Origin of the sequence: Nocardioides jiangsuensis, from assembly GCF_019679455.1 — a bacterium.
Taxonomy (GTDB): domain Bacteria; phylum Actinomycetota; class Actinomycetes; order Propionibacteriales; family Nocardioidaceae; genus Nocardioides_C; species Nocardioides_C jiangsuensis.
Map to the genome: position 1 here is coordinate 1,253,728 of NZ_JAIEZQ010000001.1, position 54,074 is coordinate 1,307,801.

At 72.3% G+C, this 54,074-nt stretch carries 59 protein-coding genes, 3 tRNA genes and 1 other RNA gene (2 of these 63 only partly in view); 39 read left to right on the top strand and 24 right to left on the bottom strand.

The features are described 5' to 3' along the window. The 5 genes from K1X13_RS05850 to K1X13_RS05870 form a co-directional block, all read left to right on the top strand. Positions 1-933, top strand: partial view of a glutathione S-transferase family protein gene (locus K1X13_RS05850; protein ID WP_221024033.1) — the 3' portion only. It extends 15 nt beyond the left edge of the window; 933 of the gene's 948 nt are visible here — the last part of the coding sequence; the start codon falls outside the window, past its left edge; its stop codon occupies positions 931-933. Then, complete coding sequence (locus tag K1X13_RS05855; RefSeq protein ID WP_221024034.1) at positions 933-1,079, top strand: hypothetical protein; 147 nt, start codon at positions 933-935, stop codon at positions 1,077-1,079. Before K1X13_RS05850 ends, K1X13_RS05855 begins: the two co-directional genes overlap by 1 nt. 108 nt (positions 1,080-1,187) lie before the next feature. Continuing rightward, positions 1,188-2,105 (top strand): 1,4-dihydroxy-2-naphthoyl-CoA synthase, encoded by a 918-nt coding sequence (locus tag K1X13_RS05860; RefSeq protein WP_221024035.1) that lies wholly within the window; start codon positions 1,188-1,190, stop codon positions 2,103-2,105. A gap of 12 nt (positions 2,106-2,117) precedes the next feature. Further along, positions 2,118-2,807 carry a class I SAM-dependent methyltransferase gene (locus K1X13_RS05865; RefSeq protein WP_221024036.1) on the top strand — a complete coding sequence of 230 codons (690 nt, stop codon included), beginning with the start codon at positions 2,118-2,120 and terminating at the stop codon, positions 2,805-2,807. A gap of 80 nt (positions 2,808-2,887) precedes the next feature. Then, entirely contained in the window at positions 2,888-3,607 is a 720-nt protein-coding gene (locus tag K1X13_RS05870; protein WP_221024037.1) for a flavodoxin family protein, read from the top strand. A 6-nt stretch (positions 3,608-3,613) separates the two neighbouring features. Here the strand turns inward: K1X13_RS05870 and K1X13_RS05875 are convergent, their stop codons facing one another. Next, positions 3,614-4,597, bottom strand: coding sequence for a magnesium transporter CorA family protein (locus tag K1X13_RS05875; RefSeq protein WP_221024038.1), 984 nt, complete (start codon positions 4,595-4,597; stop codon positions 3,614-3,616). Positions 4,598-4,713: 116 nt separating this feature from the next. Between K1X13_RS05875 and K1X13_RS05880 the strand changes: the two genes are divergently transcribed. From K1X13_RS05880 to K1X13_RS05895, 4 genes are all read left to right on the top strand, one after another. Continuing rightward, complete coding sequence (locus tag K1X13_RS05880; RefSeq protein ID WP_221024039.1) at positions 4,714-5,838, top strand: NAD(P) transhydrogenase subunit alpha; 1,125 nt, start codon at positions 4,714-4,716, stop codon at positions 5,836-5,838. Beyond that, entirely contained in the window at positions 5,838-6,164 is a 327-nt protein-coding gene (locus K1X13_RS05885) for an NAD(P) transhydrogenase subunit alpha part 2 (protein WP_221024040.1), read from the top strand. Before K1X13_RS05880 ends, K1X13_RS05885 begins: the two co-directional genes overlap by 1 nt. Further along, the gene (locus K1X13_RS05890) at positions 6,161-7,549 is read left to right on the top strand and encodes an NAD(P)(+) transhydrogenase (Re/Si-specific) subunit beta (protein WP_221024041.1); all 1,389 of its coding nucleotides are present in this window, start codon (positions 6,161-6,163) and stop codon (positions 7,547-7,549) included. The genes K1X13_RS05885 and K1X13_RS05890 overlap by 4 nt, the downstream gene beginning before the upstream one ends. Positions 7,550-7,659: 110 nt before the next feature. Continuing rightward, entirely contained in the window at positions 7,660-7,803 is a 144-nt protein-coding gene (locus tag K1X13_RS05895) for a hypothetical protein (protein ID WP_221024042.1), read from the top strand. A 51-nt stretch (positions 7,804-7,854) separates the two neighbouring features. Here the strand turns inward: K1X13_RS05895 and upp are convergent, their stop codons facing one another. Continuing rightward, on the bottom strand, positions 7,855-8,496 hold the full coding sequence (gene upp, locus K1X13_RS05900) for a uracil phosphoribosyltransferase (protein WP_221024043.1): 642 nt from the start codon (positions 8,494-8,496) through the stop codon (positions 7,855-7,857). 136 nt (positions 8,497-8,632) lie between these two features. Between upp and K1X13_RS05905 the strand changes: the two genes are divergently transcribed. The 4 genes from K1X13_RS05905 to K1X13_RS05920 all read left to right on the top strand — a co-directional run bounded on the left by K1X13_RS05905 (position 8,633) and on the right by K1X13_RS05920 (position 10,573). Continuing rightward, positions 8,633-9,130, top strand: a complete 498-nt coding sequence (locus tag K1X13_RS05905) for a tRNA adenosine deaminase-associated protein (RefSeq protein ID WP_221024044.1) — start codon at positions 8,633-8,635, stop codon at positions 9,128-9,130. Beyond that, positions 9,130-9,600 (top strand): tRNA adenosine(34) deaminase TadA, encoded by a 471-nt coding sequence (gene tadA, locus K1X13_RS05910; RefSeq protein WP_372450672.1) that lies wholly within the window; start codon positions 9,130-9,132, stop codon positions 9,598-9,600. Before K1X13_RS05905 ends, tadA begins: the two co-directional genes overlap by 1 nt. Before the next feature lie 44 nt (positions 9,601-9,644). Then, positions 9,645-9,734 (top strand) — tRNA-Ser (locus K1X13_RS05915). 242 nt (positions 9,735-9,976) lie between these two features. Continuing rightward, positions 9,977-10,573, top strand: a complete 597-nt coding sequence (locus tag K1X13_RS05920) for a class I SAM-dependent methyltransferase (RefSeq protein ID WP_221024045.1) — start codon at positions 9,977-9,979, stop codon at positions 10,571-10,573. A gap of 30 nt (positions 10,574-10,603) precedes the next feature. Here the strand turns inward: K1X13_RS05920 and K1X13_RS05925 are convergent, their stop codons facing one another. Both K1X13_RS05925 and K1X13_RS05930 read right to left on the bottom strand, forming a co-directional pair. Next, entirely contained in the window at positions 10,604-11,212 is a 609-nt protein-coding gene (locus tag K1X13_RS05925) for a TIGR03086 family metal-binding protein (protein WP_221024046.1), read from the bottom strand. A 95-nt stretch (positions 11,213-11,307) separates the two neighbouring features. Further along, entirely contained in the window at positions 11,308-11,706 is a 399-nt protein-coding gene (locus tag K1X13_RS05930) for a cytidine deaminase family protein (RefSeq protein WP_308249414.1), read from the bottom strand. A gap of 239 nt (positions 11,707-11,945) precedes the next feature. Here K1X13_RS05930 and K1X13_RS05935 point away from each other — a divergent pair, with 239 nt between their 5' ends. Both K1X13_RS05935 and K1X13_RS05940 read left to right on the top strand, forming a co-directional pair. Beyond that, a complete protein-coding gene (locus tag K1X13_RS05935) occupies positions 11,946-12,629 on the top strand; it encodes a hypothetical protein (protein ID WP_225914528.1) in 684 nt (227 codons plus the stop codon). Between the two features lie 291 nt (positions 12,630-12,920). Next, positions 12,921-14,135 carry an N-acetylmuramoyl-L-alanine amidase gene (locus K1X13_RS05940; protein ID WP_221024047.1) on the top strand — a complete coding sequence of 405 codons (1,215 nt, stop codon included), beginning with the start codon at positions 12,921-12,923 and terminating at the stop codon, positions 14,133-14,135. A gap of 10 nt (positions 14,136-14,145) precedes the next feature. On the opposite strand, the gene K1X13_RS05945 is transcribed toward K1X13_RS05940, so the two are convergent. Beyond that, complete coding sequence (locus K1X13_RS05945; RefSeq protein ID WP_221024048.1) at positions 14,146-15,342, bottom strand: pyridoxal phosphate-dependent aminotransferase; 1,197 nt, start codon at positions 15,340-15,342, stop codon at positions 14,146-14,148. Positions 15,343-15,407: 65 nt separating this feature from the next. Between K1X13_RS05945 and K1X13_RS05950 the strand changes: the two genes are divergently transcribed. Both K1X13_RS05950 and K1X13_RS05955 read left to right on the top strand, forming a co-directional pair. Further along, positions 15,408-16,499: a serine hydrolase domain-containing protein gene (locus tag K1X13_RS05950; RefSeq protein WP_221024049.1), complete on the top strand. Its 1,092-nt coding sequence runs from the start codon at positions 15,408-15,410 to the stop codon at positions 16,497-16,499. A 141-nt stretch (positions 16,500-16,640) separates the two neighbouring features. Further along, positions 16,641-18,143, top strand: coding sequence for a potassium/proton antiporter (locus K1X13_RS05955; protein WP_308249415.1), 1,503 nt, complete (start codon positions 16,641-16,643; stop codon positions 18,141-18,143). A 96-nt stretch (positions 18,144-18,239) separates the two neighbouring features. On the opposite strand, the gene K1X13_RS05960 is transcribed toward K1X13_RS05955, so the two are convergent. Both K1X13_RS05960 and K1X13_RS05965 read right to left on the bottom strand, forming a co-directional pair. Continuing rightward, positions 18,240-18,770 carry a LytR C-terminal domain-containing protein gene (locus K1X13_RS05960; protein ID WP_221024050.1) on the bottom strand — a complete coding sequence of 177 codons (531 nt, stop codon included), beginning with the start codon at positions 18,768-18,770 and terminating at the stop codon, positions 18,240-18,242. 5 nt (positions 18,771-18,775) lie between these two features. After that, positions 18,776-19,072, bottom strand: coding sequence for a type II toxin-antitoxin system VapB family antitoxin (locus K1X13_RS05965; protein WP_221024051.1), 297 nt, complete (start codon positions 19,070-19,072; stop codon positions 18,776-18,778). Between the two features lie 163 nt (positions 19,073-19,235). On the opposite strand from K1X13_RS05965, the gene K1X13_RS05970 reads away from it, so the two are divergent. Beyond that, positions 19,236-19,808: a hypothetical protein gene (locus K1X13_RS05970; protein ID WP_221024052.1), complete on the top strand. Its 573-nt coding sequence runs from the start codon at positions 19,236-19,238 to the stop codon at positions 19,806-19,808. A gap of 37 nt (positions 19,809-19,845) precedes the next feature. Here K1X13_RS05970 and K1X13_RS05975 read toward each other — a convergent pair whose 3' ends face one another. The 3 genes from K1X13_RS05975 to K1X13_RS05985 all read right to left on the bottom strand — a co-directional run bounded on the left by K1X13_RS05975 (position 19,846) and on the right by K1X13_RS05985 (position 20,959). Continuing rightward, the gene (locus tag K1X13_RS05975; protein ID WP_221024053.1) at positions 19,846-20,100 is read right to left on the bottom strand and encodes a three-helix bundle dimerization domain-containing protein; all 255 of its coding nucleotides are present in this window, start codon (positions 20,098-20,100) and stop codon (positions 19,846-19,848) included. Between the two features lie 40 nt (positions 20,101-20,140). Next, a complete protein-coding gene (locus tag K1X13_RS05980) occupies positions 20,141-20,662 on the bottom strand; it encodes a hypothetical protein (RefSeq protein ID WP_221024054.1) in 522 nt (173 codons plus the stop codon). Between the two features lie 209 nt (positions 20,663-20,871). Beyond that, positions 20,872-20,959: transfer RNA gene (locus K1X13_RS05985), tRNA-Ser, on the bottom strand. An 85-nt stretch (positions 20,960-21,044) separates the two neighbouring features. On the opposite strand from K1X13_RS05985, the gene ffs reads away from it, so the two are divergent. From ffs to K1X13_RS06025, 8 genes are all read left to right on the top strand, one after another. Then, an RNA gene (gene ffs / locus K1X13_RS05990) (signal recognition particle sRNA small type) lies at positions 21,045-21,135 on the top strand. Positions 21,136-21,226: 91 nt separating this feature from the next. Then, positions 21,227-23,455: a DNA polymerase III subunit gamma and tau gene (locus K1X13_RS05995; RefSeq protein ID WP_221024055.1), complete on the top strand. Its 2,229-nt coding sequence runs from the start codon at positions 21,227-21,229 to the stop codon at positions 23,453-23,455. Between the two features lie 154 nt (positions 23,456-23,609). Next, complete coding sequence (locus K1X13_RS06000) at positions 23,610-23,975, top strand: YbaB/EbfC family nucleoid-associated protein (RefSeq protein WP_221024056.1); 366 nt, start codon at positions 23,610-23,612, stop codon at positions 23,973-23,975. Then, positions 23,975-24,574 carry a recombination mediator RecR gene (gene recR, locus K1X13_RS06005; RefSeq protein ID WP_221024057.1) on the top strand — a complete coding sequence of 200 codons (600 nt, stop codon included), beginning with the start codon at positions 23,975-23,977 and terminating at the stop codon, positions 24,572-24,574. The genes K1X13_RS06000 and recR overlap by 1 nt, the downstream gene beginning before the upstream one ends. Continuing rightward, a complete protein-coding gene (locus K1X13_RS06010; protein ID WP_221024058.1) occupies positions 24,567-25,190 on the top strand; it encodes a DUF5063 domain-containing protein in 624 nt (207 codons plus the stop codon). The genes recR and K1X13_RS06010 overlap by 8 nt, the downstream gene beginning before the upstream one ends. 151 nt (positions 25,191-25,341) lie before the next feature. After that, complete coding sequence (locus tag K1X13_RS06015; RefSeq protein ID WP_221024059.1) at positions 25,342-26,613, top strand: aspartate kinase; 1,272 nt, start codon at positions 25,342-25,344, stop codon at positions 26,611-26,613. 62 nt (positions 26,614-26,675) lie between these two features. Then, the gene (locus K1X13_RS06020; RefSeq protein ID WP_225914814.1) at positions 26,676-27,665 is read left to right on the top strand and encodes an aspartate-semialdehyde dehydrogenase; all 990 of its coding nucleotides are present in this window, start codon (positions 26,676-26,678) and stop codon (positions 27,663-27,665) included. A gap of 56 nt (positions 27,666-27,721) precedes the next feature. Then, entirely contained in the window at positions 27,722-28,738 is a 1,017-nt protein-coding gene (locus K1X13_RS06025; RefSeq protein ID WP_221024607.1) for an aspartate-semialdehyde dehydrogenase, read from the top strand. A 175-nt stretch (positions 28,739-28,913) separates the two neighbouring features. Here K1X13_RS06025 and K1X13_RS06030 read toward each other — a convergent pair whose 3' ends face one another. Continuing rightward, complete coding sequence (locus K1X13_RS06030) at positions 28,914-29,558, bottom strand: hypothetical protein (protein WP_221024060.1); 645 nt, start codon at positions 29,556-29,558, stop codon at positions 28,914-28,916. A 178-nt stretch (positions 29,559-29,736) separates the two neighbouring features. Between K1X13_RS06030 and K1X13_RS06035 the strand changes: the two genes are divergently transcribed. Next, entirely contained in the window at positions 29,737-30,390 is a 654-nt protein-coding gene (locus K1X13_RS06035; RefSeq protein WP_221024061.1) for a fasciclin domain-containing protein, read from the top strand. Positions 30,391-30,461: 71 nt separating this feature from the next. Here the strand turns inward: K1X13_RS06035 and K1X13_RS06040 are convergent. Together K1X13_RS06040 and K1X13_RS06045 are read right to left on the bottom strand one after the other, a co-directional pair. Further along, positions 30,462-30,535: transfer RNA gene (locus tag K1X13_RS06040), tRNA-Pro, on the bottom strand. 70 nt (positions 30,536-30,605) lie between these two features. After that, complete coding sequence (locus K1X13_RS06045; protein ID WP_221024062.1) at positions 30,606-31,562, bottom strand: metallophosphoesterase; 957 nt, start codon at positions 31,560-31,562, stop codon at positions 30,606-30,608. A 25-nt stretch (positions 31,563-31,587) separates the two neighbouring features. Between K1X13_RS06045 and K1X13_RS06050 the strand changes: the two genes are divergently transcribed. Further along, a complete protein-coding gene (locus K1X13_RS06050) occupies positions 31,588-32,046 on the top strand; it encodes a GatB/YqeY domain-containing protein (RefSeq protein ID WP_221024063.1) in 459 nt (152 codons plus the stop codon). A gap of 55 nt (positions 32,047-32,101) precedes the next feature. Here the strand turns inward: K1X13_RS06050 and K1X13_RS06055 are convergent, their stop codons facing one another. After that, entirely contained in the window at positions 32,102-34,591 is a 2,490-nt protein-coding gene (locus K1X13_RS06055; protein WP_221024064.1) for a transglycosylase domain-containing protein, read from the bottom strand. A gap of 369 nt (positions 34,592-34,960) precedes the next feature. Here K1X13_RS06055 and K1X13_RS06060 point away from each other — a divergent pair, with 369 nt between their 5' ends. After that, positions 34,961-35,266, top strand: a complete 306-nt coding sequence (locus tag K1X13_RS06060; RefSeq protein WP_221024065.1) for a WhiB family transcriptional regulator — start codon at positions 34,961-34,963, stop codon at positions 35,264-35,266. A gap of 8 nt (positions 35,267-35,274) precedes the next feature. Here the strand turns inward: K1X13_RS06060 and bagB are convergent, their stop codons facing one another. Both bagB and bagA read right to left on the bottom strand, forming a co-directional pair. Continuing rightward, a complete protein-coding gene (gene bagB / locus K1X13_RS06065) occupies positions 35,275-36,474 on the bottom strand; it encodes an ArsA family ATPase (RefSeq protein ID WP_221024066.1) in 1,200 nt (399 codons plus the stop codon). After that, positions 36,471-37,478, bottom strand: a complete 1,008-nt coding sequence (bagA, locus tag K1X13_RS06070) for an ATPase BagA (RefSeq protein WP_221024067.1) — start codon at positions 37,476-37,478, stop codon at positions 36,471-36,473. Before bagA ends, bagB begins: the two co-directional genes overlap by 4 nt. 188 nt (positions 37,479-37,666) lie before the next feature. Here bagA and K1X13_RS06075 point away from each other — a divergent pair, with 188 nt between their 5' ends. Both K1X13_RS06075 and K1X13_RS06080 read left to right on the top strand, forming a co-directional pair. Next, positions 37,667-38,473 carry a CoA transferase subunit A gene (locus tag K1X13_RS06075; protein WP_221024068.1) on the top strand — a complete coding sequence of 269 codons (807 nt, stop codon included), beginning with the start codon at positions 37,667-37,669 and terminating at the stop codon, positions 38,471-38,473. A 1-nt stretch (position 38,474) separates the two neighbouring features. Then, positions 38,475-39,101, top strand: a complete 627-nt coding sequence (locus K1X13_RS06080) for a CoA transferase subunit B (RefSeq protein WP_221024069.1) — start codon at positions 38,475-38,477, stop codon at positions 39,099-39,101. A gap of 14 nt (positions 39,102-39,115) precedes the next feature. Here K1X13_RS06080 and K1X13_RS06085 read toward each other — a convergent pair whose 3' ends face one another. Beyond that, positions 39,116-40,882: a flavin reductase gene (locus tag K1X13_RS06085; RefSeq protein WP_221024070.1), complete on the bottom strand. Its 1,767-nt coding sequence runs from the start codon at positions 40,880-40,882 to the stop codon at positions 39,116-39,118. Between the two features lie 12 nt (positions 40,883-40,894). Continuing rightward, positions 40,895-41,677: an alpha/beta hydrolase family protein gene (locus K1X13_RS06090; RefSeq protein ID WP_221024071.1), complete on the bottom strand. Its 783-nt coding sequence runs from the start codon at positions 41,675-41,677 to the stop codon at positions 40,895-40,897. A 45-nt stretch (positions 41,678-41,722) separates the two neighbouring features. Here K1X13_RS06090 and sp36 point away from each other — a divergent pair, with 45 nt between their 5' ends. The 4 genes from sp36 to K1X13_RS06110 all read left to right on the top strand — a co-directional run bounded on the left by sp36 (position 41,723) and on the right by K1X13_RS06110 (position 44,028). Next, a complete protein-coding gene (gene sp36, locus K1X13_RS06095) occupies positions 41,723-41,878 on the top strand; it encodes a Sp36 family protein (protein ID WP_221024072.1) in 156 nt (51 codons plus the stop codon). Positions 41,879-41,883: 5 nt separating this feature from the next. Then, on the top strand, positions 41,884-42,342 hold the full coding sequence (locus tag K1X13_RS06100) for a RidA family protein (protein WP_221024608.1): 459 nt from the start codon (positions 41,884-41,886) through the stop codon (positions 42,340-42,342). A 7-nt stretch (positions 42,343-42,349) separates the two neighbouring features. Continuing rightward, entirely contained in the window at positions 42,350-43,240 is an 891-nt protein-coding gene (locus K1X13_RS06105) for an NUDIX hydrolase (protein ID WP_221024073.1), read from the top strand. 62 nt (positions 43,241-43,302) lie between these two features. Beyond that, positions 43,303-44,028, top strand: a complete 726-nt coding sequence (locus K1X13_RS06110) for an MBL fold metallo-hydrolase (protein ID WP_225914819.1) — start codon at positions 43,303-43,305, stop codon at positions 44,026-44,028. A 106-nt stretch (positions 44,029-44,134) separates the two neighbouring features. Here the strand turns inward: K1X13_RS06110 and K1X13_RS06115 are convergent, their stop codons facing one another. After that, positions 44,135-44,812, bottom strand: a complete 678-nt coding sequence (locus K1X13_RS06115; RefSeq protein ID WP_221024074.1) for a Crp/Fnr family transcriptional regulator — start codon at positions 44,810-44,812, stop codon at positions 44,135-44,137. 123 nt (positions 44,813-44,935) lie between these two features. Between K1X13_RS06115 and nth the strand changes: the two genes are divergently transcribed. The 4 genes from nth to K1X13_RS06135 all read left to right on the top strand — a co-directional run bounded on the left by nth (position 44,936) and on the right by K1X13_RS06135 (position 48,265). Beyond that, positions 44,936-45,628, top strand: a complete 693-nt coding sequence (gene nth / locus K1X13_RS06120) for an endonuclease III (protein WP_221024075.1) — start codon at positions 44,936-44,938, stop codon at positions 45,626-45,628. Continuing rightward, a complete protein-coding gene (locus tag K1X13_RS06125; protein ID WP_221024076.1) occupies positions 45,625-46,290 on the top strand; it encodes a TlpA family protein disulfide reductase in 666 nt (221 codons plus the stop codon). The genes nth and K1X13_RS06125 overlap by 4 nt, the downstream gene beginning before the upstream one ends. 117 nt (positions 46,291-46,407) lie before the next feature. Beyond that, entirely contained in the window at positions 46,408-47,070 is a 663-nt protein-coding gene (locus K1X13_RS06130; protein ID WP_308249419.1) for an NUDIX hydrolase, read from the top strand. A gap of 22 nt (positions 47,071-47,092) precedes the next feature. Continuing rightward, complete coding sequence (locus tag K1X13_RS06135) at positions 47,093-48,265, top strand: MarP family serine protease (protein ID WP_221024077.1); 1,173 nt, start codon at positions 47,093-47,095, stop codon at positions 48,263-48,265. Between the two features lie 4 nt (positions 48,266-48,269). On the opposite strand, the gene K1X13_RS06140 is transcribed toward K1X13_RS06135, so the two are convergent. The 5 genes from K1X13_RS06140 to K1X13_RS06160 all read right to left on the bottom strand — a co-directional run. Next, complete coding sequence (locus K1X13_RS06140; protein ID WP_221024078.1) at positions 48,270-49,256, bottom strand: alpha/beta fold hydrolase; 987 nt, start codon at positions 49,254-49,256, stop codon at positions 48,270-48,272. 9 nt (positions 49,257-49,265) lie between these two features. After that, complete coding sequence (locus K1X13_RS06145) at positions 49,266-49,694, bottom strand: phage holin family protein (RefSeq protein WP_225914529.1); 429 nt, start codon at positions 49,692-49,694, stop codon at positions 49,266-49,268. 108 nt (positions 49,695-49,802) lie between these two features. Next, on the bottom strand, positions 49,803-50,999 hold the full coding sequence (gene nhaA, locus K1X13_RS06150) for a Na+/H+ antiporter NhaA (protein ID WP_221024079.1): 1,197 nt from the start codon (positions 50,997-50,999) through the stop codon (positions 49,803-49,805). A gap of 164 nt (positions 51,000-51,163) precedes the next feature. Continuing rightward, positions 51,164-53,125: an acetate--CoA ligase gene (acs, locus tag K1X13_RS06155; RefSeq protein ID WP_221024080.1), complete on the bottom strand. Its 1,962-nt coding sequence runs from the start codon at positions 53,123-53,125 to the stop codon at positions 51,164-51,166. 114 nt (positions 53,126-53,239) lie between these two features. After that, positions 53,240-54,074 carry the 3' portion of a monocarboxylic acid transporter gene (locus tag K1X13_RS06160; protein ID WP_221024081.1) on the bottom strand. 788 nt of this gene lie beyond the right edge of the window, so the window shows 835 of its 1,623 coding nt (coding positions 789-1,623); its start codon lies off the right edge, out of view — the gene reads right to left on this strand; its stop codon occupies positions 53,240-53,242.

Consider the following 54,074-nt stretch of genomic DNA (forward strand, 5'->3'; position numbering starts at 1 on the left):
AGCGTCGCGCAGTTCGGGGAGGAGACCGACCGGTCCGGGTCGTTCCGGCGGCAGGGCAACCGGTTCACCGACCGCCCCTCGAACGCGCCTGGTGCGCGGTGGCCGGTCGAGGCCGGCCGCTACCGGCTGATCTGGTCGCGGGCCTGCCCGTGGGCGCACCGGTCCCGGATCGTGTGGGGCCTGCTCGGTCTGGAGACGGCGATCTCGCTCGGCACCGTGGACCCGCTGCGCGACGAGCGGGGCTGGCGGTTCAGCCTCGACGAGAACGGCCGCGACCCGGTGCTCGGCATCGGCTACCTCTCCGAGGCCTACCTGCGGACCGACCCGTCGTACGCCGGCCGGGTGACGGTGCCGACGCTCGTCGACGTCGAGTCCGGGCTCGTGGTCACCAACGACTTCCCGCAGCTGACCCTCGACCTCTCCACCGAATGGAGCGCCTTCCACCGCGAGGGCGCGCCCGACCTCTACCCGGCGCCGCTGCGCGAGGAGATCGACGCGGTCAACGAGCTGGTCTACCGCGACGTCAACAACGGGGTCTACCGCTGTGGCTTCGCTTCTACCCAGGAGGCCTACGAGGCGGCCTTCGTCCGGCTCTTCGACCGGCTCGACTGGCTTGGCGAGCGGCTCGCCGACCGGCGCTACCTGGTCGGGGAGCAGCTCACCGAGGCCGACGTCCGGCTGTTCACGACCCTGGTCCGGTTCGACGCGGCCTACCACGGCCACTTCAAGTGCAACCGGCAGAAGCTGAGCGAGATGCCGGTGCTGTGGGCCTACGCGCGCGACCTGTTCCAGACCCCGGGCTTCGGTGACACCGTCGACTTCGACCACATCAAGCGGCACTACTACCGGACGCACGACCAGATCAACCCGAACCGGATCGTGCCGGCCGGGCCCGACCCGTCCGGCTGGCTCGAGCCGCACGGGCGGGGCTGATGACGGCGTGCCTCGGCCGGACGTACCGGTTCGAGGACGAGTCGGTCGCGGAGACCTACGCCTCGCGGGCCTCCGACGACGTCCGGCGCCTGACGGGCCGGGACCCGCTGTCGCTGGAACAGCTCCTGCACCGCCGTACGGACTGACCTCTCGACGCCGCACGACTGACTCCTCGACGCGGAACGAGTGACGCCTGAACGCCGCACGACTGACGTCTCGACGAGGGGGACGGGGGCGGCCGGTAGCCTGCGGCCATGCCTGAAGCCGACTCCGTCTCCGAGATCTTCGACGCCTCCGCCTGGAAGCCGGTCCCCGGGTTCGAGGACCTGACCGACCTGACCTACCACCGGGCCGTCGACCAGGGCACGGTGCGGATCGCGTTCGACCGGCCCGAGGTGCGCAACGCGTTCCGCCCGCACACGGTCGACGAGCTGCTCCGCGTCCTCGAGCACGCCCGGACGTCGAGTGACGTCGGCTGCGTCCTGCTCACCGGGAACGGTCCCTCGCCGCGCGACGGGGGCTGGGCGTTCTGCTCCGGCGGCGACCAGCGGATCCGCGGCCGCGCCGGCTACCAGTACGCCGAGGGGGAGACCGCCGAGACCGTCGACAAGGCCCAGCTCGGCCGGCTGCACATCCTCGAGTGCCAGCGGCTGATCCGGTTCATGCCGAAGGTCGTCATCTGCGTGGTCCCCGGCTGGGCCGCCGGCGGGGGCCACTCCCTGCACGTCGTCGCGGACCTGACCCTGGCGTCCGCGGAGCACGCCCGGTTCAAGCAGACCGACGCCGACGTCGGCTCGTTCGACGGCGGCTTCGGGTCGGCCTACCTCGCGCGCCAGGTCGGCCAGAAGTTCGCCCGGGAGATCTTCTTCCTCGGCGACGAGTACGACGCCGAGGCCGCGCACCGGATGGGCATGGTCAACGCCGTCGTGCCGCACGCCGACCTGGAGAAGGTGGCGCTCGACTGGGGCCGCAAGATCAACGGCAAGTCGCCGACCGCCCAGCGGATGCTGAAGTACTCCTTCAACCTGATCGACGACGGGCTGGTCGGTCAGCAGCTGTTCGCCGGCGAGACCACGCGCCTGGCCTACATGACCGACGAGGCCGTCGAGGGCCGCGACTCCTTCCTGGAGAAGCGCGAGCCCGACTGGTCCCCGTTCCCGTACTACTACTGAGCGGGCGAGCCGATGACCGGTCCCGACGACCCGGACGCCGCCCCGGGGCGGGCCCCCGAAGGCGCACCGCGCACCCGCTGGTCCGAGCTGACCGGGCACGCCACCGGTGCCGACTACGCGGCCCGGTTCGCCGCGCTCGCGCAGCAGGGTCACCACGTGCACGACGAGGCCGACCTGTGTGCCGCGCTGCTGCCCGCCGGGGCGAAGGTGCTCGACGCGGGCTGCGGCACCGGCCGGGTGGCGATCCGGCTGGCGGAGCTGGGCTTCGACTGCGTCGGCACCGACGTGGACGAGTCGATGCTGGCCGTCGCCCGGGAGCACGCCCCCGACCTGCCCTGGTTCACCGCCGACCTGGCGGGCCTGCGCGCCGACGACCTCGGCGGCGCGACCGGGTTCGACCTCGTGGTGCTCGCCGGCAACGTGGTCCCGCTGCTCGCGGAGGGCACGGTGCCGGCCGCGGTCGCCTCCGTCGCGGCGCTGCTCGGCCCGGACGGGCTGCTGGTCGCGGGCTTCGGCCTCGACCGGGCGCACCTCCCGGCGCGGTGCCCGGTCACCCCGCTCGAGCTGTACGACGACGCCTGCGCCGCCGCCGGCCTCGAGCTCGTGCAGCGGCTGTCCACCTGGGACGGCGACCCGTACGACCCGGCGGCCGGCTACGCGGTCAGCGTGCACCGCTCCCGCGAGTCCCGCACCCAGCCGTAGCCCGACCGACCCAGAGCGGGGGCGAGGACCCGGTAACACGGGCCATTGCCACCGATCTGCGCGTCCGCACACAATCGACCATGACCGGCGACACGACCTGGGACTTCAGCGGGCTGCGGGCCTTCTTCGTCAACTGCACGTTGAAGAAGTCCCCGGAGATGAGCCACACCCAGGGCCTGGTCGACGTCAGCGCCGGCATCATGCGCCGCCAAGGCGTGGAGGTCGAGGAGCTGCGGGCCGTCGACCACGAGATCGCCACCGGCGTCTACCCCGACATGACGCAGCACGGCTGGGGCCGCGACGCCTGGCCCGAGATCTACCCGCGGATCCTCGACAGCGACATCCTGGTCATCGCCGGGCCCATCTGGCTGGGCGACAACTCCAGCGTCACCAAGCGCGTGATCGAGCGGCTCTACGCGTTGTCCCACCTGGTCAACGACGCGGGCCAGTACCTCTTCTACGGCAAGGTCGCCGGCTGCCTGATCACCGGCAACGAGGACGGCATCAAACACTGCGCCCAGAACATCCTCTACAGCCTCCAGCACATCGGCTACGCGATCCCGCCCCAGGCCGACGCCGGGTGGATCGGCGAGGCGGGCCCCGGTCCGTCGTACCTCGACCCCGGCAGCGGCGGGCCGGAGAACGAGTTCACCAACCGCAACACCACGTTCATGACGTGGAACCTGATGCACTTCGCCAAGATGCTCAGGGACGCCGGCGGGATCCCGGCGTACGGCAACCAGCGGGTGGCGTGGGACGCCGGGGCGAGGTTCGACTTCGCCAACCCCGAGTACCGCTGACCGCGCTCACCACCAGCCCTGCCGCCGCGCCCAGCGCAGCAGCATCGCGCTGATCGCCAGCATCACGGCGAGGACGACGAAGAGCTGGAGCCACTGCGTGTGGTCGTTGACGATCACGTTCATGCCGAAGATCGACGCGATCGCGGTCACCGGCAGGGTGATCGCCGCGATCACCGCCAGGCGCTCCATCGCCACGGTCATCTTGGTGCTGACCCGGGTCTGGTAGAGGTCGGTCACCCCGAACAGGAACTGCGACTCCCCGTCGCCGATCGAGCGGACCCGGTCGAACTGCTCGGCGAGGTCGCGCGCGTACCCCTGGTCCTCGGCCGGGACGAACCGCTCCAGCGAGGCGAGCCGGGCGTAGACGTCGTGGGTCTGCGCGGCCATGGTGCGCGCGGTGATCAGCTCGTGCCGGATGAGGAACAGCTGCTCGAGGAGCGACTCGGGCTGCCGGAAGTCGCCGGTCATCACCTGCTGCTCCATGTCGGGGAGCCGCTCGGCGACCGCCCCGATCAGCCCCCGGTGGCGGCGGGCCACCGCCGAGCCGAGCGCGTAGGAGACCTCCGCCGCGGAGACCGGCGCGAACCGGCCCGCGGCGATCCGCCGCCGCACGGCCTCGGTCTCGGTCAGCGCCTCGGCCGGGTCCACCGCGGGGTTCAGCGGGCCGTGCACCGTCACCAGGTAGCGGCGCCCGACGATCTGGTCGAGCTCGAGCAGGTGCACGTGCCCGGCCGGGCCGAGCAGCGGGGTGTGCACGGTGACGAACCAGTGGTTCTCGTAGGCGTGCACCGTGGGCACGTGGTTGCGCTGCCGGCACGCCTCGAGCACCAGCGGGTGGCACCCCAGCCCGTCGCGGAGCAGCGCCTCGGCCTCGTCGTCCCAGCGCGGTACGTCGACCCACACGAAGCCGTCGGCGCAGCCGAGCAGGTCGTCGAGCTCGGACCGGTCGTGCGTCGACAGCCCCGCGGAGGAGACGCGGTGGACGTCCATGGGCTCAGCGTGGCCCTCCGCCGTCGCCGCGTCCAGCGACCGCGTGGCAAGACACGCGGCTGATCTACGTCACAAACCGGCGACCCGGCGGGGTGCCGTGCTCTAACTTCGCAAGGGTGAAGATCGCTGTGGCGAAGGAAGTCCGCGAAGGCGAGAGCCGCGTGGCGATGGTTCCCGAGCTGGTCGGCAAGCTGACCGCGCTCGGCTACGAGGTGGCGGTCGAGCCCGGGGCGGGGGAACGCGCGCTCGCCTCCGACGAGGACTACGAGGGCGCCGGTGCGCAGGTCACCCCCGACGCCTTCCACGGCGCCGCGCTGGTGGTCTCGGTGCAGCCGCTGGAGCCCTCCGCCGTACGCCGGCTCGCCGCCGGCACCGCCACCCTGTCCTTCCTGCCCGCCACCCAGTCGCCCGAGCTGGTCGCGGACCTGCGCGACTGCGGGGTGACCGCGTTCGCGATGGAGCTGGTGCCGCGGATCTCCCGGGCCCAGTCGATGGACGCGCTGTCCTCGCAGTCGCTGGTGTCGGGCTATCGCTGCGCGATCGTCGCCGCCGGCCTGCTGCGCCGGTTCTTCCCGCTGAACATGACCGCGGCCGGGACCGTGCCACCGGCCGAGGTCGTCGTGCTCGGCGCCGGGGTCGCGGGGCTCCAGGCGATCGCGACCTGCAAGCGCCTCGGTGCGGTGGTCAGGGCGTACGACGTCCGGGCGGCCGCCGCCGAGGAGATCCGCTCCATGGGCGCCGTGGCGATCGACCTGGAGCTGGAGACGCTCGAGGGGACGGGCGGCTACGCCCGGGAGATGACCGAGGACCGCGCCGCCCGGCAGCGTGACCTGCTGGCGCCGTACATCGCGAACGCCGACGCACTGATCACGACCGCCGCCGTCCCCGGCCGGCAGGCGCCACTGCTGGTGACCGCGGCGATGGTCGAGCAGATGAGACCCGGGTCGGTGGTGGTGGACCTCGCCGCGGAGAGCGGCGGCAACGTCGAGGGCGCCGTGCCCGGCCAGGTGGTCCGGATCGGCAACGCCCAGGTCTGGGGCGGGGCGAACGTGCCGAGCCAGATGCCCGGGCCGGCGTCGAAGCTCTACGCGCAGAACATCGTCAACCTCGTGACGCTGATGACCAGGGACGGCGCCTTCGACCCCGACTTCGACGACGAGATCGTCGCCGGGTCCTGCGTCACCCACGGCGGGCAGGTCCGTCACGAGCCCACGAGAGCCCTCCTGGAAGGGGTGCAGTGATGAGCGAGCCCGTCGTCTGGCTGACGATCTTCGTGCTCAGCGTCTTCGTGGGGGTCGAGGTGATCTCCAAGGTGTCCTCGACGCTGCACACGCCGCTGATGTCCGGCGCCAACGCGATCCACGGGATCATCCTGCTCGGCGCGATCCTGGTCACCGGGTACGCCGAGAGCGGGCTCGAGCTCGCGGTCGGGCTGGCCGCGGTGGTGCTGGCCACGGTGAACATGGTGGGCGGCTTCGTGGTCACCGACCGGATGCTGCAGATGTTCACCCGCAAGCGGCCGGTGCCCAAGGCCGACCAGAACGGCGCGGGAGGGGTGACCCGATGACCGGCACCCCGGTTTGGGCGCAGCTGGCCTACCTGGTCGCCGCGGTCTGCTTCGTCCTCGCGCTCAAGGGCCTGTCCTCGCCGAAGCACGCCCGGAAGGGCAACCTGCTCGGCGCCTTCGGTGCGGTCCTGGCCTGCGTGACCGTCTTCTTCTACGCCGAGCTCGACCACCTGGTGTGGATCCTGCTCGCGATCGCGGTCGGCTCGGTGGTCGGCGCGGTCGGCGCGCAGCGGGTGCAGATGACCCAGATGCCGCAGCTGGTGGCGCTGTTCAACGGGGTCGGCGGCGGCGCCGCGGCCCTGGTCGCGCTCCTCGAGCTCGGCGACATCGCCGGCGCGGGGGAGGAGGTCGGCGGCTTCACCCTCGCCGCGACGGCGTTCACGATCGTGGTCGGGTCGGTGTCGTTCTCCGGCTCGCTGGTCACCTTCGCCAAGCTCCAGGAGCTGATGACCTCCCGCCCGGTGGTGTTCCCGGGCCTTCCGGTGGCGTTCGCGGCCGCGCTGCTCGGCGGGGTGGTGCTGTCCGTGCTCACGGTCACCGACCCCGCCGTACCCACCGGCGTGCTGCTCGCCCTGATCGGCCTGCTGCTCGGCGTCCTGCTCGTGCTCCCGGTCGGCGGGGCCGACGTACCGATCGTGATCTCGCTGCTCAACGCGTTCACCGGACTCACCGTCGCGGCCGGAGGCTACGTGCTCGACAACACCGTGCTGCTCGTCGCCGGCACCCTGGTCGGGGCCAGCGGTACCTTCCTCACCAAGCTGATGGCGGCCGCGATGGGCCGGTCGGTCGGCAACATCCTGTTCGGCGCGCTCAAGGGCGGGTCGACGCTCGGCGCCGGCGTGGCCTCCGACCGTCCGGTCCGCTCCGCGGGCGCCGAGGACGTCGCGATCCTCCTCGGCTACGCGCACAAGGTGATCATCGTGCCCGGCTACGGGCTCGCGGTCGCCCAGGCCCAGCACACGCTGCGCGAGCTCGTGGACGTGCTCGGGGAGCGCGGCATCGAGGTCGGCTACGCGATCCACCCGGTCGCCGGCCGGATGCCCGGCCACATGAACGTGCTGCTCGCCGAGGCGCAGGTGCCCTACGAGCAGCTCAAGGAGATGGACGACATCAACGGCGAGTTCAAGCAGACCGACGTGGTGCTCGTCGTCGGCGCGAACGACGTCGTCAACCCGGCCGCGAAGACCACGCCGGGGGCGCCGATCTACGGGATGCCGATCCTCAACGCCGACGAGGCGCAGCAGATCGTGTTCCTGAAGCGGTCGATGCGGCCCGGGTTCGCCGGGATCGAGAACGAGCTGCTCTTCGACCCGAAGACCACGCTGCTCTTCGGTGACGCCAAAGACACGCTGGGCAAGCTGCTCAGCGCGGTGAAGGGACTGTGACGGAGCCCGCGCGGCCTCTGGTGTAACCCGCGGTCACCCGTCCTCGTTGTCCGGGTACAAACCGTTCGTGGGGCAGACCCCGCGAACCCTCTCCCCGATGGAGGACGACCATGGACGGCGGTCACAAGTACGACGCGCCCGAGCCCGACGACGAGACCAGGTCCAAGGGGTACAGCTACGCGGTGCTGGGCATCCTCGTGGTGCTGCTGATGGTGCTGGTCGCGACCGGCGTGGTGCCGATCTTCGACTTCTGAGGCCGTCGGCCCGCTCGGGCGGGTCGGGCGGTCGGGCGGTCGCGCCTGGCGTCAGCCGGCGATGCCGTACAGGCGGTCCCCGGCGTCGCCGAGGCCCGGCACGATGTAGCCCTTCTCGTTGAGCCGCTCGTCCATGCCCGCGGTCACCACGGTGACCGGGATGTCGAGCCCGTCGAGGTCCTTCTCCAGCCGCTCGCAGCCCTCGGGCGCGGACAGCAGGCAGATCGCGGTGATGTGGTCCGCGCCGCGGTCCACCAGGAACCTGATCGCCGCGGCCAGGGTGCCGCCGGTGGCGAGCATCGGGTCGAGCACGTAGCACTGGCGGCCGGACAGGTCGTCGGGCAGCCGCTCGGCGTACGTCGACGCCTCGAGCGTCTCCTCGTTGCGCACCATGCCGAGGAAGCCCACCTCGGCCGTCGGCAGCAGCCGCATCATCCCGTCGAGCATGCCCAGCCCGGCGCGCAGGATCGGCACCACGAGCGGCTTCGGCGCCGCCAGCCGGGTGCCCTGCGCCTCGGCCACCGGGGTGCGCACGGTCACCGTCTCCACGCGCACGTCGCGGGTCGCCTCGTAGGCCAGCAGGGTCACGAGCTCGTCGGCGAGCCCGCGGAAGGTGGGCGAGTCGGTCCGCTCGTCGCGCAGCGTCGTGAGCTTGTGGGCGACCAGCGGGTGGTCGGCAACGTGAATCCGCATGGCGCAAACCTAGGGGATGGTCCAGCGCGGCGGAAACGGTGGTGGTGCCACCCCGGGGAACCTGTCACCCTTGTGCATGCATCGCGGATCGAGGCACGACAGCAGACTCCACGCGTGACCGAGCAGGGAGGGCAGTATGTCTGAGCAGTCCGAAGCCATCGCCGACGGAATCGACTTCGCCGTCGTCGCCTACCGCGAGGAGGGGACCTGGCAGGTCGAGCCCCTCGCCGAGGACACGGTGGAGGACCTCGACAGCCTGGCCGCCGAGCTGCGCCGCTGGCCCGGGGACGGCGGTTCGCTCGGGCTCCTCTCCGTCGACGAGGACTTCTTCCTGATCGTCCGCGTGCTCGGGGCCGAGACCCGGATCCTGCTCTCCGACATCACCGCCGCCACCGACTGGCCGGTCGCGCGCTCCGCGGTCGAGCACCTCGAGCTGCCCCTGCCCGACGACGAGGACGACCAGGTGCCCGCGGGCGACCTCGGCATCGTCGCCGACCTCGGCATGGGCGCCATGGACATGGGCGCGCTGCTCGACGAGTACGAGCTCTACCCCGACGAGATGCTCGGCGACATCGCGACCAAGCTGGGCTTCGGCGCCCAGTTCGAGGAGGCCGTCGGGGTCGCAGCGCCCTGATGGCCGGGTACGACGCCTGGGTCGACCCGATGCGGGAGGCCCTCGACGAGGCGCGCGCCGCGCTCGCGAGTGACGACGTACCGATCGGCGCGGTCGTGCTCGGCCCGGACGGCGCCGTGATCGGTCGCGGGCACAACGAGCGCGAGGCCGACGCCGACCCCACCGCGCACGCCGAGGTGGTCGCGCTCCGGCAGGCCGCCCGGGCGCGCGGCGAGTGGCGCCTCGACGGCTGCACCATCGTGGTCACGCTCGAGCCGTGCACCATGTGCGCCGGTGCGGTCGTCCTGTCACGGGTCGACCGGCTGGTGTTCGGGGCGTACGACGACAAGGCCGGTGCGGTCGGGTCGCTGTGGGACGTCGTACGCGACCGCCGGCTCAACCACCGCCCGGAGGTGGTCCCCGGGGTGCTGGCCGAGGAGGCCACGAGCCTGCTCCACGAGTTCTTCGCCACCCACCGGGTGCGGGACTGACCTCGATTTCATCGTGGCCGAGCCGGTCTAGTACCCTCTTCGGCGGTGGCGTGTCCGAGCGGCCTAAGGAGAACGCCTCGAAAGCGTTTGTGGGTGCAAGCCCACCGAGGGTTCAAATCCCTCCGCCACCGCCAGTGGGCTTCGGAGCAAATCCGTAGCCTGAGAGACGAAAGTCCCAGCGACGCCGTCTCGTGGCCCGAAAACGGGTTCACGGGGCGGCGTTGTTGCGTTCCGGGCTCCTTCCCGGTCCGCATGGCTCGCGGCAGAGTGCCGATCCGTCCCGTCCCATCCAGGTCCTAGGCTGATCCGACCGAGACGCACACGAGGGCGTGACGCACAACCAGAACTCGGGACGGGGGCACGTTGCATGGCGGTGATGGACGAGCCTGACGGCTGGAGCCGCTACAACGCCACGCAGGTGGATCGGGAGCCCCGTGCACTCGTGAAGTCGATGCTCGGGCACGCTGGGGACGGGCATGGGCGTCTCGCTGTCGATCTCGGCTTCGGCTCCGGGGTCGAGACGGAGGCTCTGCTACGTCGAGGCTGGTGCGTCCTGGCGATAGACGCGGACCCGACGGCAGCAGAGTTGCTCACGCAGCGTCTGTCCGAGGAGAACGCCGCGCGGCTCAGCATTCTCACCTCCGACTTCGCCGACATCGACGCACTCTCCGAGGTCGACCTCGTCCATGCCGCCTGGTCACTTCCCTACGCCGGAGACGCGTTCCCGCAGCTCTGGGCGAACCTCATGTCGGCGCTGGTGCCCGGCGGCTGGATCGGCTGCGAACTCTTCGGCGACCGAGACACCATGTCGAGTCACCCCCGAATCGCCGCGCATACCGAAGCGGAAGCGCGCGGTCTGCTCGAACCGTTGTCCGTGGTCGAGTTCGACACCATCGAGCAGGCCGACATGTCCGCCCGAGGACTCCAGCATCGGCATGTCTTCTCCGTGGTGGCACGCCGACCCATCGACTAGCCCCACGACGAGCAAAGCCTCCGAAGGGGATCAGCCCGCCGCGGTGCGGGTCCAGGCAGGGTCCCGCCCGGCGTAGCCCAGAGCCCGGTCGAGCTCCGAGGAGTCCGCAGGGACGTCGACGACGGGTCCGAACAATCCCTCCCGGCTGGCCGCCCGCTCCGGCTGGGCCGACTCGCGGGTGAACGCGAGGATCGCCGACGTGCTCGCCGGGTCGCAGCGGAAGGTCTGGCCGGTCGCGCGGGCCAGGTCCCATCCGTGCAGCACCAGCTCGTCGAGGGCCACGACGCCCATCACCTCCGCGGGTAGCTGGACACCGCCGGCCTCGGTCATCCCCTCCCATGCCGCAGGCGCCTGCCACGCCTCGACGAGCTCGGTGAGACGTCGCGGAAGCTGTGCCCGCCAGTCAGGGTCAAGGGTCTCGGCCCTGGCCAGCCCGGGTGGCGGTGACGTGACGCCCGCGGGAGGGCCGGTCTTCCGTGCCGCCCAGGTGAAGGCGAGCGACAGCCCCATCAGGTGGTCGAGCAGGGCCGCCACCGGGGTGTCCTGGCAGGGAGTCGGGTCGGACAGCTGGTCGTCTCGGACGCCGTTCAGCAGGCGGGCCACCTCGCCGGCGGCCGGAGCCAGGTCGACTCTGGACATGGACAGTCTCCCCTCGTTCGAGTAGGTCGGGTCCTACCGAATGCTGACTCGGGCAAGCCGCGAAACTGATCGCTGCTCCGTCGCGCGGCCAGGAATCAGCCGGTCGGGTGTGTCGCGACGTAGCTGTACGGGAGCAGGTCGCGGACCGGCCGCGTCACCAGCCCGGCGTCTTCGGTCGGCACCACCACGAAGACCTCGGGGTGCAGGTCCAGGAGCACCTGTCGGCAGCGGCCGCACGGCGCCAGGACGCCGCGGTCGCGGTCGCCGACTGCGACGATCGTGAGGAGCGGGCCGGCGTTCGCCGCCGCGGCGGCCCCGACGGCGACGAGCTCCGCGCAGGGCCCGCCGGTGAAGTGGGAGACGTTCACGCCGGTGAACACCCGGCCCTGGGTGTCCATCGCGGCCGCGGCGACGGTGTGGGTGTCCCCGTCGGGCAGCGACCGTACGGCGGCCTCGGCCGCCTCGACCAGGCGGCGCTCGTTGTTCTGCAGCACGGCCTCATCCTGCCCTGCGCCGACCAGGGGCGACGTCACAACGGCACACGTGTCCCGGTTGTGACACGTCCCGGACCGCAGACCGTGCCACAACCGCACATATGTGCCGTGGGGACGGAACGAGCGCCCGAAAACGGCGCAAGCAGGGGGCTCAGGACCCCCAACCGGGGTCTTTCGTTCCGCCGGGAACGGGCGCACACTGATGAGGGTCACTCACCCTCATCCGGGAGCTGGTCGCCATGGCCCACCGCACCCCAGACGTGATGCCGCTGCTGTCGCCTGGACGACACCGGCACGCCCGCAAAGGCGCCTGCTTCATGGAGATGGCGTCCTTCCTCGCCGGAGAGAAGTGGTCCGACCACCCCCGGTGCACGCATCCGCTGCTCGCCGTGATGGCCCGCGCGGTCAACGACCACGTCGGCGACGACGTACGCCAGGAGCTCACGCCCCTGATCCCGCAGGTGATCGGCGTGGTCGGCGGGGGGCCACGGGTGGACGCCCAGATCGCCCGCCAGGCGGCGCTCACCGCTCTGCCCCTCGTCTCCGCCTCGCGGCAGCGGGTCGCCGCGGTCGGCATCCTGTGCTGCGAGGCCGTGCTCGCCGACCTCGACGACCTGCCGCGCGACCACGTCTCCCCGGAGTCGGCCAAGGCGCTCGCCGAGGTACCCGACGCCGAGCGCTGGGCCAGGGACTTCCTGCGCATGGGCCGGGGCCCGACGAAGTCGTTCACCAAGCGCAGCGCCCCCACGATCGTCCACAACGCGGTCGTCGGCATCTCCAACGCATGCGTGCCGGACTCCGACGCGCTGCTGCTCGACCTGCTCCGGCGCACCATCGCGGACTGCCGTGTCTGGATGCCGCCGGCCGAGCCGGTCCGGACGCCTGTGACGGGCTCGCCCCGCGTCTCGGCGCAGCCCGACTGAAGGCCGTCCGACCAGGAAGGGGCGTCCCGCAGGGGGCGCCCCTTCGTCTGCCCGCCGCCGATCCACGCGGCGGGCGCGTCTCCTGACGCGTCTCCTGACCCCGTTCCCTGACCCCGTCTCCTGACACCGCGCCGGAATCCCCCGCGCGGTGCTTTCGCGTGCTCTGACCCCTGTCGGCGAGCCTCCCCGCCCCGCGAACAAAGCGGACTTAACTGGACGACCCGTATGTACCACCTGCAACATAGGTCGCATACGTCCCAAAGCCCGCTCGTGTTTCCGGAGGACCCGACCATGGTCAGAAGGCCCGTAGCGGTCGCGGCCGCGCTGCTCGTGGCGGCGCCCGTCGCCTCCACTGCCCCCGCCCACGCCCTGACCGGTCCCGCCCCGAAGCACACCCCGCTCACGGGTGCGGCCGAGGCCGCCCCGTCCCTGGCGGCGCGCACCGCACAGCAGCGCCGGGCCACCCCGGTGCGCGGCTGGAACGTGGAGCTCGGGCAGGCGGCCGCCACGCGGCGCGGGCAGCTGGTGCGCACGGCACGCACCTTCGAGACGCTCGGCGTGAGCTGGGAGCGCGGCGGCGACCCCGTGGTCGAGGTCCGCTACCGCTCGAACGGGGTCTGGTCGGACTGGGAGGACGCGCACCCGCTGCTCGGCGGCGGCGGCAAGGCGACCGAGCCGCTGTGGGCCGGGCCCTCCCGCACCGTCCGGGTCCGTGTGGACACCGCGCGGCCGGGGCTGGCACTGGTCCTGGTCGACCCCGGCTACCAGCCCTCCGACGAGCCCGCGGCCTTCCGGCAGAGCAGTACGACGGGCAGCGGCACGGCCTCGGGCACCACGACGACGGCCGCGATCACGACCTCCACCGCCCGCACCGTGACCGCCGCGGCGGCCGGCCCCGGCGTCCCGATGCCGAACATCCGCCGCCGCGCCGAGTGGGGCGCCAACCCCGACTGGCGGGGGACCGACCCGGTCTACTCGAAGACGATCCGCCAGGCGCACGTGCACCACACCGCCGGGTCCAACCGCTACGGCCGCGCGGACGTGCCGGGGATCATCCGCGGCATGTACTGGTACCACACCCACCAGCTCGGCTGGAGCGACATCGGCTACAACTTCCTGGTCGACAAGTTCGGCAAGATCTGGGCCGGCCGGGCCGGCGGCGTGATGCAGCCGGTCCGCGGCGCCCACACGCTGGGGTTCAACCGCAACACGGTCGGCGTCGCCGCCATCGGTGACTACGAGAAAGCGGTCGCGGGCTCGAAGCTGACCGGGGCCCTGTCCCGGCTCACCGCCTGGAAGCTGGACCTGCACCGGCGCAACGCGGTCGGCCGGGTCCGGATGCTCTCCGAGGGCAGCGACCGGTACCCCGCGGGCACCTGGGTGCGGCTCCCGGTCATTGACGGCCACCGCGACACCAACGAGACGGCCTGCCCCGGCGCGAACCTGTACGGCAAGCTGCCCGTCGTACGGCAGCGGGCGCAGCAGCGGATCGACACCTACCGCTGACGGACGCGGCTCACCCGCGGGCCAGCCAACCCTCCAGCCGGTGGAGCGCCTCCCCGACCTCGGCGGGTGAGCCGGCGAACGACAACCGCACGAACCGGTCACCGGCGACGGTGTCGAAGTCGACGCCCGGCGCGGTCGCGACCCCGGTCTCGGCGAGCAGCCGGTGGCACAGTGCCATCGACCCGGCCGCCATGGTGCCGTCGGCCAGGTGGCTCACGTCGGCGTAGACGTAGAACGCGCCGTCGGCGGGGGCGAGCCGGTCCAGGCCGAGCCGCGGCAGGCCGTCGAGCAGCAGCGCCCGGTTCTGCGCGTAGCGCGCGACGTGGGCGTCCACCTCGGCGTACGACGCGTCGGTGAACGCGGCCACCGCGGCGTGCTGGGCGAGCACCGGAGGGCAGATCGTGAAGTTGCCGGTGAGTACGTCGACCGCCCGGCGCAGCCGCTCGGGCACCAGCATCCAGCCGATCCGCCAGCCGGTCATCGAGAAGTACTTCGAGAACGAGTTGAACACGACCGCCTCGCGCGAGGTCTCCCACGCGGAGGAGTGCTGCGCGGGGGAGGCGTACTCGATGCCGTGGTAGATCTCGTCGCTGATCAGCTGGACGCCGTGCTCCTCGCACCAGCGGGCGAGCGCGGCGAGCTCCTCGGGGGCGAGCATCGTTCCGGTGGGGTTCGCCGGGCTGGCCACGACGAGGCCCTGCACCGGCTCCTCGAGCGCCTCGAGCATCGCCACGGTCGGCTGGAAGCGGCTGTCCGGACCGGCCGGCAGCTCGACGACCTCGCAGCCGAGCGCGGTCAGCACGTTGCGGTAGCAGGGGTAGCCGGGCCGCGCGATCGCGACGCGGTCCCCGGGCTCGAACGCGGCCAGGAACGCCAGCAGGAAGCCGCCGGAGGACCCGGTGGTCACGACCACGTCCTCGATCCCGACGTCCAGGCCATGCATCCGGCGGTGGTGGCCGGCGATCGCCTCGCGCAGCTCGGGGATGCCGAGCGCCACGGTGTAGCCGAGCACCTCCTGGTCCAGCGCCCGCTTGGCCGCCTCGCGCACCGGCACCGGCGCCGGCGTCGAGGGCTGGCCGGCCACGAGGTTCAGCAGGTCCCCGTGCGTGCGGCCCCGCTCGGCCGCGGCGGCGAGCAGGTCCATGACGTGGAACGGAGGGACCGCCGCCCGGCTCGCGACCGCGAGGCGCTGCTGGGTGTGCTCCATCGGGTCACCGTAGCCGCGGGGCGAATCGGCCGCGGAGCGCGATCCACTCTGCGAGAGTGGCGCCCATGTCCGACCTGCCGCTCGAGGGGACGCACGACCCCCGCTTCGACGTCGTCCGGGACACCTTCCTGCGCGTCCTGGAGGAGCAGCCCGGGACCGGCGCCTCGCTCGCGGTGTGGCACGGCGGCTCGTGGGTGGTGGACCTCTGGGGCGGCTGGGCCGACGCCGCGCACACCCGCCCGTGGACGCGGGGCACCCTGGTGATGCCGTACTCGGTGACCAAGCCGTTCGCGGCGGTCTGCGCGCTGCTGCTCGCCGACCGCGGGGTGCTCGACCTCGACGCCCCGTTGACGACGTACTGGCCGGAGCTGGCCGCGCGGACCACGATGCGCGAGGTGCTCGCCCACCGGTCCGGGCTGGTCGTGCTCGACGAGGACGCGCCCGAGGAGGTCTTCTACGACTGGGACCGGATGTGCACGCTCCTCGCGAAGCAGCCGCCCGCCTGGGAGCCGGGCACCGCGCACGGCGAGTCCGCGCTGTTCTACGGCCACCTCGTCGGCGAGGTCGTACGGCGCACCGACGGCCGCTCGCTCGGGCGGTTCCTCGCGGACGAGGTCTGCGAGCCCCTCTCGCTGGACTTCCAGGTGGGGGTGGCGGAGCAGGACCTGGGGCGGGTGGCGGACCTGACCGGCTTCGACGAGGAGTTCCGCCGGGCCGGCGTCGAGGGCCGCTCCGACCTGTTCGTCCGCGCGCTGGACAACCCGCCCGGCGCCCTCGACCCGGCCGTGCTGAACGGGACCGCGTGGCGCACCGCCGAGGTGCCGGCGGTGAACGGGCACGGCACCGCCCGCGCGGTGGCCGGCCTTTACGTCGCGCTCGAGCAGGGCCTGCTGCTCACCGAGGAGCTGCGAGCACAGGCGACCGCGCCCGCCGGGACCGGGCCGGACCTGGTCCTCGGCGGTGAGCGCAGCTGGGGACTCGGGGTCGCGGTCGACCCCGACGGCTACGGGATGGGCGGGATCGGCGGGAGCTTCGGGTGGTGGAGCGAGACCGGCCGCTACGCGATCGCGTTCCTCACCGGCCACATCGGCGACCACGACCGGGGCGACCGGATCGAGAACGCGCTGCGCGATGTCCTGGCGCTGCCGCCGGCATGACCCCGCTGCCGCGGGTGTGATCGCACGGCCGGCGTACCCGCGTCAGGCGTCGTGCGTGCCGGGTCCACCAGCGCGGCAACCGCGGCCCGGGCGACGAACCGACCACTAGGATGAGCGAACTGCCCTGAAACGACGTCTGAGGTGACCTTGAGCTTCGACGCCCACCAGATGGACTCGGTCCTCCTGCTCGGGGCTGTCGTGATGCTCGCGGCGATCCTCGCGGTTCGGGTCTCCGTCGGGGTAGGCCTCCCCAGCCTCCTGCTCTACCTGCTCATGGGCGTCCTGCTCGGCGAGGCCGGCCTCGGGATCGAGTTCGAGGACGCCAACGTCGCGCACGCGCTCGGCTTCGCCGCGCTCGTGCTGATCCTCGCCGAGGGTGGTCTCACCACCCAGTGGGGCGAGATCAGACCGGTGATGAAACATGGGGTCGCCCTGGCCACCGTCGGGGTGGCGGTCAGCGTCACGGTGATGGCGGTCGGCGCGCACTACCTCTTCGGCCTCGACTGGCAGCTCGCGGTGCTCCTCGGGGCGGTCACGTCGCCGACCGACGCCGCGGCGGTGTTCTCCGTGCTGCGCCGGGTTCCGCTGCCGCGGCAGCTGACCGGCGTGCTCGAGGCCGAGTCCGGGCTCAACGACGCCCCCACCGTGCTGCTGGTGACGCTGGTCAGCACCGGCGCGGCCCTGGACCACGGGGTGATCGGCTTCGTCGGGATCGTGCTCTACGAGCTGGCGCTCGGCGTGGCCGGCGGGCTCCTCGTCGGGTTCGGCGGAGCCTGGGTGATGCGCAGGGTCGCGCTGCCGTCGTCCGGCCTGTACCCGATCGCGGTGCTCTCCCTGACCATCCTGGCGTACGCCGGCAGCGCCGCCCTGCACGCGTCGGGGTTCGCCGCCGTCTACACGGCGGCGCTCGTGCTCGGGAACTCCGAGCTGCCCCACCGCACCGCGACCCGGTCGTTCTCCGAGGGGGTGGCGTGGCTGGCGCAGATCGGGCTGTTCGTGATGCTCGGCCTGCTCGTCTCGCCCGGCCGGATCTCCCTGGAGCACGTGGCGGTCGCCGTCCTCGCCGGGCTGCTGCTCACCGTGGTGGCGCGGCCGCTGTCGGTCTTCGCGTGCTCCTTCGTCGGGCGGATGGACCTGCGCGAGCAGCTGTTCGTCTCCTGGGCCGGCCTGCGCGGCGCCGTACCCATCGTGCTGGCCACCATCCCGCTCGCCGACGCGGTCCCGCAGTCGACCGAGCTGTTCGACATCGTGTTCGTGATGGTGGTGATCTACACGCTGCTGACCGGACCGACCCTGCCGTGGGTGGCGCGGGTGCTGGGTGTGGCGCACCTGGAGGAGCCGCGCGACCTCGAGGTGGAGGCGGCGCCGCTGGAGCGGATCGCGGCGGACCTGCTCCAGGTGAACATCACCCGGAAGTCCCGGCTGCACGGCGTCGAGGTCAGCGAGCTGCGGCTCCCGGCCGGGGTCTCGGTGTCGCTGATCGTGCGCGACGGGCACACCATGGTGCCCGACGGGCGGACCGTGCTGCGGCGCGGTGACGACCTCCTCGTGGTCACGCCCCGCAAGCTGCGCGAGGCGACCGAGGAGCGGCTGCGGAAGGTGTCGCGGTCGGGTCGTGTCACGCAGTGGTGGTCCGACAGCTGAGTCGGCGGCGGTCGGGCCCGCACGACTGACCCCTCAACGCGTCACGACTGACGCCTCAACGCCGCACGAGTGACGCCTCAACGAGGGGAGGGCGTGTCAGGCGTTGGGGGACTGCGACACGCAGCGCTGCTGGGTGGCCTTGACCCGCAGCGTGGTCTTGGCCTTGGACAGCCCGGTGAAGTCGTCGCCGACGAGTACGTCGACCCCGGGGCCGAGGTCCACGTCGGAGTACGTCACCTTCACGGTCTTCCCGAACTGCAGCGCGACCAGCCGCGCCTCGGCGTCGTCCTCGATGGTCGACCACACCTGCACCCGGCGCACGTCGGCGTCGGAGGGTGCGTTGCTGGCCTCTCCCGGCTGGAAGCCACGCTTGCGCAGCAGACCCAGCGTCTCGTCGGCGAGTCCGGAGGTGGTGCCGGCGTTGAAGACGCTCACCTCGACCTGGGCGGCGCGGACCCGCTGACCCGCCTTGATCGGCTCGGTGGTGCAGGAGGCGGACGTCTCGCCGCCGGCCGTGGCGGTCCCCGGCAGCTCGGCGAACAGCGAGCGCCAGCCCAGGATCGCGCCGACGACAAGGATGCCGACGAGCACGAACATGGTCACTGCGGTCGTGAGCTGTCTTCCCATCGGGGTCAGCCTGCCATGGTGTGGACGCGGGCGTGAAGGACTTGGCGCTGGTGGAGGGCCGCACGGAGGGCTCGGTGCAGCCCGTCCTCCAGGTAGAGCTCGCCGTGCCACTCGACCACGTGCGCGAAGAGGTCGCCGAAGAACGTGGAGTCCTCGTCGAGGAGAGCGGCCAGCTGGAGGGTGTCCTTGGTCGTGATCAGCTCGTCGAGCCGGACCTGCCGCGGCGGCAGCGCTGCCCAGTCCCGCGGAGTGAGTCCGTGGTCGGGGTAGGGGCGGCCGTCGCCCACGCGCTTGAAGATCACGAGCGCCAAGCATAGGGGCCCGGCCCGGGGCGGCCGCGCGGCGTCGCTCGGAGCCCTTGGGCGCCGCGGCCGGGACGGCGGGTGGCGGGGCTCACGTTGCACAACCGTCGAGATGGTTGATTAGGTAAGGCTCACCTAACCAACGTCTCGGAGGATCCCTGCCATGCGTCGACCCGCCCTCGCCCTCGCCGCCACCCCGCTGCTCGCCCTCGCTGCCTGCGGAGGTGCGGAGGCCGGTGCGGAGGAGCACGCCTCGCCCGTCCCGGACGGGGTCGTCGAGCAGTACGGCACGCTCGACGACGAGGTGAAGGAGCGCGGCGGGCGGACCACCGCCGGAGAATGGACGGTCTCCTACATCGTGGAGGCCGCCGAGCCCTGGTTCGAGGGCCACGGGCAGCACGAGAAGTTCCGCGAGCCCGCCTCGGGCGAGACCCACCACATCGAGATCATTCCCACCGAGACGTCCACCGGACGGATCGTCCCCGACGTCCCGGTGAACGTCCAGGTCATCGACGAGAAGGGCGCGGTGGTCGACGAGCAGCGCCTGAACTTCTACTACAGCGCCTTCTTCCACTACGCGAACAACTTCTCCGTGCCCGCCGACGGCAGCTACACGCTGCGCGCCACGCTCGGTGCGCCCACCTTCCTGCGGCACGGTGAGGAGTCCGAGCAGCCGGCGCTGACGGAGGGCGCGACGGTCACGTTCGAGGACGTCGAGCTGACCCGCGAGGGCTGAGCCTGAACGTGCGCCGTACGGCGTCCGAGGCGGTCCGTCAGTACGACGGGGCGGGGTCGGTGTGCGAAGGGATGCGTCCGAGCGCGTCCGCCGCCGCCCGGGTCGCGAGCACCGGGACGTAGTTGCGCACGGTGGCCTCGTCGAGGGCGCTCCAGGCCGCGGCAACCTCGGCCTCGACCACGTCCGGGGCCACGAGCGGGAAGCGCCGACGCAGCGTGGCGACGACCCGGTCGCGGGCGCGGGCCTCGTCGCTCGCGAGCGGCCGGTACCGGTGGCAGGGTCCCTCGGTCACCGTGACCTGCCGGGTCGACGTACGGCGAGCCGGGGCGACCTCAATGCAGCAGCGCCTTGAGCAGGATCATCAGGACGCCGAACATCCCCGCAACGGCGGCCGACGCCAGACGCTCCCCGAACGTGAGGTGCCCGCTCCGGCCCACCTCCCAGCCGGCGAGGCAGAGCAGCGCGGTGCCGACGACGAGTGCCGCGAAGATCGACGTCGAGATGTCGGCACCCAGCTGCCCGGTCGTCACCAGGACGGCCAGCGGCAGCACCGAGGTGGTGACGATCTCCCAGCCGTGGGTGAGCAGCGTGCGGAACTGGTGCCGCGACAGCCGGTGCCCCTGGGCGATCAGGGCGGCCATCACCCGGGCGTAGCGCTCGGCGGCCCAGTAGATGCCCAGAGTGACCAGGACGAAGAACGCGAGGCGCCCCACCGAGTCCACATGGGCGGCGGTCATCACCGCGGAGCTGACGATCACCCCGTAGATACCGGCGGTCAGCCGCTCCTCGGCCTCCTGCGGCGACTCGGTCGGGTCGCGGTGGGAGTGGATGCGGACCCAGTGGCGTTCTGCCATGCCCGCCACGATGGTCACCGCTCGTGCCGGGCGCATCCCCCCGCGGGGGTGACGGCGGGAGACCCTCGTCCTGCGCAGGATGTGCTCAGCGCAGCGAGTGGGGTGAGGGTCGTGGAGGACGCTCCAGGTGCAGCCGGGACGACGACGGAGACGTGAAACGCCGGCCCGGCCCCCTGGGGGACCGAGCCGGCGTGATGCCTGGTGAGGCGTGGCGGAGGATAGGGGATTCGAACCCCTGAGGGCGTTAACCCAACCCGCTTTCCAAGCGAGCGCCATAGGCCACTAGGCGAATCCTCCGCCGGAGAGGTTACCGGTCAGGTGCCCGGAGGATGAAATCCGCCCGAGTTGGGCGCCGCGCGCGGCCTGTCCTACACTCTGGGGCAACCCCCCGTGCGGCGATAACTCGCCCAACTCCCCCAGGGCCGGAAGGCAGCAAGGGTCAGTGAGCTCTTTCGGGTGCGCGGGGGGCCTTTTCATGTCCGCGTCCGGGTCGCCCGCGACGACACCCGCGCGTCGGCGAGGTCGGGCTACCGGGCGTCGGTGCGGGTAGTTAGGGTTCAAGACGTGGAAGCACCCCTCGCCCTCTATCGCCGCTACCGGCCCGAGACGTTCGCCGAGGTCATCGGCCAAGACCACGTCACGACGCCGCTGCGCTCGGCGCTCGCGAACAACCGGGTGAACCACGCCTACCTGTTCTCCGGACCCCGTGGCTGCGGCAAGACCACCAGCGCCCGGATCCTGGCTCGCGCCCTCAACTGCGAGAAGGGCCCGATCGCGGAGCCGTGCGGTCAGTGCCGCTCCTGCACGGACCTCGCCCGCGGCGGTCCCGGCTCCATCGACGTGATCGAGATCGACGCCGCCAGCCACGGCGGCGTGGACGACGCCCGCGACCTGCGCGAGCGCGCCTTCTTCGCCCCGGTGAACAGCCGCTACAAGGTCTACATCATCGACGAGGCGCACATGGTCTCCACGCAGGGCTTCAACGCCCTGCTCAAGCTCGTCGAGGAGCCGCCGCCGCACCTGAAGTTCATCTTCGCCACGACCGAGCCCGAGAAGGTCATCGGCACGATCCGGTCGCGGACCCACCACTACCCGTTCCGGTTGATCCCGCCGCGGGTGCTGTCGGCCTACCTCGCTGAGCTGTGCGAGCAGGAGGGGGTCCGGATCGACCCGGCCGCGCTGCCGCTCGTGGTGCGCGCCGGTGGCGGGTCGGCGCGGGACACGCTCTCGGTCCTCGACCAGCTGCTCGGCGGCGCGGGCGACGACGGTGTCACCTACGAGCTCACCACCGGGCTGCTCGGCTTCACCCCCGACGCGCTCCTCGACGAGGTCGTCGACGCGTTCGCCGCGCACGACGGCGGCACCGTGTTCGGCGTGGTCGACAAGGTCATCGAGACCGGCCAGGACCCGCGGCGCTTCACCGAGGACCTGCTGCGCCGGCTGCGCGACCTCGTGATCATCTCCGCGGTCCCGGACGCGTCGGCCACCGGCCTGATCGACGTACCGGAGGACCAAGGTGAGCGGCTGGTGGCCCAGTCGGCCCGGTTCGGCCGGCACGACCTGACCCGCGCCGCGGACCTGGTCGCGGCCGGGCTCACCGAGATGCGCGGCGCGACGGCCCCGCGGCTGCTGCTGGAGCTGATCTGCGCGCGGGTGCTGCTGCCCGGCGCCGACGACTCCACCGAGGGCGTGCTCGCCCGGATCGACCGCATCGAGAAGCGGATGTCGATCGAGGGCGGCGTGCCCTCGTCCGCCGCTCCCGCGCAGCAGGCACCCGCCGTACGCCGGCCGGCCGCCCCTGAGCCGCAGACCGCCCCGCCGTCGTCCGCCCCCACGCAGCAACCGGCGGCACCCACCGCGAGCGCCCCGGCGCCCGAGAGTCGGGCCGTGAACGGTCCCGCAGCACAGCAGGGTGCGCCCCGCCCGGCCGCGGAGCCGCGCGACGCCGAGCCGGTCCAGACCTCCGGCTCGCAGCCGCAGGCCTGGCCCGCGCCCGCGCAGCCGGGTCAGCCCGCCGCCCAGGGGCCCGCGGCCCCGCCGGAGGCACCCGAGCAGACCGCCCCCGAGCCGGCGCAACCCACCGCCCCGGCCCCCGAGCAGCCCGCGCCCGCCGAGTCCGCGCCGTCGGGTGGCCTCGGCCTCGTCGAGGTCCGCCGGCTCTGGCCCGACCTGCTCGACGCGGTCAAGCTCAAGCGCCGCTACACCTGGATCCTGCTCAGCCAGAACGCCCAGGTCGCCGCCGTCGACGACAAGACGCTCACCATCGCGCTGGTCAACGCCGGCGCCCGCAACTCGTTCATGAGCGGCGGGAGCGAGGAGATCCTCCGGCAGGCCGCGATCGACGTGATCGGCCAGTCCTGGCGGATCGAGGCGATCGTCGACCCGTCCGCGCAGCCGGGTGCCGACCCCGCCTCCGAGCCGCGGGTCGTCCGCCCGGCGGTGCAGGAGCAGCAGCCGGCTCCCGGTCCGGACCAGTCCGCCACTCCCGGCCCGACCGCCGACCCCGCGATGCCGCCCGCGGCCGACACCCCGCCCGGCACCGCCGGCAGCCCGCCGGTCCCGCCGCCGGTCGACCTTGCCCGGCAGCCGATCGACCCCAGCGCCATCGCCAGCGCGCGGGAGGCCATCCAACCGACCCGGGCGGCAGGCGCGGTCGGTCCCAAGGGGCCGTCGGTGTCCGACACCGACGCGCACCCCGACGACCCGGACGCCGACGACCACGGTCTCGGCGGGGCCCAGCTCCTCGAGCGCGAGCTCGGGGCGCGGATCATCGAGGAGATCCGGCACGACTGACCCGCAGCCTCCCACGGGGAGCCGACGCGGCGCCGCGCACGACACCGCCGCGACGAACCGCATCGGACGCCCCGGCACCGGGCACGGGCAGGTCATCATCAGACTCACACCGGCACCACCGACCGACACCACGACCAGAGACAAGAGGGCAGCCATGACCGAGGGAAACCCGTTCGGCGAGGGCGGATTCGACATGAACGCGCTCCTGCAGCAGGCGCAGGAGATGCAGCAGCAGATGATGGCCGCGCAGGAGGAGCTCGCCGAGGCGACCGTCACCGGCACGGTCGGCGACGGCCTGGTCTCGGTGACCGTCAGCGGCACCGGCGACCTGGTCGGCGTCTCGATCAAGAAGGGCTCGTTCGACCCCGACGAGACCGAGGACCTCGAGGACCTCATCGTCGCGGCCTACCGTGACGCGAAGTCGCAGGCCGACGCGCTGGCGCAGCAGAAGCTCGGCCCCCTGGCCGGTGGCCTCGGCGGTGGCGAGGGCGGCGGGCCGGGCGGACAGCTCGGCTTCTGATGTACGAAGGCGTTGTCCAGGACCTCATCGACGAGCTGGGTCGGCTCCCCGGTGTCGGTCCCAAGAGCGCGCAGCGGATCGCGTTCCACATCCTCCAGGCCGACCCGGTCGACGTACGCCGGCTGGCCGAGGTGCTCATCGTCGTCAAGGACAAGGTGAAGTTCTGCTCGGTCTGCGGGAACGTCGCCGAGGACGAGCTGTGCCGGATCTGCCGTGACCAGCGTCGCGACCCGGCCGTGATCTGCGTCGTCGAGGAGTCCAAGGACGTCGTCGCCATCGAGCGCACCCGCGAGTTCCGGGGCCGCTACCACGTGCTGGGCGGCGCGATCTCGCCGATCGAGGGCGTCGGACCCGACGACCTGCGGATCCGGGAGCTGATGACCCGGCTCGCCGACGGCGTCGTCACCGAGGTCATCCTGGCCACCGACCCGAACCTCGAGGGCGAGGCGACCGCGACGTATCTCACCCGGCTGTTGCGACCCATGGGGTTGCGCGTGACCCGACTTGCTAGTGGACTGCCTGTAGGTGGTGACCTGGAGTACGCAGACGAGGTCACCCTCGGACGGGCCTTCGAAGGGAGACGATCCGTCGATGACTGAGGACAGCGTGACGCCCGCCGCGGGCGCCGAGCGGGCCGTGCACAGCGACATCGAGGACTTCGCGCAGCAGATCGCCGACCAGGTGGAGAGCTTCCTCCTGGCCCTGCAGGCGATCGCGCGCGGCGAGGCCGCCGGTGGTCACGCGGTGTCCCTGCTGCTGCTCGAGGTCTCCCAGGTGCTCCTCGCGGGCGCCCGGCTCGGCGTGCAGACCGACTTCCAGCCCGCCGAGCCGTACGAGCCCGACGCCGGTCCGGACCCCGACCTCGACGCGATGCGGCTGCGCCTCGCGGTGCTGCTCGAGGGCGTGGACGCCTACACCGAGGTGTTCGACCCGTACGTCGACCCGCCGGAGCTCGCGCCCTCGCTGCTGTCCGACGACCTGACCAGCATCGCCACCTCGCTCGCGCACGGCCTGCGGCACTTCCGCGCCGGGCGGGTCGACGAAGCGCTGTGGTGGTGGCAGTTCTCCTACGTCTCCTCATGGGGCCACGAGGCCAGCGGCGCCCTGCGCGCGCTGCAGTCGGTGGTCTCCCACGACCGGCTCGACGCGGAGTTCGAGAGTGAGCAGGACCAGGTGGCCGCGGCCGATGCCCTGCTCGAATCCGCAAATCCTTAAGCACGACCGGGTGGCCGTCCGCTCGACGCCGGAAATTCTCCTGTCGTGCGGCCGTCACGCCTCCGTCTTGTGATACGGCGGCCGGTCGGCGCCGTACACCTGCGCCGCTAGAATCGGCCGGGTTGGAACCGACCAGATCTCGAGGAGAACCGTGGGCATTGTCGTGCAGAAGTACGGCGGCTCCTCCGTGGCCGACGCCGAGGGCATCAAGCGAGTAGCCCAGCGGATCGTCGAGGCCAAGAAGGCAGGAAACGACGTCGTCGTCGTGGTGTCCGCGATGGGCGACACCACCGACGAGCTCATCGACCTCGCCGAGCAGGTGTCGCCGCTGCCCGCCGGGCGCGAGCTCGACATGCTGCTCACCGCGGGCGAGCGCATCTCGATGGCGCTGCTCGCGATGGCCATCGGCAACCTCGGCCAGGAGGCCCGGTCGTTCACCGGCAGCCAGGCAGGCGTGATCACCGACGGCGCCCACGGCAAGGCGAAGATCATCGACGTGACGCCCGGCCGGATCGAGAAGGCGCTGCAGAGCGGCGCGGTCGCGATCGTCGCCGGCTTCCAGGGCGTCAGCCAGGACACCAAGGACATCACCACGCTCGGCCGCGGCGGCTCCGACACGACCGCGGTGGCGCTCGCCGCCGCGCTGCGTGCCGACGTGTGCGAGATCTACAGCGACGTCGACGGCGTGTTCACCGCCGACCCGCGGATCGTCGCGAGTGCCCGTAAGCGCGACCGCATCTCCTACGAGGAGATGCTGGAGATGGCGGCCTGCGGCGCGAAGATCCTTCACCTGCGGTGCGTGGAGTACGCCCGCCGGTACCAGATGCCGATCCACGTGCGGTCCTCCTTCAGCCAGAAGACCGGGACCTGGATCGCCGACCACGAGGTTGAGGTAGAGGACATGGAACAGGCCATCATCGCCGGCGTCGCGCACGACCGCAGCGAAGCCAAGATCACCGTGGTCGGGGTGCCCGACAAGGTGGGCGAGGCGGCCCGGATCTTCGAGGCGCTCTCCGAGGCGCAGATCAACCTCGACATGATCGTGCAGAACGTCTCCGCGGCCAGCACGAACCTGACCGACATCTCCTTCACGCTGCCCCGCGACGACGGCCAGGTCGCGATGAGCGCGCTCGCCCGGCTCAAGGATGAGGTCGGCTACGACTCCCTGCTGTACGACGACCGGATCGGGAAGGTCTCGCTGATCGGCGCCGGCATGCGCTCGCACCCGGGTGTGACCGCGAAGTTCTTCGCGGCGCTCGCCGCCGCCGGCGTGAACATCGAGATGATCTCCACCTCCGAGATCCGGATCTCGGTGATCGTCGACGAGGCGCAGGTGGACGACGCGGTCAGCGCCACCCACACCGCCTTCGAGCTCGACTCCGACGAGGTCGAGGCCGTGGTCTACGGCGGGACCGGCCGGTGAGCCCCGCGGGACAGGGGGTGCGGCTCGGCATCGTCGGCGCCACCGGTCAGGTCGGCGCGGTGATGCGCCGCATCCTGCTCGAGCGCGACTTCCCCGTCTCCGACATCCGGTTCTTCGCCTCGGCGCGCTCCGCGGGCACCACGATCGAGTGGGGCGGCCGGCAGGTCGTCGTCGAGGACGCCGCCACCGCGGACCCGAGCGGCCTCGACATCGCGCTGTTCTCCGCCGGCGGCGCCACCTCGCGCGCGCTGGCCCCGAAGTTCGCGGCCGCCGGCGCCGTCGTGGTCGACAACTCCTCGGCCTGGCGGATGGACCCCGACGTGCCGCTGGTCGTCTCGGAGGTCAACCCCGCGGCGGTCCGTGAGGCCCGCAAGGGCATCATCGCCAACCCGAACTGCACCACGATGGCCGCGATGCCGGTGCTCAAGCCCCTGCACGACGAGGCCGGCCTGGTCCGGCTGGTGGCGAGCACGTACCAGGCCGTGTCCGGCAGCGGCGTGGCCGGGGTGGCCGAGCTCGACGGCCAGGTGCGGGCCGCGGGCGAGGACGCCGCGGGCCTGGCGCACGACGGGGGCGCCGTGGACTTCCCGGCCTCGTCGACGTACGCCCGGACCATCGCCTTCAACGTGCTGCCCCTGGCCGGCTCGCTGGTCGACGACGGCAGCGGCGAGACCGACGAGGAGCAGAAGCTCCGGAACGAGAGCCGCAAGATCCTCGGCATCCCCGACCTGCGGGTGTCGGGGATCTGCGTCCGGGTCCCGGTCTTCACCGGCCACTCGCTCGCGATCAACGCCGAGTTCGCCCGACCGCTGTCGGCCAAGCGGGCCACCGAGATCCTCGCCGACACCCCCGGCGTGCAGCTCTCGGACATCCCGACGCCGCTCCAGGCCGCGGGCGCCGACCCGAGCTTCGTCGGCCGGATCCGGCAGGACCCCGGGGTCGACGACGAGCGGGGCCTCGCGCTGTTCATCAGCAACGACAACCTGCGCAAGGGTGCCGCGCTCAACACCGTGCAGCTGGCGGAGCTCGTCGCGCGCGACCTCTCCTCGTGACCGTCCGTCGGCCCACCCTGGCCGTCGTCGGAGCCACCGGTGCGGTGGGCGCGGTCATGCTGCAGCTGCTGTCCCAGCGCGCCGACGTGTGGGGCGAGATCCGGCTGGTCGCGTCCAAGCGCTCGGCCGGCAAGAAGCTGCGGGTGCGGGGTGAGGACGTGCTCGTCCACGCGCTCTCGGAGAAGGTGTTCGACGGGGTGGACGTGGCGATGTTCGACGTCCCCGACGACGTGGCCCGGGAGTGGGCCCCGATCGCGGTGTCCCGTGGCGCGGTGGTCGTGGACAACTCGGGCGCGTTCCGGATGGACCCCGACGTCCCGCTCGTGGTGCCGGAGGTCAACGCCGGCACGGTGCGCAACCGCCCGCTCGGCATCGTGTCCAACCCCAACTGCACGACGCTGACGATGATGGACGCGCTCGGCGCGCTGCACGCCAGGTGGAGCCTCGAGTCGGTCGTGGTCGCGTCGTACCAGGCCGCCTCCGGCGCCGGTCAGGTCGGCGTGGACCGGCTGTACGACGAGCTCGAGGTGGTCGCGGGCGACCGTACCCTCGGCACCGTCGCGGGCGACGTACGGCGGGCGGTGGAGGACAAGCTCGGGGAGACCGGCTCGCCGTTCGCGGCGCCGCTGGCGCTCAACGTGGTGCCGTGGGCCGGCTCCGCCCAGGACGGCGGGTGGACCAGCGAGGAGCTCAAGGTCCGCAACGAGTCCCGGAAGATCCTCGGCCTTCCCGACCTGAAGGTCTCGGCCACCTGTGTGCGGGTCCCGGTGGTGACCACCCACTCGCTGGTGGTGCACGCGACCTTCGCGGAGCAGGTGAGCGTGGAGGAGGCACGCACGACCCTCGTGCAGGCACCGACCGTCGTGGTGATCGACGACCCCGGCAGCGGCGACTTCCCGACGCCGGTGGACGTGGTGGGCGCCGACCCGACGTTCGTGGGCCGGATCCGGCAGGCCCTGGACTTCCCGAACACGCTGGAGCTGTTCGTGTGCGGGGACAACCTGCGCAAGGGGGCCGCGCTCAACGCCGCGCAGATCGCCGAGCTTCTCGCGGAGGAGCTCACCACGACCTGACCCCCGCCCTCGGGGCCGGTCAGTAGGCCAGGCGGGGCGCCACGACCGCCTCGGCCAGGTCGGTCGGCGAGACCCGGCCCGAGACGTAGGCGTCCACGACTGCCCCGACCAGGTCGCTCAGCGACTCCATCCACGGCTGCGGCTGGCTCCGGGCCAAGCCGGGCGGGGCAGACGTTCAGTGGCGGGCGGGCTCGTCCTCGAAGCGCGTGGTCACCCAGTGCGCGAGCAGGTACGCCGCGGCGCCGAGCACGGGCAGTACGAGCGCCGTCCACGCTGAGAAGACCATGTCGAGCAGCACCAGCATGGTCACCACGGCGACGATCCCGACGGCGAGGAAGCTCGTGCTCCCGGCGTCGGCCACCGCGAACGCCTTGAGCAGCACCGAGCCGAGCAGCACCATCACCGCGACGATCGCGACGAGCAGGAAGAACCCGGCCGGGCCGCCGCAGCTGCTGGTGCCGCCGACCGCCTCACAGCCGCGCATCGCCGCGAAGGTCAGCAGCACGCCCGCGAACCCGACCACGGCTCCGGTGACGGCCGCCGCCACCCGGCCGGACAGGCGGGGGCCGCTGCGGGCCGCGACCCGTGCCCGCTCCGGTCGGTCGGCCGTCGTGGTGGCCCCCGCGAACGTCTCGACCGCGCGTCGCCGTCCCGGTTCGCGCGCCGGCACGGCGGCCGGGGCCCTGGGCGGCGTGGTGGGCGGTGTGCCGTGGTCACTCGGCCCCGCCAGCGTCGCCTTCCTCCGGCGTCCGAGGCCCGGGAGCCGGAGCGCGGGGAGCTCGAGTGACGGTTCCGTCTTGTCGTCGTCGGACTGGCCCATGGGCCGAGTGTGCCAGAGATGCCCGTTCGCTCCCGTCCTGTCACCCCGGCCGGTCCGGTCCAGCCGCACGAACCCGCGAGATTTCAGCGGTCCGGCCCATCCGCTCCCTGCGCCACCCCGAACCCCAGACGTGTGGCAGCCGCCACACGAATCACGCTCAGGGGAGGGAGACCCCAGCATGACTCGCAAGCGACACCTCACATCGGCTCTCACCGCACTCGCGGTGGGATCCTCGGCGCTCGTCGCCGCAACCGTCCCGGCACAGGCACAGGCGGCGGAGGGCCCGCTCGGCAAGACCAGCCTCGCCAAGGTCCTCGCGGCCGACGGCGCCGGCTTCGACAAGAACTCCCGGGACTTCGACATCCTCGACAACGCCGTCCGCGCGGTGCTGGCCGAGAAGCCGAAGAGCCCGGTGTCGGTCCTGGCCAAGGGGCGGGTGAAGCTCACCGCCTTCGCCCCCATTGACGGGGCGTTCCGCCGGCTCGTGCTCGACGTCACCGGCGAGCACTACCGCAGCGAGAAGCGGGTGTTCACGGAGCTCGCGGCGGCCGCCGACATCGACACCATCGAGAGCGTGCTGCTCTACCACGTCGTCCCGGGCGCGGTGATCACCAGCAAGGCCGCCCGGCACTCCGACGGCGCGAAGCTGACCACGGCGCTCGAGGACGGCACCGTGCGGGTGAACGTGCGGCGGGACGGACGGGTGTTCCTCGTGGATGCGGACACGAACGACGCGAACCCGCGTCTGATCCGCAAGCTCAAGAACCTCAACCAGGGGAACCGGCAGATCGCCCACGGCATCAGCCAGGTGCTGCGACCGCTCGACCTCTGAGCCCGGCGCACACCGGGAAGCAGCGAGCCCCGGGACATGATCGCTCATGTCCCGGGGCTCGATCTCTCGCGTCGGGCTGACAGGATTTGAACCTGCGGCCTCGTCGTCCCGAACGACGCGCGCTACCAAACTGCGCCACAGCCCGAGAGCGACGCGAGTCTACCTGAGCCCCACGCGTGCGACGAAACCGGGACCGGTCCGGGGGACGAACCGGGTCAGGCCGGGCACGCGGTGAGGGTGAGCAGGGTGGCCTCGGGGCGGCAGCAGAACCGCACCGGGACGTACGGGGAGGTGCCCAGGCCGGCGGACACGTGCAGCCACGCGCCGGCCGGGTCACCGGGGCGCGAGTCGGCCGGGTGCCGGTGCAGCCCCTTGGCGCGGGCCGGGTCGAGGTCGCAGTTGGTGACGATCGCGCCCTTGACCGGCAGGCACAGCTGGCCTCCGTGCGTGTGCCCCGCGAGCACCGCGTCGTACCCGTCGCCGGCGAACGCGTCGAGCACCCGCAGGTACGGCGCGTGGCAGACCCCGAGGCGTACGTCGGCCGTCGGGTCGGCCGGTCCCGCGACGGCCGCGAGGTCGTCGTACTCCAGGTGCGGGTCGTCGACACCCGCGAAGGCGAACCGGACACCCCGCACGGTCAGCTCGTCACGGCGGTTGTCCAGGTCGAGCCAGCCGCGGGCGGTGAAGCCGTCGCGCAGGTCGCGCCACGGCAGCGCCGGGGTGTGGGTGTTGCGCTGGCCGTCGTCGGGGAGCAGGTAGCGGACCGGGTTCCGCGTCGACGGTGCGAAGTAGTCGTTGGAGCCGAGGACGAACACGCCCGGCACGTCGAGCAGGTCGCCGAGGGCGTCGAGCACGACGGGCACCGACCGCTGGTGCGCGAGGTTGTCACCGGTGTTCACGACCAGGTCCGGCTCGAGCGCCGCGAGCCCGTGCACCCACGCCTGCTTCCGCTTCTGGTACGGCGTCATGTGCATGTCGCTGAGGTGCAGCACCTTCAGCGGCTCGCTGCCCGCGGGCAGCACCGGCAGCTCTGCCCGGCGCAACGTGAACGCCCGGACCTCGTAGCCCGCGGCATACCCGAGGCCGGCGGCGCCGAGCAGCGCTGCCGCGCCCAGCCCCCGCACGACGGGCCGGGAGAGGAGGCTGGGGCTGGTGCTGGTCGTCGGGAGCATCCGACAAGGCTGCCACAATGGCCACATGAGTGAGCTCAAGGACCGCCTGCGTACCGACCTGACCGCCGCGATCAAGGCCCGGGACGAGGTGCGCTCGTCGACGCTGCGGATGGTCCTGACCGCGATCACGAACGCCGAGGTGTCCGGCAAGCAGAGCCGGGAGCTCTCCGACGAGGACGTGGTCACCGTGCTCAGCAGCGAGTCGAAGAAGCGGCGCGAGGCCGCCGAGGCGTTCGACGCCGCCGGCCGCACGGAGATGGCCGCCAAGGAGCGGGCGGAGGCAGAGGTGATCGCCGACTACCTGCCGACGCCGCTCACCGAGCAGGAGATCGCGGACCTCGTCACCTCGGCGATCGCGCAGACCGGCGCCGCCGCCGAGGGCATGCGCGCCATGGGCAAGGTCATGGGCGCGATCTCGTCGCAGGTCAAGGGCAGGGCCGACGGCGGCGTGGTGGCCGCCGAGGTCCGCCGCCAGCTCGGCTGAGCCCTGAGAACGAGGACGGCCGGCGCGGGGTGAGCCCCCACGCCGGCCGTCTGTGTCAGCGGGTCCGGTCGGTGGCGCCGCCGCCACCACCGCCACCGGTTCCGCCACCGCCGGTTCCACCGCCACCGGTTCCGCCGCCGTCACCGCCGCCGGTTCCCCCACCGCCACCGCCACCGTTGTCCGGGGACGGTTGCGGGGACGGAGCGGGCTGGGGTTCCGGCTGCGGCGCCGGCTCGGGCTCGGGCTCGGGCTCGGGTGCCGGCGGCACGTACGGGCTGCCGTCGGACAGGTAGATCGTGACCGAGCTGCCGGAGCCGATCGTGCTGCCGGAGGCCGGGTCGAGGTACGCCACGGTGCCGTAGGCGTTCTCGGAGTCGACCAGCGGACCGATCTGGGGGAACAGGCCGGCCTCACGCAGGATCTTGGCCGCCTCGTCGGGCTCGTAGCCGTAGACGCTGGGCACGGTGACCTGCTGGCCCTTGATCGTGCGCGGGTCGGGGGAGCGGAAGTTGGTGTCCGGCAGCCAGCGCTGCACGACCTTCATCATGTCGCCCCACATCGGTCCGGCGTTGGTGCTGCCGAACGCCTCCTCGACGTAGGTGCCGCCGATGGTCTGGCCGTTCAGCGACTTCCACTCGCCCAGGCCGTTGGCCCCCGCGATCATCGAGGCGGTGGCCAGCTCGGGGGTGTAGCCGAGGAACCACACGGCCATGTTCCCGTTGATCGTGCCCGTCTTGGCGGCGGACGGGGAGTCGAGCGCGAGGTCGGCGAGGTAGCCGAAGCCCTCGTCCGGCTCCTGGACGCCGCGGAGGATGTCGTTGACCGCGTCCGCGACGTCGTTCGGGAGCACCTGCTTGCACTCCTTGTCGTACTCCTTGAGCAGCTTCCCGGTGCTGTCCAGGATCTGGGTCACCGGACGGCTGTCGCAGTGCAGGCCGCGCGCCGCGAAGGTGGCGTAGGCGCCGGCCATCGTCAGCGGGTCGGTGTTGGTCACGCCCAGAGTGAACGGGGGGTAGACCTGGTCCTCGGGGACGTCCACACCCATGCTGCGGGCGAGCTTGACCGGCTCGCAGAGACCGGTGCGCAGCTCGAGCTGAGCGAAGAAGGTGTTCACCGACTGCTGGGTGCCGGTGTAGAGGTCGTAGGTGCCGGAGCCGGTGGAGTTCTCCGGCGACCAGACCTCCGTGCTGGTGAAGTTGCCGCCACAGGTGCGGAACCGGTTCTGCGGGAGGAACACCTCCGGCGGCGCCGCGATCTGGGTGGAGAGGGAGATGCCCTGGCGGATGGCCGCCGCGAGCACGAACGCCTTGAACGTCGAGCCCGCCTGGAAGCCGTTGGCGTCGCCGTACTCCGGCGGGACCACGTAGTTGAGGAAGGTCTGCCCCTTCTTCTTGTCCGGGCCCATCGGCCGCGACTGCGAGAGCGCGCGCACCTCCCCGGTGCCGGGCTCGACGCTGGCCAGGCCGCCGATGGCCCGGTCCGTCGGGTACACGTGGTCGGCCACCGAGTTGTCGGCCGCCTTCTGGAACCGCGGGTCGATCGTGGTCTTGATCGTCAGCCCGCCCGACAGCAGCCGCTGCTCGCGCGCCTCGCGGGTCTGACCGAGGTCCTCGTCGGCGAGCAGGTACTCGCGCGTGTAGTCGCAGAAGAACGGGGCGAACGACGACACGCAGCCGTTGCGGGCCGCGGTGATGTCGAGGCCTAGGCCCCGCTTGGCGGCGGCGTCGTGCTCCGAGCGGGAGATCACGTTCAGCTCGGCCATCCGGGCCAGGACGACGTCGCGTCGCTCGCGGGCCTCGTCCTTGTCGTTGGTCGGGTCGTAGCCGGTCGGGTTCTTCACGAGGCCGGCGAGCAGCGCCGCCTGGGGCAGGGTCAGCTTCGCCGCGGAGGTGGAGAAGTAGTGCCGGGCGGCGGCCTCGACGCCGTACGCCCCGTCGCCGAAGTAGGCGATGTTGAGGTAGCGCTCGAGGATCCAGTCCTTGTCGTACTTCTCCTCGAACGCGACCGCGTAGCGCAGCTCGTTGAGCTTCCGCTCGTAGGTGTCCGCCTGCGCCGCGGCCTGCTCCTCGGCGGTGTCGGCCTGGTTGATCAGGGTCATCTTCACCATCTGCTGGGTGATCGAGGACCCGCCCTGGACGACGCCGTCGGCGGCCTGGTTGCTGATGAACGCACGCAGCGTGCCCTTGAGGTCGAGGGCGCCGTGGTCGTAGTACCGGTAGTCCTCGATCGCGATGATCGCCTTCTTCATGATCGGCGCCACCCGCTCGAGGGGGACGTTGACCCGGTTCTGGTCGTAGAAGGTGGCCAGCACGCTGCCGTCGCGGGCCAGCAGCCGGGTGCGCTCCGCGAGCGGCTCCGCGGTGAGGTCGGCCGGGAGGGAGTCCATCCCCTCCGAGACCGAACGGGCGCCCAGCCCGGCGACCCCCGCGAAGGGGATGGCGAGGCCGGCGGCGAGGACCCCCATGACCGCGGACACGGCCACCATGACCCCGAGGTGCGAGAGGATGCTGGCGAATCCGAGACGGTCGTCTCTGCGTGCAGACATGCTGCCTAGGGTACGGGACCGCCCTGTCGCGGTCCCGTTACCGCAAACCGCGTGGCTTCGGCGGCTCATCGCGCTCCGCGTGTCGCGGGACCGGTCCGGAGAATGGCCCGAAGGTGCTACCCGCGGACTAGGGCGTCGGACCAGCGGGTTCACGTACGCTCGGGCACGTCCCGGCCTACGGTCGGAGAGCCCGGGGGGGCCATGGTCTGAGCCGCACGGCACGGGGCGAATAGTTATTTGTGACTATGCGAAGTTGCTCCCTCTGTGTCTGTTTCGCCCGTTGCGACTTCTTTACCTTTGTCGTGAGGGGCATGACTCAGCAACCACGGGGGGCGTGGGGCGGGTCTATTCTCGGAGGGAACAGACATCATGACGTGGAACGACGACTGGGCGACCAAGGCTCTGTGCAACGAGACCCGGCCCGACGAGCTGTTCGTCCGGGGCGCTGCCCAGAACCGCGCCAAGCAGCTGTGCGCCGGGTGCCCGGTCCGCACCGAGTGCCTCGCCGAGGCCCTCGACAACGAGATCGAGTGGGGCGTGTGGGGCGGCATGACCGAGCGTGAGCGCCGTGCGCTGCTCCGCAAGCGTCCGAACGTGACCTCCTGGCGTCGTCTGCTCGAGACGGCGAAGGCCGACCACGTCGCCACCATCAGCGCGATCACCGCGTCGGCCTGAGGGGCTCCTCAGCCGGTCAGCAGGTCGCCGACGAGCCGCAGCCCGTCGAGGTCGTGCACGTCGGTCGACAGGGCCGGCATGACCGCCGCGGGCACGTGCGGGTGCGCCGCGGCGAACCGCTGACGCAGGTGCGTCTCCCGCGCAACCAACCGGGTGCGGTCCGCGTGCAGCCGGAGCAGACCGGCCGTCACCGGGCTCGACGCGTCCGCGTCGGGCTCGGCGTCCAGCCGCTCCGCGGCGGCCAGCGCCTGGTCGCGTGAGAGCCCGCCGGTCGGGACCCGGTTGGCCCGGTTCACCACCAGCCCGGCCAGCGGCATGTGCTCCTCCTCCAGGCGCTCGACGAAGTACGCCGCCTCGCGCAGCGCGTCCGGCTCGGGCGCGGCGACCACGAGGAACGCCGTGCCGTCGGCCTGGAGCAGCTCGAACGTCTTCTGCGCGCGCGCCCGGAAGCCGCCGAAGAGGGTGTCGAACGCGGCGATGAAGCTCTGCATGTCGCGCAGCACCTGCGCGCCGAGCACCTTCGTCAGCGCGTTCGTGACCACGCTCAGCCCGGCCGTCATCAGCCGCGCCGGGCCCTTCGCCGGCGCCAGGAGGATCCGGATGAACCGGCCGTCGAGGAAGCTGGAGAGCCGCTCGGGCGCGTCGAGGAAGTCCAGCGCCGAGCGCGAGGGCGGGGTGTCCACCACGATCAGGTCCCAGCGACCCGACTTCCGTGCGTCCTTGTGGAGCTGGCCGAGCTTCTCCATGGCCATGTACTCCTGCGTGCCCGCGAACGAGCTCGAGAGCGCCTGGTAGAAGGGGTTGGCCAGGATCTGGGCCGCCTTCTCGGGGCTCGCCTGACCCTCGACGACCTCGTCGAAGGTCCGCTTCATGTCGAGCATCATCGCGTCGAGGGTGCCGCCGACGTCCTTGGCCCGCTCGGCCACGCCGGGCACCGGCCGCGGCGTGTTGTCGAGGACCTCGATGCCCATGGACTGCGCCAGCCGGCGCGCCGGGTCGATGGTCAGCACGACGACCTTGCGGCCGCGCTCGGCGGCCCGGAGCGCGAGCGCCGCGGCCGTGGTGGTCTTGCCGACCCCGCCCGAGCCGCAGCACACGATGATGTTCGTCCCCCGGTCGTCGAGGAGCGCGTCGACGTCGAGCGGCGGCGACGCGTGCGGCTTGCCCGCCAGCGGTCCGACCCGGCTGCTGGACCGTTGCCTGCTCATGCCATCCCCTGTTCGCAGAGGTCCGCCGCCAGCTCGTAGAGACCGCCGAGGTCGATCCCGTCGGTCAGCCGGGGCAGCTCGTAGGTGTCTACGTCGAGCTCGTTGATGCGCTTGCGCTGCTCGTCCTCGAGGTCACGCCGCTCGGCGTGCTCGCGGGCCTCGGTGAGCAGCCCGTCGAGCATGGTGCCGGTCGGCTCGATGCCGACCCGCCGCAGGTCCTCCTCGATCAGCCCGCGGGGGAGGCCGTCCTCGACCGCCTGGTCGCGGGCCTCGTCGTCGAGCTCGTTGCTGCGCACCAGGTTCACCACCACCCCACCGACGGGCAGCTTCGCGGCGTGCAGCTCGGCGATGCCGTCCGCGGTCTCCTGCACCGGCATGTCCTCCAGCACGGTGACCAGGTGCACCGCGGTCCGCGGGGAGCGCAGCAGGGTCATGATGCTGTCGGCCTGGGTGCGGATCGGGCCGACCTTCGCCAGGCCCGCCAGCTCGCTGTTGACGTTGAGGAACTGGGCGATCCGGCCGGTCGGGGGCGCGTCGAGCACGATCGCGTCGTACCGGCGGGCACCCTTGCTCCGCTTGTTGCGGTAGGCCGCCTCGTACACCTTCCCGGTCAGCAGCACGTCGCGCACGCCCGGGGCGATCGTGGTCGCGAAGTCGACCACCCCGAACCGGTCGAGCGCTTTCCCGGCGCGGCCGAGCCGGTAGTACATGTCGAGGTACTCCAGCAGCGCCGCCTCCGGCTCGATCGCGAGCGCGTAGACGTCGCCGCCGTCGTTGGGCCCGCTGGCGACCCGGCGCTCCTCGTAGGGGAGCGGGGGCACGTCGAAGAGCTGCGCGATGCCCTGGCGGCCCTCGACCTCGCACAGGAGCACGGTCTTGCCGCGAGAGGCCAGGGCGAGGGCGAGGGCGGCGGCGACCGTGGTCTTCCCGGTGCCGCCCTTGCCGGTCACGACGTGCAGCAGCACGTCTTCCCAGTCGGTCTCGTTCGGCGTTGTTGAGGACACGTTCGGAGCCTACGCGGGGCCCCCACGGATCGTCAGCGGTGCGCCCCACTCATGTGGCCCGGGCTCATGGGCCCGGGTCGGTTGTGTGGAGGCGGGGCATCTCGGGCGGGACCGGGCGTGGCTAGGATCGCAGTCGTCGAGCGTGTCGCCGTACCGGCGGTGCGGACAGGTGTCGAGGAGGCGGGTTCGTGGACAAGGTCGTCGCGAGTGCTGCGGAGGCCGTGGCCGACATCGGGAGCGGTTCTTCGCTCGCGGTGGGTGGCTTCGGGTTGTGCGGCATTCCATCGGTGTTGATCGAGGCACTGCTGGAGCAGGGTGCGGACGAGCTGGAGGCGGTGTCGAACAACTGTGGCGTCGACGAGTGGGGTCTCGGCAAGCTGCTCTACGCCAAGCGGATCCGCCGGATGATCTCCTCCTACGTGGGGGAGAACAAGGAGTTCGCGCGCCAGTACCTGCACGGTGAGCTCGAGGTCGAGCTGACCCCGCAGGGCACCCTCGCCGAGCGGATGCGGGCCGGCGGCTCGGGCATCCCGGCGTTCTTCACCGCGACCGGTGTCGGCACCCAGGTCGCCGAGGGCGGCCTCCCGTGGCGCTACGACACCGAGGGCAACGTGACCGTGGCCTCGCCGGCCAAGGAGGTCCGCACGTTCGAGACCGCCGAGGGCGCCAAGGACTTCGTGCTCGAGACCGCGATCGTGGCCGACTTCGGCCTGGTCCGGGCCTGGAAGGGCGACCGGCACGGCAACCTGGTCTTCCGCGACTCCGCCCGCAACTTCAACCCGCTCGCCGCGATGTGCGGCCGAGTCACGGTCGCCGAGGTCGAGCACCTGGTGGAGCCCGGTGAGCTGGACCCCAACGACGTGCACACGCCCGGTGTCTTCGTGCAGCGCGTGGTCGCGCTGACGCCGGAGCAGGCCGCGGACAAGCGGATCGAGAAGCGGACGGTGCGTCCCCGCCCGGGGACCGGGTCGGCGCAGACGGAAGGCGGTGCCTGAGATGGCCTGGTCTCGTGAGGAGATGGCCGCCCGCGCGGCCTCGGAGCTGAAGGACGGTTCGTACGTCAACCTGGGGATCGGCCTGCCGACGATGGTGCCGAACTACGTCGGCGAGCACGTGGAGCTGGTCCTGCAGTCGGAGAACGGCATCCTCGGCGTGGGCGCCTACCCCTATGAGGGGGAGGAGGACCCGGACCTGATCAACGCCGGCAAGGAGACCGTCACGCTGCGGCGGGGCGCGTCGTTCTTCGACTCCGCGACCTCCTTCGGGATGATCCGCGGCGGCAAGATCGACGCCGCGATCCTCGGGGCCATGCAGGTCTCCGCCGCCGGCGACATCGCGAACTGGATGATCCCCGGCAAGATGGTCAAGGGGATGGGCGGCGCGATGGACCTGGTCCACGGCGCCAAGCGGGTGATCGTGCTGATGGAGCACGTCGCCAAGGACGGCTCCTACAAGATCGTCAACGAGTGCTCCCTGCCCTACACCGGCAAGGGTGTCGTGCAGCGGATCATCACCGACCTCGCCGTCATCGACGTGACCCCCGAGGGCCTCAGGCTCGTCGAGCTCGCGCCCGGTGTCAGCGAGGACGAGGTCCGCGAGAAGACCGAGCCGAAGCTGGCCTGACCCCCTGCCCCGGGCTACAGGTCCGGGTGCTTCGTGGCGAGCCGGTAGGACCCGGAGTGGAACACCAGCGGCTCGCCACCGGGGGCGTCGTACGCCTCGATCTCCCCGAAGAGCACCACGTGGTCCCCGGCGTCGACCAGATCGGTCCGCCGACACGCGAAGTGGGCGACCGTGCCCTCGAGCACCGGCGGGCGTACGGCGGCGGCGCCGGGCTGCTCGGCGAGCTCGTCGGCCGGCACCAGCGTCACCCCCTCGAACTTCTCCGCGCCCGACGTGGAGAACTGGCGCGAGAGGTGGTGCTGGTCCGAGGCGAGCACGTTCACGGCGAACCGGTCCGCGGCCAGGAACGCCGGCAGCGACGGCGAGCTCTTCGCCGCTGCCCAGAGCACCAGCGGCGGGTTGAGGGAGACCGACGTGAACGAGTTCGCGGTCATCCCCCAGCGCCGGCCCTCGTCGTCCTCGCAGGTCACCACGGTCACGCCGGTGGCGTACTGGCCGAGCGCCCGGCGCAGGTCGCGCGGGTCGAACCGGGCCGACTCGGTGGCGACCTGCTCCGCGACGAAGGCCCGGGCCGCGTCGGCGTCGAACCACCACGGGCTGAACAGCCGGGCGTCGTCGAAGCCGGCCACGATCTGCGCGGCGACCCCGGGGTGCCGCACGGCCGCGTCGACCACCTCGCGCTGGTGCGGCTCCGAGGGCCGCAGCCAGGAGTTGGTCCACGCACACGCCCACTGCGCCCAGCCGCGCCAGAAGTGGTCGAAGGTGCGCTGCATCCAGGCGGCGTCGAACGGCCCGTCGTGGGCGGTGATCGCCTCCAGGTAGAACGACGCGGACTTGATCGCGTTGTTCGAGCCCTGGCTGGTGAGCGGGTCGTTGAGCACCACCACGTCGGCCATCCCCAGGACCCGGGCCCCGGACGGCAGGGTGCCGACGGGGCGGCGTACGACGGGGGTGAAGCTCCCGCGCAGGACGCCGTTGCCGTCGGCGAGCGACGCGCCACGGACCCGCTCGGCCTCCTGCGGGAAGTGCTCCGCGAGCGCGTCGCGCAGCCGGGCCAGGTGCTCCTCGGGGGAGCTGACGTCCCCCCACACGTCGAGCGGACCGCCGGGCACGGCCTCGACCACGAAGATGTCGCACGGTCCGCCCACCGTGAGGCCGGGGCAGGTGAAGCACTCGCCGACGCCCTCCACCGAGTGGTAGCGGAGCCCGGGGCCGGCCGGGTCCGGCTCGACGCCGGTCAGGTAGGTCAGCGCCGCGACCCGCTGCGGGGCGTCGTACGGCGTGTGGTCGGCGTCGGTCTCGAACAGCTGGACCAGGCCCCCGCGGCCGGTGGAGACGACCACCAGGTCGTGGGTGCGGGCGAGGTCCTCGACGTCCTCGACGCCGGCGCTGCGGACCACGACCTTCCCGCCCAGACGCTCGATCTCCTCGAGCAGGGCGGGCACCTTGAGCCGCAGGTCGACCGACCGCGCGGGGGTGTCCAGGGGTACGGCGAACGCGGCGGTCGAGCCGTCGAGCCGTCGGGTGTCGTAGGACATCCGGCCCAGCGGCGGGGAGAGCGGCAGCAGGTCCGTGACGCCGAGGGACGCCTCCACCTCGAGCGCGGACTCGAAGGTGATCTGGCTCGACATCACCGTCCCGGTGCGGATCTCCTCCGCGGTGCGGTCGGAGACCAGCGTGACCGCGCAGCCGTGCTGCAGCAGGCCGAGCGCCAGCGTGGTGCCGGCCGGACCGGCGCCGACGACCGCGACGGACCGGGACCGTGAGGGCGTGTGCTGCATGCTTCCAGCGTCTCACTCGCCCCGGACGGCCGAGAGCACGACCGGCCAGGCCGGCGAGTGCGGGTCGATCACCGCGAAGTGGTCCGTCCCGTCGAGCACCCGGAGGTCGACGAACGGGTGCCGCCGCGCCAGGCCCCGGGAGTTCCCGACGGGGACCTGCGCGTCGTCGGCGCCGTGCACGACGGTCACCGGGCAGGCCGGGCGGGGCGCGAGCCGGGTCGCCGGGTCGGCCGCGTCGTACCGCTCGGGCACCTCGTCGGGGGTGCCGCCGAGGAACGCCTCGACCGCCCCGTCGCCGAGCCCGGCGGCCGCCGCCGCGCGCAGGTCCCCGACCGGGGCGAGGGCGACCACCCGGTGCAGGGGCAGCGGCTCGTTCGCCAGCCACAGGGCCAGGTGCCCGCCGGCGGAGTGCCCGGCCACCGTGGTCGTGGTCACCGGGACCCCCAGCCCGTCGAGCAGCCCGGGCAGCGCGGCCACCGCGGCGCGGACGTCGTCGGCGGTGGCCGGCCAGCCGCCGGCGAGGTCACCGGGGCTGCCGACCCGGCGGTACTCCGGGGTGGCCACGACGAACCCCTGCGCGGCGAGGGCCTCAGCCAACGGGCGGGTGTGGGTCCGGTCGTACGCCGCCCGCCAGAAGCCCCCGTGGACGAACACCAGGAGCGGGCTCGCGGGGGCAGGGGCGCCGACGCGTCGTGGGGGGAGGTGCAGGTCGAGCACCGCGTCGGCGTGGTCGCCGTACCGGACGACCACGTCGGGCAGGTCCGAGGGACGGGTCAGCACGTCTGCGGGATCCACGACCTCAACCTACCGGCCGCGCCGGGTGCCACTAGGCTCGCCAGCATGACCAAATGGGAATACCTCACCGCTCCGGTTCTCGTGCACGCGACCAAGCAGATCCTCGACAACTTCGGCGAGGACGGCTGGGAGCTCGTCCAGATCGTCCCCGGGATGAACCCGGAGAACCTGGTCGCCTACTTCAAGCGCGAGAAGGCGTGAGCACGGTGAGCACCCCGGAGGAGCGGCTCGAGGCGATGGGGCTGGCCGTGCCGGAGGTGGCCAAGCCGGTCGCCGCCTACGTGCCCGCGGTCCGGACCGGGAGCTACGTGTTCACCTCCGGCCAGCTGCCGATGCGCGAGGGCCGGCTGATCACCACCGGCAAGGTCGGTGGCGAGGTCACCGCCGAGGAGGCCGTCGAGTGCGCCCGCCAGTGCGCGCTCAACGCGCTCGCCGCGGTCCGCGCCGAGATCGGCGACCTCTCCCAGGTGAAGCGGATCGTCAAGGTCGTCGCGTTCGTGGCCTCCACCCCTGACTTCACCGGCCAGCCCGGTGTCGCCAACGGCGCCTCGGAGCTCTTCGGCGAGGTCTTCGGCGAGGCGGGGCAGCACGCCCGGTCGGCCGTGGGCGTGCCGGTGCTCCCGCTCGACGCGCCGGTCGAGGTCGAGCTGCTCGTCGAGGTCTGAGGCCGGCATGGACGCCACGCGGCGGCTCCCGCGCGACATCGTCGACCAGGTCAAGGCGTACGCCGACGGCACGAGGACGCCCGCGGAGCCCCGCAACGCCTCGACCGTCGTGCTGCTGCGCGACGGTGCCTCGGCCGGGCCCGGGTCGCTGGAGGTGTACCTGCTTCGTCGCCATGTCGACATGGCGTTCGCGGCGGGGATGTGCGTCTTCCCCGGGGGCGGGGTCGACCCGCGCGACTTCGACCACGAGGTCGACTGGGTGGGGCCGACGCCGGCGCAGTGGGCCGGCCTGCTCGGCGCCGACGAGGCCCTCGCGCGGGCGCTGGTGTGCGCCGCGGTGCGGGAGACCTTCGAGGAGTCCGGGGTGCTGTTCGCCGGGCCCACCGAGGACTCGGTCGTCGCGGACACGACCGGCCCGGACTGGGAGGAGGACCGTCGCCGGCTCGAGGCTCGCGAGCTCTCCTTCACCGACTTCCTCGCGCAGCGCGGGCTCCGGCTGCGCAGCGACCTCCTCCGGCCGTGGGGCTCCTGGCTGACCCCGGTCTTCGAGCCCCGGCGGTTCCGGGCGTGGTTCTTCGTCGCCGAGCTGCCCGCGGGCCAGGTCACCCGCGACGTGTCCACCGAGTCGGACGAGGTGACCTGGCTCCCGGTGCACGAGGCGATCACCGCGGTCGACGCCGGGGACATGCTCATGCTGCCGCCGACGTACTGCACCTGCCTGGAGCTCTACGACGCCACCACCCCGGCCGAGGCACTGGCGTCCGCGGAACGGCAGGACCTGGTGCCGGTCGAGCCGACCGCGGAGCTCGACGGCGACGAGGCCTACCTGACCATCCCCGACCGGCTGGTCGCCCTCGGCGAGCAGGTCCGCACACGGATGGCCCGGGCCGAGCCGTGAGCTGGGCCGGGGGAGCCTTCGGCGAGCGCGCCCGCTGCGTGCTCGCGCCGAACGCGAACATCATGACCCTCGACGGCACCAACACCTGGGTGCTGCGCGAGCCGGGGGCGCGGCGCAGCGTCGTGGTCGACCCCGGGCCCGAGCACGCCGGGCACCTCGACGCGGTCGCGGACGCCGCGGGGGAGGTCGCGGTCGTGCTGCTCACGCACGGGCACGCCGACCACTCCGAGGCGGCCCGCTCCTTCGCGGAGCGGATGGGCTGCGGGGTGCGTGCCCTCGACCCGGCCCACCGGCTGGGCGCGGAGGGCCTCGGCGACGGCGACGTGGTGGAGGTCGACGGGCTGGAGGTGCGGGTCGTGGCCACCCCGGGTCACACCTCGGACTCGCTGTCCTTCGTGCTGCCCGCGGAGCGTGCGGTGCTGACCGGGGACACCGTGCTCGGCCGGGGCACCACGGTCGTGGCGCACCCCGACGGCCGGCTCGGTGCCTACCTGGGCTCGCTGGAGCGGCTGCACGCGCTCGCGGAGGCCCAGGAGGTGGCAGCGGTCTGGCCGGGGCACGGGCCGGTGCTCACCGACGCGCTCGGCACCCTCGACCACTACCTCGCGCACCGCCGGCAGCGGCTGGAGCAGGTCCGCGAGGCGCTGCGCACCCTGGACCCGGCGCGGGAGGACCTCGCCCGCGCGGTGGTCGAGGCGGTGTACGCCGACGTGGACCCCGTGCTCTGGGGAGCCGCGGAGCTGTCCGTGCGGGCCCAGCTGGCCTACCTTGGCCGCCCGGGCAGCTGACAGCCTTCCCGGTGGGCGCGTGGGAGGGCAGCGCCGGACAGCGATGAGGACGCTGTGCCACTCGATGGACGGCGCTGTCTCCAGGCGCGCCGGACGCGCCGAGCCGTCAGCGGGCGCGGCGGCTCAGGCGCTCGATGTCCATGATCACGACCGAGCGGGGCTCGAGGCGCAGCCAGCCGCGCGAGGCGAAGTCGGCGAGCGCCTTGTTGACGGTCTCGCGCGAGGCTCCGACGAGCTGCGCGAGCTCCTCCTGGGTGAGGTCGTGATGCACGTGGATGCCGTCGTCGGCGCTGCGGCCGAACCGGTCGGCGAGGTCGAGCAGCGCCTTGGCCACACGGCCCGGGACGTCGGAGAAGACCAGGTCGGCCACCACGTCGTTGGCCTTGCGCAGCCGGCCGGCGAGCTGGGTGAGGAGCCCGCGCGCGACGCCGGGGCGGCCGTCGAGCCAGCGGAGCAGGTCCTCGTGCGAGAGCGAGGAGAACGAGGTGTCGGTGACCGCGGTGACCGTCGCCGAGCGCGGGCCCGGGTCGAAGAGCGAGAGCTCGCCGAACATCTGCCCGGGACCGAGGATCGCGAGCAGGTTCTCGCGCCCGTCGGAGGACGTGCGGCCGAGCTTCACCTTGCCGTCGGTGACGACGTAGAGCTTGTCGCCCTCGTCGCCCTCGTGGAACAGGACCTCGCCGCGGCGCAGTCGGGTCTCGGCCATCGACGCCCGCAGGGCGGTGGCGGCCTCGTCGTCCAGCGCACTGAACAGAGGCGCCTGACGCAGTACGTCGTTATCCACGAACTTGTCCTCCTCGTCAACGCCGGGACTCTCTGTCCGGCGGTGCTACATGTCACAGTCTGACGTATCGGGCGGGGGTTACGCCAAAACGCCCTCCGCGAGGCGCCCCCGTAGGCTGGTTCCGTGCCCGAAACCTCCCTCGTCCGCCGTGCCCGGAAGATCGACCGGGTGCTCGCCGAGACCTACCCCGACGCGACGTGCGAGCTCGACTTCGACAACCCCTTCGAGCTGCTCGTGGTGACCGTGCTGTCGGCGCAGACCACCGACAAGCGGGTCAACGCGGTGCGCCCCGGGCTGTTCGCGGAGTACCCCGACGCGGCCGCGATGGCCGCCGCGGACCGGGCCCGGCTGGAGGAGCTGATCCAGCCGACCGGGTTCTTCCGCGCCAAGACCGAGTCGCTGCTGAAGCTGTCGCAGGCCCTCGTCGAGCGGTACGACGGGGAGGTCCCCGGGCGCCTGGAGGACCTGGTGACCCTGCCCGGCGTCGGCCGCAAGACCGCGAACGTCGTGCTGGGCAACGCGTTCGGTGTCCCCGGGATCACCGTGGACACGCACTTCGGCCGGCTGGCGCGGCGCTTCGGGTGGACCGAGGAGACCGACCCGGTGAAGACCGAGCACGCTGTCGGGGCACTGTTCCCGAAGAAGGACTGGACGATGCTCAGCCACCACCTGATCTGGCACGGGCGGCGGATGTGCCATGCGCGGAACCCCGCCTGCGGCGTCTGCCCGGTCGCCCGCTGGTGCCCGTCGTACGGCGAGGGGCCGACCGACCCGGAGAAGGCGGCGAAGCTCGTCCGCACCGAGGGTCGCGCATGAGCCCACGCGGCCTCGTCCCGTCCCGGCGGGTGCGGTGGCGCGGAGCCGTCGCGGCCGCGCTGCTGCCGCTGGCCCTGGCGGCGTGCTCCTCGGCCACCCCGACCGCACCGGGCGGCGGTGGGGGCGGGCTCACCGTCGACGTCGACGTGGACACCCCGGCCCTGCGCGCCCAGAAGAAAGCCGCCGGTGTCGAGGACTGCCCCGCCCCGGCCCCCGGCCGCTCCGCCGCGGGGGAGGACGCGCTGCCCGACGTCACCCTGCCCTGCCTCGGCGGCGGGCCGGACGTGAACCTCGCCGACCTGCGCGGGCCGGCCGTCATCAACCTGTGGGCGCAGTGGTGCGGCCCGTGCCGTGAGGAGCTGCCCTACTACCAGCAGCTGCACGAGAGAGCCGGCGACCGGGTGCAGGTGCTCGGCGTCGACTACCAGGACACCCAGCCGTCGCTGGCCCTCGACCTGGTCGAGCAGACCGGCGTGACCTACCCGCTGGTCGCGGACCCGGGCGCGCAGGTGCGGGTGCCCTTCAAGGTGCGCGGGCTGCCGGGGGTGGTCTTCGTGGACGAGGACGGTGCGGTGACGCACGTGGAGTATGTCGTGGTCCGCTCCTACGACCAGCTCGCGGACCTCGTCGAGGAGCACCTCGGCGTGTCGGTCGCAGGTTGAGCGTCGGACCCCCTGGGTAGGCTCGGCCTCGTGTCCGACCGTGCCCCGATGCCGCCGGGTGAACGACCCGCGCATCCACCCCTCCCGGATTGGCTGGAGCCGATCCGGCGCGGAGCCGTGGACATCACCGTCGAGGAGCTGACCCGGTTCGTCCCGCCCGAGGGGTCCGACACCCGCCGCGGCGCCGTCCTCATGCTCTTCGGCCACGGTCCGTCCGGTCCCGACCTGCTGCTCACCGAGCGCGCCCACGACATGCGCTCCCACCCCGGGCAGGTCTCCTTCCCGGGCGGCTCCATCGACCAGCAGGACGCCTCCGCCGCCGCGGCCGCGCTGCGGGAGGCGGAGGAGGAGACCGGGGTCGACCCGTCCGGGGTCGAGGTGTTCGCGTCGCTCCCCGAGCTGTGGCTGCCGCCGAGCAACTTCGCGGTCACCCCGGTGCTCGCCTGGTGGCGCGAGGAGAGCCCGGTCAGCGTCGTGGACCCGCGCGAGGTGCACGCCGTGCTGCGGGAGCCGATCGAGGAGCTGCTCGACCCCCAGCACCGGATCTCGGTGCGCCACCCCTCCGGCTGGAAGGGGCCAGCCTTCCTGATCGGGGAGGACAAGGACCTCATCCTGTGGGGCTTCACCGCCGGCATCATCGCCCGCCTCTTCGACTTCGTCGGCTGGACCCAGCCCTGGGACGCCTCGCAGATGCGGGACCTGCCGGAGCACATGCTGACGGTGCCCCGCGAGGCGTCGGGTCGCTCGCCGCTGCCCGACACGAACTACCGAGAGCTCTGAGGGCCCACCCTGTGACCGCACCGTGAACGTCCTCGACTGGGCCCTGCTCGTCATCGTGCTCGCCTACGCCGTGTCCGGCTACTGGCAGGGCTTCATCTCCGGCGCCTTCGCCACGGCCGGCCTGCTGCTCGGCGGGCTGGTCGGCATCTGGCTCGCGCCGCAGCTGCTCGGCGACGCCGAGTCGTCGCTGTGGGTCTCCCTCGGTGCGCTGTTCGTGGTGCTCGTGTGCGCGTCGTTCGGGCAGGCGGCGCTGCAGTACGCCGGCACCCGGATCCGCGACCAGATCACCTGGCAGCCGGCCCGCGCGCTCGACGCCGTGGGCGGGGCCGCCCTGAGCACCGCCGCGGTCCTCGTCGTCGCCTGGGCGCTCGGCGTGGCGGTGAGCGGCTCCGCGCTCCCCGTGGTGAGCCAGCAGGTCCGCGCCTCGCTGGTGCTCTCCGAGGTCGACACGGTGATGCCCGACCGGGCCGAGCAGGCGCTCAACGCGTTCAACGAGGTGGTCGGGCAGAGCTTCTTCCCGCGCTACCTCGAGCCGTTCGCCCCGGAGCGGATCATCGAGGTCGGCCCGCCCTCGGACGCGGTCGCCGGCGACCCCGACGTGGAGGCGGCCGAGGCCAGCGTGCTCAAGGTCCGCGGCGAGAACGACTGCGGCCGTGGTGTCGAGGGCACCGGCTTCCTCTACTCCCCGAACCGGTTGATGACCAACGCGCACGTGGTCGCCGGGGTCGACGAGCCGACCGTGCTCGTCGGGGAGGAGGAGGTGTCTGCGGAGGTCGTCTACTACAACTCCGACCTCGACGTGGCCGTGCTCTCCATCGACGGCGTCGACCGCCCCTTCCTCCGCTTCGACAACGGCGGCGAGCCGCGCCAGTCGTCCGCGGTGCTCGGCTACCCCAACGACGGCCCGTACAACGTCCAGGCGGCCCGGATCCGCGGGGAGCAGCGGCTGCGCAGCCCCGACATCTACGGCGACGGCACGGTGGTGCGCGAGGTCTTCTCGATCCGCTCCCTGGTCCGCCCCGGCAACTCCGGCGGCCCGCTGCTCTCCGAGGACGGCGCCGTGCTCGGCGTGATCTTCGCGGCCTCGGTGACCGACCGCGACACCGGCTACGCGCTCACCGCCGACCAGGTGGCCGCGGGCGCGGCCGCGGGCATCACCAACGGCGAGCCGGTCGACACCGGCGACTGCGCCTGAGGGCCTAGTCCCGGCCGGTCGCCGCGAGCCAGCGCAGCAGCACGTCGTCGAAGGCGTCGGGCGCCTCCTCGTGAGGGAAGTGGCCGACGCCGGGGAGGGCGTGGGTCTCGTAGGGCCCGGTGACCTGCCGCTGCGAGCGGTCGGCGCCACCGCGGGGCAGCGCCGGGTCGTCGGCGCCGTTCACCACGCATACCGGCTGCGCCACGGGGCGTTGCATGTACCGGTGGAACTGCCGGCCGTCGCCGCGGAAGCGTGAGCGGAACAGCCACCGGTGGTACTCCAGCGCGCAGTGCGGCGCGGGCCACAGCCGCAGGGCCGCCTGGTACGTCGCCACGGTCTCCTCGTCGGGGAACGTCGACGACGGGCTGCTCCAGCTCTCGAGGTGGCTGCGGAGGAACCCCGTCGAGGCGCGGGAGAGCCGGCGCTCCGGCAGGGTCGGCACCTGCATCGCGAGCAGGTGCCGCAGTGCCACCGCGTTGCGCGAGCGAAGGCTGGAGAGCATCACGTTGGGGTGCGGCGCGGAGACGGTGCAGAGTGCGGACACCTCGCGCGGGTGCAGCGCGGCCGCGGCCCAGGCGACGTACCCGCCCCAGCCGTGCCCGACGAGCACCGCACTGCGCTCGCCGAGCGCCTTGACGACTCCCACCACGTCCCGGGACAGGGTCAGCGGGTCGTAGCCGCGGGGCGGCTTGTCCGAGCCGCCGTACCCGCGCAGGTCCATCGCGGCCACCCGGTAGCCGTGCGCGGCGAGGGTGCGGATCTGGTCGCGCCAGGTCCACCAGAACTCCGGGAAACCGTGCAGCAGGAGCACCAGGGGCGGGTCGCCCGGGGCGGCGGAGAGATCGGCCCCGCCGGATCGGCCGCCGGGCTCGGGTGAGGAGATCGGCTGCGCCTCGACGACGTGGAACCGGGCCCCGTTGGCAGCGACGTACCTGTGCTGCCAGGGGCCCGGGATCTCGATCGCACCGGCCGTGTCGGGTGGTGCTCCCACCGCAGGAGGCTACTTCCGCTGGAGCAGGGTCTTGGTCTCCTGCGCCTGGTGGATCGCCCGCTCGGGGGCGCGGACCTGCTTGACCTTCTTCATGCCGAGGAAGCCGAGGAGAGCCGCGATCAGCAGGTAGGCGCCGAAGACGATGAGGAAGCACCAGGCCAGGTCGAGGCCGGTCATGTGCAGGAAGTAGGCGAAGGCGACCGAGAGCATGATGATCGCCAGCACGCCGACGAACGCCGCTCCCGCGAAGAGCCCGGCGCCGGTGCCACCCGCCTTGACGCTGACCTTGAGCTCGGACTTGGCCAGCGCGATCTCGTTCTGGATCAGGCTGGAGATGTCCCGGCTCGCGTCGGCCACGAGGCGGCCGATCGTCGGCTCCTCCTCGGTCACCGTCGCGACGGTCGACTGCTGCGGGGTCATCGGTGCGTTGCTCGTCATGTGCTCTCCCTTCGCGGCGGACCACGGGCCTGTGGTCGCGCGGCCGCTCACGATTTCGTGCCCCTGAGACTAGTGGACTAAACCTGTGGCCCCGCACGCACGGGCAGGTCAGGCGTTGCGGTGTCGGTGGTTGCGCCGGCGCAGGACCACCGAGGCGAGCAGGGCGGCGACCACCGAGCCGAGCAGCACCGCGGTCTTGGCGGCCTCGGCCTCCGCGCCGCCGTACGACAGGTCGGCGACCAGCAGGGCGACGGTGAAGCCGACTCCCGCCAGGATCGCCACGCCGCCCACGTCGCGCCAGGTGAGGGTCTCGTTGAGCTCGGCGCGGGTCAGCCGGGTGACCAGCCACGCCCCGCCCATCACGCCGATCGGCTTGCCGAGCACCAGGCCGAGCGCCACGCCGATCACGATCGGGTCGGTGAAGAAGCTCGCGCCGCCGCCGATCGCGACCCCGGCCGACATCAGCGCGAAGAACGGGACCGCGACCCCGGCGGAGAGCGGGACGAGCCGGTGCTCGAGCCGCTCGGCGGGGGAGCGCTGCTCCGTCTCGTCGGGGACCACCCGGGTCAGCAGGCCGAGGGCGACACCGGCGATGGTGGCGTGGATCCCGCTCTCGTGCATGAACCACCAGGCGGTGACCGCGAGCGGGATGTAGAGCAGGGAGGAGCGCACGCGCATCCGCTGCATGACGCCGTAGACGGCCAGCACCGCCACCGCGCTGAGCAGCGCGCCCAGGTGCAGGTCGGAACTGTAGAAGAGCGCGATGATCACGATCACGATCAGGTCGTCGACCACGGCGAGGGTGAGCAGGAACGCGCGCAGCTGGCTGGGCAGCGACGACCCGACCACCGCGAGCACGGCGAGGGCGAAGGCGATGTCGGTGGCGGCGGGGATGGCCCAGCCGTCGGTGTTGCCGCCGAGGTTGACCACGGTGAAGATGACCGCCGGCACGGCGACCCCGCACACCGCGGCGACCACCGGGACGAGGGCGTCGGCGGGGCGGCGCAGCGAGCCGACGAGGAACTCGCGCTTGAGCTCGAGCCCGGCCACGAAGAAGAACAGGGTCAGCGCGCCGTCCGCGGCCCAGTGCTCCATGTCGAGGCCGAGCTCGGGGAACGGCACGAAGTGGCGGAGGCTCTCGTACGAGGCGGCGAAGGGGGAGTTGGCCCACAGCACCGCGAGGGCCGCGGCGACCAGCACGATGGCGCCGCCGATCGTCTCCTCGCGGAGCAGGTCGCCGACGAAGGTGCTCTCGCCCTTGTCGGCGTCGGGGAAGAACGTGGGGCGGCGGGGCGCGGAGATCATCGCGAGGCGTCCTTCGGGGTCGGGGAACGAGCTCGCCGACCAGACTTCCCGGCACACCAGAACTTGCAGGCCCCGAGTCTAACGGCCGGGCCGGGGGCCCGCGAAAACGTCACTCCCCCGCGAGACGGCTCGCGGGGGAGTGAGGTGTGCGTCGTACGGCGGGCCTACTCGTCCCCGGACTTGTCGGAGGACAGCCCCTGCTGGATCAGTGACATCACCGTCGAGTCGGCCAGCGTCGTCACGTCGCCGACCTCGCGTTTCTCGGCGACGTCGCGCAGCAGCCGGCGCATGATCTTGCCCGAGCGGGTCTTCGGCAGCTCCTGGACCACCATGATCTGCCGGGGCTTGGCGATCGCGCCGATCTCGTGGGCCACGTGGTTGCGCAGCTCCTTGACGATCTCGTCGCCGCCGTCGCCCGCGGACTCCCGCAGGATCACGAACGCGCAGACGGCCTGGCCGGTGGTCTCGTCCGCCGCGCCCACGACCGCGGCCTCGGCGACCTTGGGGTGGGAGACGAGAGCGGACTCGATCTCGGTGGTGGAGAGCCGGTGGCCCGACACGTTCATCACGTCGTCCACCCGGCCGAGCAGCCAGATGTCGCCGTCCTCGTCCTTCTTCGCGCCGTCACCGGCGAAGTAGCGGCCGGGGAACCGCGACCAGTAGGTGTCCTTGAAGCGCTGGTCGTCGCCCCACAGGGTGCGCAGCATCGCCGGCCACGGCTCGGTGAGCACGAGGTAGCCGCCGGACCCGTTGGGCACCGGCTCGCCCGTGTCGTCGAGGACGTCGGCGGAGACGCCCGGGATCGCGGTCATCGCCGAACCCGGCTTGCCCGCGGTGACGCCGGGCAGCGGGGAGACCATGATCATCCCGGTCTCGGTCTGCCACCAGGTGTCCACGATCGGGCAGCGGTTGCCGCCGATGTGCTCGCGGTACCACATGTAGGCCTCAGGGTTGATCGACTCACCGACCGAGCCGAGCAGGCGCAGCGAGGAGAGGTCGTGCTTCTCCGGGATCTCGTTGCCCCACTTCATGAAGGTCCGGATCGCGGTGGGCGCGGTGTAGAACGTGGTCACCTCGTGCTCGGCGATGATCTCCCACCAGCGGCCCTTGTGCGGGGTGTCGGGGGTGCCCTCGTACATCACCGAGGTGGTGCCGTTGGCGAGCGGCCCGTAGACGATGTAGCTGTGTCCGGTGACCCAGCCGATGTCGGCCGTGCACCAGTAGACGTCCGTCTCCGGCTTGAGGTCGAAGACCGCCCAGTGCGTGTACGACGCGCCGACCAGGTAGCCGCCCGTGGTGTGCAGGATGCCCTTGGGCTTGCCCGTCGTGCCGGAGGTGTACATGACGTAGAGCGGGTGCTCGGAGTCGAACGCCTCGGGCTCGTGGGTGCTCGACTGCCGGTCCACGACGTCGTGCCACCACACGTCGACCTCGTCGTTCCAGGCGATGTCCTGCCCGGTCCGGCGTACGACGACGACGTTGCGCACGTCGGGGCAGCGGGACACCGCCTCGTCGACCGCGGGCTTCAGGGCGGAGGGTGCCCCGCGCCGGTAGCCGCCGTCGGAGGTGATCACGACCCGTGCGTCGCAGTCCTGGATGCGCCCGGCGAGCGCGTCCGCGGAGAAGCCGCCGAAGACCACCGTGTGCGGGGCGCCGAGGCGGGCGCAGGCCAGCATCGCCACCACGGTCTCGGGGATCATCGGCATGTAGATCGCGACCCGGTCGCCGGACTCCACGCCGAGCTCGACGAGGGCGTTCGCGGCCTTGCACACCTCCTCCTGGAGGTCGGCATAGGTGATCGTGCGGGAGTCGCCCGGCTCGCCGACCCAGTGGAAGGCCACCCGGTCGCCGCGGCCGGCCTCGACGTGACGGTCGACGCAGTTGTAGGACGCGTTGAGCTTGCCGCCGACGAACCACTTGGCGAACGGCGGGTTGTCCCAGTCGAGCACGGTGTCCCAGCGCTCGGCCCAGTCGAGGCGGCCGGCCTGCTCCTCCCAGAACCCGAGACGGTCCGACGCGGCACGCTCGTAGGCGTCCGCCTTGAGGTTCGCGTGGGCGGCCAGGTCCTCCGGCGGCTCGAAACGGCGCTCCTCGTGCAGCAGGTTCGACAGGGTCTGGTCAGTCACGTCGTCTCCTCGTCACAGCGGTTCACGGGGTGTCTCCCGTCACGTTAGTTGGTGAGACGCCCGGCGACGAGGGGCGTGACCCGCAGGTCCTCCCTCGCCGCCGGGCGCGGCGGGCTAGTGCGACACCGCTCCCTCGGCGCCGGCGCCGGTCAGGGCGCGCACCTCGAGCTCGTCGTAGGCCTCCTCGGCGGAGGGCTCACGCGAGGTGACCGTGCCGAGGTAGCCGAGCAGGAAGCCGAGCGGGATCGAGACGATGCCGGGGTTCTCCAGGGGGAACCACGAGATGTCGATCGAGGCGGGAAGCAGGGAGGCGTTCACGCCGTCCACGACCTTGCCGGACACCACCGGCGAGAAGATCACCAGGCCGACGCTGGAGATCAGGCCGCCGTAGATGCTCCAGGTGGCGCCGCGGGTGTTGAAGCGCTTCCAGAACAGGTTGTAGATGATCGACGGCAGGTTCGCCGAGGCGGCCACCGCGAACGCGAGAGCGACCAGGAACGCGATGTTCAGCTTCTGCGCCGGGATCGCCAGGGCGATCGAGATGCCGCCGATGACGAACGCCGAGATGCGGGCCACCCGGACCTCGGACCGCTCCGTGGCGCGACCCTTCTTGATCACGTTGGCGTACAGGTCGTGCGCCACCGACGAGGCCGACGTCAGCGTCAGTCCCGCCACCACGGCGAGGATGGTCGCGAACGCCACCGCCGAGATGAGTGCCAGCAGGATCGCACCGCCGGTGGACCCGGCTCCGCCGCCCACGGCCTCGGCCAGCAGCGGGGAGGCCAGGTTGCCGCCGCTCGCGGCGACCTCGCTGTCCGCACCCGTGTCGAGGAGCGCGGCGGCACCGAAGCCGAGCACCAGGGTCATCAGGTAGAACGCGCCGATCAGGCCGATCGCCCACAGCACCGACGAGCGCGCGTCACGCGAGGTGGGCACGGTGTAGAAGCGG

Coding starts and splice junctions, on each gene's coding strand:
- K1X13_RS05855 (WP_221024034.1), top strand. CDS start 933: ATGACGGCGTGCCTCGGCCGGACGTACCGGTTCGAGGACGAGTCGGTC.
- K1X13_RS05860 (WP_221024035.1), top strand. CDS start 1,188: ATGCCTGAAGCCGACTCCGTCTCCGAGATCTTCGACGCCTCCGCCTGG.
- K1X13_RS05865 (WP_221024036.1), top strand. CDS start 2,118: ATGACCGGTCCCGACGACCCGGACGCCGCCCCGGGGCGGGCCCCCGAA.
- K1X13_RS05870 (WP_221024037.1), top strand. CDS start 2,888: ATGACCGGCGACACGACCTGGGACTTCAGCGGGCTGCGGGCCTTCTTC.
- K1X13_RS05875 (WP_221024038.1), bottom strand. CDS start 4,597: ATGGACGTCCACCGCGTCTCCTCCGCGGGGCTGTCGACGCACGACCGG.
- K1X13_RS05885 (WP_221024040.1), top strand. CDS start 5,838: ATGAGCGAGCCCGTCGTCTGGCTGACGATCTTCGTGCTCAGCGTCTTC.
- K1X13_RS05890 (WP_221024041.1), top strand. CDS start 6,161: ATGACCGGCACCCCGGTTTGGGCGCAGCTGGCCTACCTGGTCGCCGCG.
- K1X13_RS05895 (WP_221024042.1), top strand. CDS start 7,660: ATGGACGGCGGTCACAAGTACGACGCGCCCGAGCCCGACGACGAGACC.
- upp (WP_221024043.1), bottom strand. CDS start 8,496: ATGCGGATTCACGTTGCCGACCACCCGCTGGTCGCCCACAAGCTCACG.
- K1X13_RS05905 (WP_221024044.1), top strand. CDS start 8,633: ATGTCTGAGCAGTCCGAAGCCATCGCCGACGGAATCGACTTCGCCGTC.
- tadA (WP_372450672.1), top strand. CDS start 9,130: ATGGCCGGGTACGACGCCTGGGTCGACCCGATGCGGGAGGCCCTCGAC.
- K1X13_RS05920 (WP_221024045.1), top strand. CDS start 9,977: ATGGACGAGCCTGACGGCTGGAGCCGCTACAACGCCACGCAGGTGGAT.
- K1X13_RS05925 (WP_221024046.1), bottom strand. CDS start 11,212: ATGTCCAGAGTCGACCTGGCTCCGGCCGCCGGCGAGGTGGCCCGCCTG.
- K1X13_RS05935 (WP_225914528.1), top strand. CDS start 11,946: ATGGCCCACCGCACCCCAGACGTGATGCCGCTGCTGTCGCCTGGACGA.
- K1X13_RS05940 (WP_221024047.1), top strand. CDS start 12,921: ATGGTCAGAAGGCCCGTAGCGGTCGCGGCCGCGCTGCTCGTGGCGGCG.
- K1X13_RS05945 (WP_221024048.1), bottom strand. CDS start 15,342: ATGGAGCACACCCAGCAGCGCCTCGCGGTCGCGAGCCGGGCGGCGGTC.
- K1X13_RS05950 (WP_221024049.1), top strand. CDS start 15,408: ATGTCCGACCTGCCGCTCGAGGGGACGCACGACCCCCGCTTCGACGTC.
- K1X13_RS05960 (WP_221024050.1), bottom strand. CDS start 18,770: ATGGGAAGACAGCTCACGACCGCAGTGACCATGTTCGTGCTCGTCGGC.
- K1X13_RS05970 (WP_221024052.1), top strand. CDS start 19,236: ATGCGTCGACCCGCCCTCGCCCTCGCCGCCACCCCGCTGCTCGCCCTC.
- K1X13_RS05980 (WP_221024054.1), bottom strand. CDS start 20,662: ATGGCAGAACGCCACTGGGTCCGCATCCACTCCCACCGCGACCCGACC.
- K1X13_RS06000 (WP_221024056.1), top strand. CDS start 23,610: ATGACCGAGGGAAACCCGTTCGGCGAGGGCGGATTCGACATGAACGCG.
- recR (WP_221024057.1), top strand. CDS start 23,975: ATGTACGAAGGCGTTGTCCAGGACCTCATCGACGAGCTGGGTCGGCTC.
- K1X13_RS06010 (WP_221024058.1), top strand. CDS start 24,567: ATGACTGAGGACAGCGTGACGCCCGCCGCGGGCGCCGAGCGGGCCGTG.
- K1X13_RS06020 (WP_225914814.1), top strand. CDS start 26,676: ATGCGCCGCATCCTGCTCGAGCGCGACTTCCCCGTCTCCGACATCCGG.
- K1X13_RS06025 (WP_221024607.1), top strand. CDS start 27,722: ATGCTGCAGCTGCTGTCCCAGCGCGCCGACGTGTGGGGCGAGATCCGG.
- K1X13_RS06030 (WP_221024060.1), bottom strand. CDS start 29,558: ATGGGCCAGTCCGACGACGACAAGACGGAACCGTCACTCGAGCTCCCC.
- K1X13_RS06035 (WP_221024061.1), top strand. CDS start 29,737: ATGACTCGCAAGCGACACCTCACATCGGCTCTCACCGCACTCGCGGTG.
- K1X13_RS06045 (WP_221024062.1), bottom strand. CDS start 31,562: ATGCTCCCGACGACCAGCACCAGCCCCAGCCTCCTCTCCCGGCCCGTC.
- K1X13_RS06050 (WP_221024063.1), top strand. CDS start 31,588: ATGAGTGAGCTCAAGGACCGCCTGCGTACCGACCTGACCGCCGCGATC.
- K1X13_RS06055 (WP_221024064.1), bottom strand. CDS start 34,591: ATGTCTGCACGCAGAGACGACCGTCTCGGATTCGCCAGCATCCTCTCG.
- K1X13_RS06060 (WP_221024065.1), top strand. CDS start 34,961: ATGACGTGGAACGACGACTGGGCGACCAAGGCTCTGTGCAACGAGACC.
- bagB (WP_221024066.1), bottom strand. CDS start 36,474: ATGAGCAGGCAACGGTCCAGCAGCCGGGTCGGACCGCTGGCGGGCAAG.
- K1X13_RS06080 (WP_221024069.1), top strand. CDS start 38,475: ATGGCCTGGTCTCGTGAGGAGATGGCCGCCCGCGCGGCCTCGGAGCTG.
- K1X13_RS06085 (WP_221024070.1), bottom strand. CDS start 40,882: ATGCAGCACACGCCCTCACGGTCCCGGTCCGTCGCGGTCGTCGGCGCC.
- sp36 (WP_221024072.1), top strand. CDS start 41,723: ATGACCAAATGGGAATACCTCACCGCTCCGGTTCTCGTGCACGCGACC.
- K1X13_RS06105 (WP_221024073.1), top strand. CDS start 42,350: ATGGACGCCACGCGGCGGCTCCCGCGCGACATCGTCGACCAGGTCAAG.
- K1X13_RS06110 (WP_225914819.1), top strand. CDS start 43,303: ATGACCCTCGACGGCACCAACACCTGGGTGCTGCGCGAGCCGGGGGCG.
- K1X13_RS06125 (WP_221024076.1), top strand. CDS start 45,625: ATGAGCCCACGCGGCCTCGTCCCGTCCCGGCGGGTGCGGTGGCGCGGA.
- K1X13_RS06145 (WP_225914529.1), bottom strand. CDS start 49,694: ATGACGAGCAACGCACCGATGACCCCGCAGCAGTCGACCGTCGCGACG.
- nhaA (WP_221024079.1), bottom strand. CDS start 50,999: ATGATCTCCGCGCCCCGCCGCCCCACGTTCTTCCCCGACGCCGACAAG.